We start from the raw sequence: 57,671 nt of genomic DNA, 5'->3' as shown, positions 1-57,671 counted from the left end.
GCTGTCGTGGAAATATACATCCGTGCGCAGGTCGAAAGTATAGGTGCGGTGATCCTCTGAAATACGCCAGCTGCGGGCCAGCGAGGGTTTGATCTCCAGGTTGGTATCCGGCTCCACGAGGGTATTGTACACCTGCCGCACCGCCCATATCACAGCCTGGCTTTTAGCAAATGCCGGGTCCAGGCTGGAGATGCCTTCCGTTTGATTATAGCGAAACACCTGTTGCTGCTGCTTTTCATGGCTGCCGCACGACCATAGCAACAGCAGTGTTCCTGCCAACAGACAAAGCCTACCTGTAACCGCCTGACAATAACAACTCTTCATTTGGCAGTAAATTAATATCTTTCCAGCATAAAATATACGAATAAATATGCGTGGCATACCTATGCTCTGCGCCGCCCTGCTGGCAACATTCACAGCCGGCGCGCAACAACGCTTCACGAGAGCGGATACATTGAGAGGTTCCATCACACCGCAACGCGCCTGGTGGGATGTGAAATCGTACGACCTGCACGTGGCCGTGAACCTGGACGACAGCACCTTCACCGGCTTCAATACCATCACCTACGACATATTGAAAACCGATTCCACCATGCAGATAGACTTGCAGGAACCACTGGTGATCGACAGTGTGATACAGGACAAGACCGCACTCGCCTTCACCCGCGATGGCAATGCCTGGTTCGTTAAAATGCAGTCGCCGCAAGAGAAAAACCATACCAACAGCGTTACGGTTTTCTATCATGGCAAACCAAGGCGCGCAAAAAACGCCCCCTGGGATGGCGGCGTAGTATGGGCTAAAGACAATGAAGGCCGTCCCTGGATCGCTACTGCCTGCCAGGGCCTCGGCGCCAGCGTATGGTGGCCCAACAAAGACCATCAGAGCGATGAGCCGGAAAATATGACCATCCATGTTACCGTGCCTTCAGAACTGAAAGACATTTCCAACGGTCGCCTTAAAAAAGTGAAGCCTAACGGTGACGGCACTACGACGTACACCTGGTACGTGAGCAATCCGATCAACAACTACGATGTAGCCCTTAACATCGGGCATTATGAAGAGATAAAAGATACCTATAACGGCGAAGGCGGCAAGCTCGACCTCTCCTACTGGGTGCTTGACTATAATATAGATACCGCCAAAGTGCATTTCGCCGTGGTGAAGCCCATGCTCAAATGCTTCGAGTACTGGTTCGGTAAATATCCTTTTTATAAGGACAGCTACAAGCTCGTAGAATCGCCACACCTCGGCATGGAGCACCAGAGCGCTGTGGCATATGGCAACAAATTCAAGATGGGCTATTCCGGCCGCGACCTCTCCGGCACCGGCTGGGGCCTCAAATGGGACTTCCTCATCATCCATGAAAGCGGCCATGAATGGTTTGGCAACAACATCACCAGCAAAGACCTCGCGGATATGTGGATACACGAATCCTTTACCAACTATTCCGAAACGCTGTTCACTACCTGCGAGTATGGCGTGAAAGCCGGCAATGAATACTTACAAGGTATCCGTCGTGGTATTAAAAATGATGTTCCTATCATTCCGGCCTACAACGTAAACCAGGAAGGCAGCGGCGATATGTATCCCAAAGGGGCTAACATGATCCACATGATCCGCCAGATTATGAACAACGATGAAGCCTTCCGGCAAATGCTGCGCGGCCTCAACAAAACCTTCTGGCATCAAACGGTTACCGCACAGCAAATAGAAAGCTACATGAGTGAAGCCGTGGGCATGGATCTCAGCAAGATATTCGAACAATATCTCCACAAAACCACCATCCCTACATTGGAGTACCGCATCTATGGCCAGCAACTGCAATACCGCTGGGTATCAGATGTAAAGGATTTCAATATGCCGGTGAAAGTGAAGCTCAGCGAAAACGGTTACAAGATGATCTATCCCGGCGCCCTGTGGCGCACGGCCAGCCTCACACTCACCAATCCAGATGATTTTGAGGTAGATAAGAATTTCTATGTGAATGTGAAAAAGGTGAAATAATTTATGGATTTATGGATTTATGGATTTATGGATTTACGGATTTACGGATTTACGGATTTTGGAATTTGGAATTTGGAATTTGGAATTTGGAATTTGGAATTTGGAATTTAAGAATCGAAACTAAATTCCAAAATCCATAAATCCGTAAATACGTAAATTCTCAAATCCGTAAATTCTCAAATAAAAAACCCCCGGAAAAATCCGGGGGTTATTTATCTTAATTTAATTAAAAAGATTACCATTTGTCTACATCATCGGTGCTATGTGAGGCTGGCGCAGAAGCCTCTACAGGAACTGCAACAGGAGCAGCTGATACAACTTCAGCTCCTTCTGCTTCATCCTGTTCTTCCTGCACATAATCGTGGTTGTAGGCATCAAAGTCGAAATCGGGCATCAACTCAGTTTTCACATAGTTGATGGTTTCGGTCAGCGCATTCAGGAACTTGTTGAAGTCTTCCTTGTACAGGAATACTTTATGCCTGTCGTAACCGTTGTCATTAAAACGTTTCTTACTTTCTGTTATAGTCAGAAAATAATCGTTTCCCCGAGTGGTCTTTACATCAAAGAAGTACGTTCTTCTTTTGCCCGCTTTCAATCGTTTAGAAAAGATGCTGTCATTGTTTCTTTCCTGTTGATTGTTGTTTTCGTACGCCACAGTTGTTAGATTTAAGTGTTAACGAATCAAATCCTGTTTCAATAAGGAACAAATATACTATTGTTTTACAAATATCAAAATAATTTTAAATGATTTTGAAAATTCATAAAACAAGGCTGTAAATGGCTGCAGTGGCGTATATGCAAGACAGTGATTGTTATTCTGTTACGCTTTCCTCATCTCCTGATTGCTGGCGGGCGTACAGCTCGGAATAGTATCCGTTTAATGACAACAATTCTTCATGTGTTCCCTCTTCTACGATCCTTCCTTCGTCCAGCACGATGATCTTATCGAACTCAAACAACGCGAAGATGCGGTGGGTGATGATGATAGCGGTTTTATTTTTCAGATAGGCGTAAAGGTTACCAATGATCTCTTTTTCGGTACGGGCATCTACTGCGGAAAGGCAGTCGTCGAATAACAGTATCTCCGGGTTCTTGATCAGCGCCCTGGCGATAGAGATACGCTGCTTCTGGCCACCGCTTAAAGTAACGCCACGCTCCCCTATTTCTGTTTCGAATCCTTCGTTGAAACCGAGGATATCTTTTTCAACGGAAGCCTGTCGGGCAGCGGTTTGTACCAGTGGCAAGGCAGCGGAAGGATCGCCGAAGCGGATATTATTGGCAATGGTATCCGAGAAAAGGAACACATCCTGCGGTACATAGCTGATTTGTCCGCGCAGGTTGTCCAGCTGCATATGGCGGATATCATGACCGTCCAGCAAAATCTTTCCTTCCTGCGGATCGTACATGCGGATGAGCAGCTGTGCCAGCGTGCTTTTGCCCGAGCCGGTACGGCCAATGACCGCCACCTTCTGGCCGGGAGTGATATGCAGGTTGAAATCGCGTATAGCCGTGATACCCGTATGCGGATAAGTGAATGTAACCCGCTCCAGGCGTATCTCTCCGCTGATGTTCACATGCGAGGCGCCGGGATTGTCTTTCACATCCGGCTGTATCAGCAGAAATTCGTTTATGCGTTGCTGTGAGGCTGCCGCACGTTGTATCATCGATGCTACCATGCCGATGGAAAAGAAGGGAAACATCAGCATGTTCACATAGATCACAAACTCGGCCAGATTGCCAACAGTGATATTGCCTGCGATCACCTGCAAGCCGCCGATGAAGATGGTGAGGATCACGCTAAGGCCGATCATCAGCGCCATAATGGGCTGGAACAGGGCATCTGTTTTGGCCAGACTGATAGAGCTTTGCTTATAGTCTTCACTGGCCTTTTCAAAATGCTCCGTGCTGTCTTCTTCCTGCACATAGGATTTGATCACGCGGATACCGGAATAAGATTCCTGCGCGATAGACGTGATGTTAGATAATTGTGATTGTATCTTTTCGCTTTTGCGGTGGATGATACGGTTTACATAGTAGATGGTGAGCGCCAGGAAAGGCAGTGGCGACAAGGTATACAGCGTGAGCAGCGGGTTTACCTCTATCATCAGCCAAACGATAACGACGATCAGAAAAACAGTTCGGGATGCATACATGATAGCGGGACCTACGTACATGCGTACCCGTGATACATCTTCCGTGATGCGGCTCATCAGGTCGCCGGTGCGGTGCATCTTGAAGAAGTTGAGATCCAGTCGCTGATATTGCTGGTATATTTCATTTTTGAGATCGTATTCGATGTGGCGGCTCATCACGATGAGCGTTTGCCGCTGGAGGAAGAGGAAAAAGCCGCTGAGCAGCGCAAACACCAGGATACATACGCCGTAGAAGGCCAGTACATGTGTGAAGTCCGAACGGAAAACGCCTTTGAGGCCGGTGTCGCTCAGGAGGCGGTATTCGTCGAGATTATGCGATAGCAGGTCAAATATCTGCCTTACCATGATGGGTTGGAACACGCTGAATACGATGGATATTGCCGTAAACAGCAGCCCGAGGATCAATCGCCATTTATTCCGTAGAAAGTATTTGTTGAGTGCAGCCAGATGTTTCAAGTCCTGTCGATTTATCAACAAAAATAGGACATAAATACATCAGAACTTTATAGAATTGAAGATGTGATCAAAGTCTTTGACACATTTATGAAAATGTTGTTCCGGGGCGCCGAAGGTAACAATGTACACGATGTTGTCATGCAGCACGAAATACTGCGCAGTGCGTACGGTGGTGCCATTGATGTCGCGCGTCATGGTCAGTCCTTTTACGGGATCGCCATTGAGTTCCCGTACGCTGTCGTCCACTCTTACCACGCGTTGTCCGTTTTCCAGCCCGCTCCTGTTCATTTCAAAATAGCTGTCGAAACTGGCGCCATTAGTAAGGGCTTGTGTGATGATGGTGGCGCTGGCTTGTCCTACGTGGAAATTAGGTCCGAGCACATATACGAAATTGACGCCGTTCATAACGGTATCTGTGCGGTTCCAGCCTTGGGGAATGTCGATGGAAACAAGTCCGGTGCCGGCGTTCATGCCGGGTTGGGTGGCAGCCTCTTCCAGGGTTTCTTTGAGGGGTTTTTCGATGGGGTCTGTTTTCTGCCTGAATTTGCAGGCGGATAATACCAGCAGGCAGGCCAGGGCCGCGAAGCATACAGCTCTCATAGTGGGTACGTTGCGGGTTAGTAAAGCCTCTCCCGTTGCCGGGAGAGGCGGATATCTTTCAGCCAGTGCTACAGGCTTTTCAGCGCAGCGAGGATCCTCGCTTCTGCTTCAGCAGCCGGCACATCTTCTTTAACGAATTTTCTGCCGGTAATATTTTCGAACAGCTCAATATATCTTTCACTTACGCTGTTCACGAATGCGTCAGTCATTTCAGGTACTTGTTGTCCGTCTTTGCCCTGGAAGCCGTTCTCCATCAGCCATTCACGTACGAACTCCTTGCTCAGCTGGCGTTGTGGCTGGCCGGCTTGTTGATTGGCTTCGTAACCTTCTGCATAGAAGTAACGGGAAGAGTCAGGCGTATGGATTTCATCGATCACGTAGATGGTATCGCCGATCTTGCCAAATTCATATTTGGTATCAACGAGGATCAGGCCACGTTCTGCCGCCATCTCCTTACCTCTCTGGAAAAGGGCGAGCGTATATTTTTCCAGTTGCTCGTAATCTTCCTTGCTTACCAGTCCTTGTGCGATGATCTCTTCTCTGGAAATATCTTCATCATGACCTTCATGCGCTTTGGTAGTAGGGGTAATGATGGGAGAAGGGAAGAAATCATTTTCCTTCATACCTTCCGGCATGGTTACGCCGCAGAGCGTGCGCTGGCCGGTTTTGTAGGTTCTCCAGGCATGACCGGTAAGGTTGCCGCGTACGACCATTTCCACGGGGAAGGTCTCACACTTCAAGCCTACAGTAGTATTTGGCAGCGGCGTAGATTTTACCCAGTTAGGAACAATGTCTTTAGTAGCTTCCAACATGATAGCAGCCACCTGGTTCAGCACCTGGCCCTTGTAAGGGATCGGGCGAGGCAATACCACATCAAATGCCGAGATACGGTCGCTTACTACCATCACCATCAGTTTATCGTCGATGGTGTATACATCGCGAACTTTTCCTTTGTAGAATGCAGTCTGGCCCGGGAACTTGAAATTTGAATCCAACATGAATAAAAAAAATTAATAATTAAAGATTAGCGTCACTGTTTCGAGCTGCAAAAGTAACCACGAAACAGTTTGATTGTTCTTTATTTTTATGAATTTTTTTTACGACACGGCGGTTTGTGCGGTAGCGTAAGGCCGCAACAGGCTGATGATGGTTTCATTTTCGGGGTACTGTGTAAGCAGCTCGCGGAAGCTGGAAAGATCAGCGGTATCGATGTTTTCAGGGATATAGCCCATGCCGTAGAAGCGACCTTTTTCCATGAGGATGCAGCTACGCTCACCGGGTTTCAGGCCTCTGTCGAAGATGGTAACAGAAGGCTGCTGTTCCTGCAGGAAACGAATGGCGGCACGCACGCGTTCATTATAGGTAGCCGGCGCTTCTGTTTTTTCACAAGCGCCATGGCAGGTTTGCGCGGTGATACCGGTACAGGTGCCATTTCCTTTTTGCAGAAAGCATAATTTGGGACATAGTTCAAATTCGCGGATCAGCGTACGCAGCAGGCTATGGCCATCAACAAGCAGGTTGAAACTATGCAGTGGCGAACTGTATTTCCTCTTCTTCTCGATCACCAAACGCAGGTATCCTTCCTGGTCTTCAAATAAATAAAATCCGTATCTGAATTCCACCCTTTTCTGTGCATAGTTGAAGATGGGCCACAGGCGCTTGATCTCAACGGATTCCAGGATGCAGGCCATTAGTTCGGTGGCGGTTTCCTGGCAGGTGATGTTGTAAATATTACGTAAGAAGTTCTGACGCTGGCGACTGGCGCTGTTGCCCGTAAAGTGGCTGTTGACGCGCTTCCGGATATCTTTCGCTTTGCCCACATACACTACTTTTCCTTTATGATCATGGAAGTAATAAACGCCGGGCGATTCGGGCAATTGTTTCACCACTTCCGGTTCCAGGTTGGGTGGCAGGAACTGCTCTTTGGAGCCTGCCCTGAGCATGGTGGCAATGGCCTGGTTCGTGTCTTGTTCCAGCATCATGCCGAAGAGCTTCATAGTAGCTTCTGCATCGCCGGAGGCGCGGTGGCGGCCATTTACAGGGATATTAAAATGTTTGCAGATATTACCAAGGCTATACGAAGGCAGGCCGGGAAATATCTTGCGGCCCAGCCGTACGGTGCACAGCTTCCGGCATTGCAGGTCGTAGCCTGCCGCCTGCAAATGATGCTTCAGAAAAGAATAATCGAAATTGACATTGTGCGCCACGAATATCTTGTCGTGCAGCAGGCTGAACACCATCGGCGCTACCGCTTCAAAGGGCGGCGCATCGGCCACCATTTCATTGGTGATACCAGTAAGTGATTCGATGTAATACGGGATCGGAACACCGGGGTTCACAAGCGTTTCGTAATGTTGCACCAGCTCCCTGCCATCATACAGGAAGATGGCGATCTCTGTGATGCCGTTGGCACTGGCATGCCCGCCTGTGGTTTCTATATCTACAATTGCATACATCCTTGGCAAAGATATTCTTATTTGTCAATTCCGGAAAACGCCTCCCGCTGTTTTAATGCCGATAGCCGCCAAAGCGCCAGCAGCGTGTAAAGCACGCAAAGTGCGGCCAGGTGCACCAGCGCGCCTTTGTTATCAGCTAGCGTGCCGCCCGCCTGCACGATGGATGCATACATATGTATAAAAGGCGTGGTAGGCAACAGCGATGAAACGATTTGTAAAGCCGGCGGCAGCGATTGATACGGCCACGCATACCCTGCCAGCAGAAATACCGGGTAGGTGGAAAACGCCATTAGCTGCGCAGCCAGCAGCTGTGTTTTGAACAAGGTACCGAGCCACATGCCTAATGGTATCAGGGCCAGCAGGAACAAAGCCAATGCAGTCGCCACATCTCGCGCATGGCCACGGAAAGGGATCTGCAAGATGTGATAATTAACAGTCATGAAGAAGCAGGCATAAGCCGCAAACAGCACGAAATAGAAAACCCCTTTGCCCAGGAAAGCCGCGGAAACACTGCTGCCGCCGGCATCCACCAGCTGCCGGATCATTTTCCGCTGCCGCTCCAATGCTACGCTCTCCGCCAAACCGATCAACAATGTTTGCTGTAATATTAACGCCAGCAAGCCTGGCAACAGGAAAGCGCCGTAACTGGACTGTGTGTTGAACAAGGGCCGGTAATCGAGGTTGACGGGCATGGCCTCCTGCATGGCCATTTCGGAATTAAGGCCTTTCATTTCCTGGTAGCGCAGCCGTACACCGGCGCCCACTGCCATCCCGATAGTGGTAACGGCGCCCGCCAATTCGCTGGAAGGCAGGAAGCGCGCGGCATTCACGGCCAGCACCACATCGGCCTGTTTTAAAGCCAGCACATTAGCCTGCATGCCTTTCGGGATGTACAAAAAGCCCTGGCAATCGCCATAATACATCTTTTGCTGCGCCTCGTGCAAGTCTGTGGCCTGCATCACCGCCGCGATCTGCAAATGGTTGATCTGTGCAAGAAAAGTGCGCGACAGCTCGGACCTGTCTTCATCTACCGCCGCCAGCAATACCTTCTCCTCTACCTTATAACTGTAAATACTTCCGTAAAAGAAGGCATATAGCAAAGGCGCCAGCAGCAAGGTGAGCAGCAGACTGTGATCTTTAGCCACCAGCTTCGCTTCCCGCAGGAACAGTGATCCGATATGTTTGAAAAGATCAGGCATGTTGTAAGGATAATTTGTTCAGCCTGCGCTGGAAAAAGAAAATAGCCAGCGGCAAAGTGATGAGAATAAACAATACCAGGTGCCCTATTTCTTTATACGCATAAAAAAGTGGCAGCTGCATGAAATACACTTTAAAAAAGGCATCCATGAAAGGCGTGAATGGCAGGATAGCCGCATAGTACTGATCATACCAGGGCATGCCCCAGCGCGGAAACGTGAAACCGCTGAATACAAAGGCCGGCGAAGTGTAGAACAGGCCTGCATCACAGGCCACCATCACATCGCTGAGGATGGCGGATGCCATCATCCCGATGCTGATGCAGGCCAGGATCAGCAAAGTGTACAATACAAATAAACCAGCTGATGCTACCACCTGCCCGCCCGTAAACAGGGGAAACATAATAAAGGTAACCAGCAGGTAGTTGATCCAGCCTACCGTTAAATGCGCCAGCCCTTTGCCGATGATGGCATTGGAGGCCGATCCGCCGCAGCGTGTATACAAATCCGTTAGTGTGTTGGTATGCGTTTCATAGTTAAGCGCCAGCACGGTTACCATGATCACCATCATTTGCAATGCCACAGCCACCAGGCCCGGCACCAGGTAACGCTGGTAATCGTACTGCGGGTTATACAGGAAATAGGTATGCAGGTTCACCGGCTGTACCATGGCCATGGCTTTGCCTGCCGGCATGCCTGTTTTTACAAACTTCTGTAACATCACGCCGGCGCCGGCCGTCATGATCACCTGCGCCGCATCTTTATAGATCAGCTTACCCGGCACCACATACGCCGTATTAGTATATAGCGTGATGTAAACCGGGTGCCGGCTTTTAATGTCATTGTCCATATTGCGCGGGAAATGCACAGCGGCGTTGATGATATTGCGTTTCATCATCTCCTCTAACTCCGCCTGGCTGTTCACAGTTTGGGTGATGTGTATGCTTTCTGTTTGTTCGAGCATAAATGCAAACTGCCGCGACAAAGGCGAATGCGCTTCATCCCAGATGGCCACGGGCAGCTCTTTCGCAAATTTCTCATTGTAGATATAGGCATACAGAAAGCAGACCAGTGGCGGCATTACCAGCAATACCAGGTAATGCACCGGTAATGTGAGGATGCGTTTCCATTCGCGCAGGAAGATATGCCAGATAGATCGGATCATGGTATTTGCATGGAGGCAGTCATGCCCGGACGAAGGCCTTGCAGGGCAGACTGACTAACAGGTTTACAATCCACGGTGAACGTGCGTAATTCAAACTGACCTCTTTCCTTCACTGGCACCCAGTTGGCGAAGGTGAGCGAGGGCGCTACCTTATATACTTCTGCATCAAAGTTCTCCGGCGTACAGCCAGGAACGCGCATCTTCACGCGGGCGCCATTTTGCAGGCCTTTCATCTCATCCTGCCGGATATTGAAACGCATGTGATAAGTAGCCGGTTTCTGGATCGTCATCAAAGGATAGCCGATCGCCACGATCTCCCCTTCCTCGATCACCATAGAAGAGATGATACCATCTGATGGCGCGTGTATATAGGTATTATCGGCCAGCGCTTTGGTGAGCTGATAACCTTCCTGCGCCTGTTTGAGGATGGCCGCAGCTGCCTGGATCATTTCCGGCCGGCTTCCCTGCTGTAGCATATCCATATTGAGTTTGGCCGTTTCCATTTCTTTTTTGGCCGCTTGCAGTTTAAAATACACGAGGTCTTTTTCCTGACCGGAAATTACCTGGTCGTTGAAAAGATTTTCCATGCGCTGGTAGGTCTTTTGCATCAGCGCATATTGGTCCTGTGTGATCTTGTAAAGGTTATCCGCCGCTTTGATGGCTTCCGGCCTTGCCCCTTTTTCCAACAGGGTGAGCTGGCTCTGTGCCGCTTCTATGGCGGCCAGCGCCTGGTTGCGGATGGCATTGATCTCGGTGGCGCGCAATACGCCAAGGAGCTGACCTTTCTTCACCGTATCGCCTTGTTCCACTACGAGGCTATCGAGGCGGCCTGGAAATTCCGCAGCAACATCTACATAGTCTGCATCTACCATCCCGATAATGGTTTTATCGGCATCGCCGGGTTTCTTCAAAAAGAAGATCAACGCGATAATGAGTACCAGCAAGGGTATCAGCAATGCCCAATAATTCTTCAGTATGTTTTTCATACCATCAGTGCTTTTATTTATCGATATAGGCAGCCAGCTGTTCGGGCGTGCCTACAATGTTCCAGTATTCGGCCAATGCGAGATAATACCCCAGCACGGCAGTGTAATAGATCTTCTCCATTTCTTCTTCCATCAACAGGGCTTCATTCACATCTTTTACGGAAGAGAGCTGGTTTTGCATACGATCTGTGATGAGTAAGGTGGTGATATGCGCTTGTTGACGGGCGCTATCCAGCGAAGCCACTTCGCGTTGCATGGCGGTCATTTTATTGGCGGCCACTTTCAACTGTAGTTCCAATGATGAGCGGGTGCTTTCTGCGGCCAGCTGCGCTTCTTCTACCAGTTGCTTCGTGGCCTTGGTGCGCTTCATGCGGGAAAATCCGTCGAAGAGGTTCCATTGCATTTCCACGCCCAGCAGCCATGGCGGCACTGTTACGGGCAGGTCTTTCTGATAGAGGCTCAGGTTACCGATGGCGAAGATGTTGGGCAAAGACAAAGAGCGTGTAGCCTTCACCGCTACCCTGGCCTGATCGGTTTTCGTTTGCAAGGTGCGGTATACCGGGTTGTTTTCCAGCTGACCGGCTTGCGCGCCGGGAACGGCCATGGCATTGTATTGCAGCGTATCGTTGATGGCCACGGGCGTTTCCAGCGGTTGCCCGAGCAGTTTGTTGAGTTCCAGCAGTGCATTCTGTTTTTCCAGTTGCAGGTTGCTGTAACGGTTAGTGGCTTGTATATAGGCCACCCTGGCCCAGTTGAGCAGGTAGGGAGGTAATAGCTGATTATCTTTTAAAGAGGTGGCGTAGTCGCGGTTCTTGCGGAAAGCATCTACGATCACCGTTTCATGCGCCATGATCGTATTGAGATAGAGGATGCGCAGGTATTGCGCACTGATACCGAAATACAATTCCTTCTCTACTACCTGTTGATTGAGTTGCCCGGCCGTAACGCCCGTGCGTGCCAGTTCCTGCGCCGATCTGATTTTGCCGCCGAGATAAAGCGGCTGCCGCAAAAAGAGGCCGGCAGTAAAATAAGATTGTTTGCTGAGCGATGGATTATAATCCGGATAGAAAGTGTTGATGATACCTTTGGTAGCGTTGTAGATCTTGTCTTGCACAGCTTGTGGCAGGTTCTGGCCGGTGATCTGCTGAAACACAGTATTGGCGGTATTCACGCTTTGATTGGCGGAACCATTTACCACGCCGTCTTTCACTTGTTGCAGGTTTATTTCCAGCGGCTTGCCAAGATAGTTGTAACCCGCGAGCAGGTCGAGCTTCGGATAGTAACCACGGCTATCTGCCTGTAAGAGGTATTCACGCGCCTGTAAAGAATGTTGTGCCTGCTGCACTATGGCATTCTTTTGTTTGGCCAGCTGATAGCATTCCCTTAAAGTCAGTATCCTGCCAGCATCCTGTGCCCGGGTTTGTAAGTTCAGCAAAAATGGTAATAGTAACAGGTGATATCTCATATCATACAGGTAAACAATTTTTCATCACTAATGTTTATGTTATTTAAAAAAAATCAAACCTAATTTGATTACAAATACCTTATCCTAATTGCTTATCTTTAGCGAGGGACATAAATTGTACATCAATATCTTTAATTAGTCCATTTTAACCCCGTCCGGAAAGCCGGATATTTGCATAAACAATCTTAGCAGTCCGGTTGTTAAGATACAGTACAGCAGGGCATTTCCGATGATCGTTCAAAATTGTTCATTATAAAAAACAGTTTCAACATGGCAAAAACAAAATGGGTGGCAGATGCTGACCACAGCGAATTAGGTTTTAAGATCAGACACCTGATGATCACTAACATCAGCGGCAAGTTCAATACTTTTTCTGTAGACGCAGAAACAGAAGGAGAAGATTTTATGACGGCTAAAACAACGGTAACTGTTGATGTAGATACGGTGGATACCGGCAATGAACAACGTGATGGCCACCTGCGTTCTCCTGATTTCTTTGATGTGAATAAATACCGCAACATCAAATTCGTTGCTACCAAATATGAGAACGTGGACAATGACGGTTCCTATGTACTGCATGGCGATCTCACCATCCGCGACGTGACCAAAAATATCAAGCTGGATGTAGAATTCGGCGGCGTGGTAAAAGACCCCTGGGGCAATACCAAAGCGGGTTTCACGATCAACGGCAAGATCAACCGCAAAGATTTCGGCCTCAACTGGAACGCAGTGACCGAAGCCGGCGGCATCATGGTAAGTGACGAAGTGAAGATCTACGGCGAAATACAGCTGTTGAAGAAATAATACCGGTTGCCGGCACAGAATGTGCCGGCAACATCATATAAAAAGAAGGAGGAGCCATGGGCAAGATCAAGGGCCTGCACCATATCACCGCTATTGCAGGCAAAGCGAAACGTAACTATGATTTTTATACCGATACGATGGGATTGCGGTTTGTGAAGAAGACCGTCAACTTCGATGATCCGTATACTTATCACTTTTATTATGGAGATGAGACTGGCACGCCGGGCACCATCCTTACTTTCTTCCCCTGGGAAGATATCGCCACCGGCCGCCGCGGCACGCACATGGCTACGGAGATCGGCTATTCAGTTCCGGAAGGCAGCCTCGACTTCTGGCTGAAACGTTTTGAAGCCAGGAACATTATCTACAATAAACCCTCTTCCAAATTCGGAGAAGTATACCTCACCTTCCTCGATCCCGACGGATTGAAATTTGAGCTCACCGTTCCTGAAACAAGCGACGACCGCATACCCTGGGAAACGGGCGACATCAACGAAAGCAATGCCACGCGCGGCTTTCATCATGTTACCCTTACCCTTGAAGATATTCAGCCTACCGCCGACCTGCTGGTGTCGGTATTTGGCTACGAACTGAAAAAGCATCATACCAACCGTTACCGCTTCGCCGGGCCGGAAGGACAGGCAGGCGGCTACATCGACCTGGTAGAGGCCAAAGGCGAAAGCCGTGGGCATGTAGCCGGCGGCAGCATCCACCATGTGGCCTTCCGGGTAGCCGACGAGGCCGCGCAGGAAGAATTGCGTGAACAACTGGAAAACTATGGCCTCCATCCTACCCATCAGCTGGACCGTAAATATTTCCGCTCCGTATACTTCCGCGAACCCGGCGGCGTGCTCTTTGAGCTGGCCACCGAACAACCCGGATTTACCGTAGATGAGCCCAAAGCCACACTGGGCAAGGATCTTATACTACCGGCTCAATTTGAAGCGCAGCGCGAAGAGATCACGGGCAAACTGGCAAAACTCGACTGAGATGGATTTCAAACCGATGAAATACGTGTTCCAGCCGTCGGCTAACGGTAACGCACATACGCCGTTGCTCCTCTGCTGACAAAGGATTTATTTCTTAACTTGACATAATGGACGAAGACGTAAAAGTATCACTGGCCCACGTACCTTACCAGGTGTCGGTCGATGCGCGGGAACACCGCTGGCTGGCTGATGAACCAGAGAACGCCGGCGGCGGCAATACCGGCCCTCAACCCGGAGAACTGCTACTGAGCAGCCTTGGCGCCTGCACTGCCATCACCTTGAAAATGTACGCCAACCGCAAAAAATGGCCGCTGGATGATATCGAGGTAACGCTACGCTACAACAAAGCGCTCAAAACACCCGCCGCGCCAAACGATACCTGGATAGAACGCGAGATCCACCTGCGAGGGGACCTCAACGAAGAACAAAGAAACCGCCTGCTCGAGATCGCAGAACAATGCCCGATCCATAAATTGTTGAGTAACCCGGTTCATATTATCACTAAAGCGGATTAATCATGAAAGATATCACGAAAAAATACAGTAACGGAGAAGTGACCGTGGTGTGGAAACCCAATGTGTGCGTGCATTCCAAGGTCTGCTTCAGTAACCTGCCGGCCGTATTTGATCCTAATAACAAACCCTGGATCAATATCGAAGGCGCTTCCACTGAACGAATCATCCAGCAAGTAAAGGATTGCCCTTCCGGCGCACTCTCCTATTACCTGAATGCGGAAGTAGCAGCCGAAGGCGGCGCCGCTCCGCAGATCACTGCCGAAAGCATCGTAGAACCCTTGCCCAACGGCCCTTTGCTGGTGTATGGCAATATCGTGGTGAAAGATGCCGATGGCCATGAAACACATAAAAATAAAGTGACCGCCTTCTGCCGCTGTGGCGCCTCCGGCAACAAGCCTTATTGCGACGGCTCACATACCCGCATCCAATTCAAAGACAAACCTTAACTACCACATATGGAACTCGATATCCATCAGAACACGGCCAAACATCAGTTTGAAACCACTGTCGACGGCCACACTGCCTTTATCGTTTACAGCCTCTTTCCCGGCGGTATCGCTTATGTGCATACCGAAGTGCCGCAGGAGCTGGAAGGCAGAGGCATCGCCTCTGCGATGGCCAAGTACGTGCTGGAATATGCACGCGCCAACCACCTCCGTGTGAAGCCCTTGTGTCCCTATGTGCACGCCTATATGAAAAGGCACCCGGAGTACAACGATTTGTTGCACACGCCCGCAGATCATTAATACCGATAACATTTTTATATGCAAATACTTTCTTTCCTGCAACAGCCCTGGCATTGGGCTGTTGCAGGTTTTCTGATTGGCCTCACCGTGCCCCTGCTACTCCTGCTGGGCAACAAGGCATTTGGTATCTCTTCCTCTTTGCGCCATATCTGTGCCGCCTGCTTTCCAGGCCAGGTATCTTTCTTCCGTTACGACTGGAAGAAAGAATCCTGGAACCTCTTCTTTGTTGCCGGCATCGCGATCGGTGGCCTGATCGCGGGCACACTGCTGCGTGATCCCGAACCAGTGCAGGTAGCCGCCGCCACACAACAGCGCCTCGCCGCCTATGGCGTGCACGACTACAGCGCATTGCTGCCACCCGAAATATTCAGCTGGGCAAATCTCTTTACGTGGAAAGGACTGGTGTTCTTTGTAATTGGCGGTTTCCTGGTGGGCTTTGGCACCCGCTATGCCGGCGGATGCACCTCAGGGCATTCCATCATGGGCCTTTCCAACCTGCAATGGCCCTCGCTGGTAGCTACTATTTGTTTTCTGGCAGGCGGATTTCTCTGCGCCAATGTTATCCTGCCATTCTTGTTCAAATGCTTCAACTGATCTTCATGAAAAACTTCAAATACTTGCTGGCAGGCGTTTTCTTCGGTATCATACTGGTCAAATCACAAGTAATCAGCTGGTTCAGAATACAGGAGATGTTCCAACTTAGCTCCTTCCATATGTACGGCGTGATTGGTACAGCGGTGATCACCGGCATCATTTCCGTGCAGGTCATCAAGCGGTTCCGCATCAAAACTTTTGGCGGGGAACCAATCAGCATTGCGCCTAAAACATTCAGCAAAGGCCAGGTATTCGGCGGACTGATCTTTGGCCTGGGATGGGCCATCACCGGGGCTTGCCCCGGACCGCTGTTCGCACAGATCGGCAGTGGCTTCACCATCGTAGTCATTACTTTGCTGAGTGCTATCGCCGGCACATGGGTATATGGCGCCATCAAAGAAAAGCTCCCGCACTAAACGGCTATTTCATTTTCTTCAACGCTTCCTTGATCGCCTTCGCGGAATCCTGGTGCACTTTCAATACCGGTAAAGTCTTGCTGGCAAAGGCTTTCACGTCCATATCCGGCAAGTTGCCCGCCGCATCTTCAAAGGCTTTCACATCTTTATTATGATCATCTACCATCATATCGATATAAGCTTTATCGAAATCCTTTCCCGTTTTCTTACTTAATTCATCGATATGTTTCTGCTCAGCAGGATCAACGGAAGCAGGCAGGGTAATACCTTTGTGGCCGGCGAGCTCTTTCAGTTCATCATTTGCCTTGGAGTGGTCATTGACCATCATAATACCAAAATCCTTCACGCGCTTGTTCTGCGCTTTCTCCTGTGCAAGCGTACCCATGGCTACTTCCATCATACCGCCATTAGCAGCTTCCACCGCAAAGCCCGACGATTTTTCATCCACCGGCTTCACCACTTCATTGATCTTTTGCGCACTGTCTGTGGCTTCATGACGCTTCGGCGCATTACCGCAAGAGATGGTTAATAGCAGGCCCAAACAGCCAGCAGTAAGCGAAATACGGTTTTTCATGGTTAAAATTTTTTGGGTGATGAATACAGGGATGGACCACAAAAAGAGAACCAAGATTAAACGGATTGATAAGATTTTCCTGATTTAACGCGAAGATCAACAAGGTTCAAGCCCTTGAAGCGCTTTGAGCGCTTCAAGGGCTTCTTCGCGTAAATCCGCCACTGTTAATCTTCTCGTTAAATCAGGAAAATCTTATCAATCCGTTTAATCCTGGTTCTGACTAATGTTGATGGGCAAATAACTGGTACAATAACACCACAATCAGGATGATCGAAATCACCAGGCCTGCGATCTTGATCCAGCTGTAGGGGCGATCGCCGGCCACTTCGCCGGTGCTGGCATTGACAACGAAATGATACACTTTGCCATCATACTTGTAGGCGCTGATCCACACAGGCAGCAGCAGATATTTCAGGGCAAGATCATTATAAGCAACATCATAATCATCGATCACTTGTTCATCACCGCCGATATCTCCGCAGATTTCTGAACGAATCTCCGGGTCCATCCTGCGTTTAGCAATGGTAAGGCCTTGCTTGGCATCCGTTTGGTACAGCTCTGCCCGGAAACCGCTGAGATACCGGCCGTCGTAGGCTTTCAGCTGTTCCAGCTTCCAGGGCTCAATTACCTGCGCCATCTTTTGCGGCAGTGAAGGGCTCGCCGATACCAACACATCCTGGAACTGGTTGAACACGGTTCCGGCAGCAGGATACCAGGCAGTATGCCGCACTTCGCGCGTACGCACTTCGGTACGGCCATCTACTTCTTCTTCATATGTTTCGGTGACCCAATAATATTCGCCGCGCTGCCCACGATAATCGGTGCTGGTATTGGTATCATAGCTCCAATGCGGAAGATACACGCCCTTCAGCTGTTGCGATGAACCATCTTTCACTTTCTTCACGAGGTCCGATGGTGCAAACCAGAGCTTGCTCATCCAGCTGCGGAAGTACTGCAATGCTTCATTGTCTTTCACCACAAAGGGAAGCACATAGTGCGGCTGCAACATTGTAGTGGTTTTCGCATGGTCCACTACAAGCGGCGATGCGCAGAAAGGGCATGCATCTGCTGTAACGTTAGGAGGCAAAGTAGTAGCCGCACCACAGTTGGTACATTTCACCACTACCGCTTCCTGCGTGGCGCTGGTATGCGACTCTTCTGCATGAATAAATTCATTGTAATCAAAAGAATGAATGGCAGCGGGTGTTTGCGCAGTATCTTCAATCACATTAACGGTACCGCAATATTCACAACGCAGGCTGTTCGTACCTGGCGCATAATGCAGCAGCGCTCCGCAGTTCTGGCATTTTAGTGAGTTGACCGTCTCACTGGTTTTCTCCTCAAAAGACATAGGGGAACATTTGGGTATTTTTTTATTTGGTTATTTGATTATTTGGATATTGGATTTAGGGATTTTTTGATTTACGGATTTAAGAATTTAGGAATTTATTGATTTAAGAATTTAGGGATTTACGGATCGACAATAAATTCTTAAATCCGTAAATCCATAAATTCCTAAATTCTTAAATCCCTAAATCCAATATCCAAATAATCAAATAAACAAATATCTAAATTAATGGCGGTGGTATGGTGGCGAGTATTGGTGCAAGTTCGGGTACGGTAGATGCGGCTGACCAGGCGGGCATACCGGTTTTCCATACCAGGGTAGTGCCTTGCAAACTGCCGGCAGCAGCGAGTTGGCGGAGTTGATCCATATCAAAAGGGCCGGCCTGTTTGCCATCAATGGCTACGTAGAAAGGCGTTGCCACGGGCAAAGGCGGCGGTGCGCCGGCGCCGGCATTCGGTGTTACCTGGTTGTTCTGAAATACATTACCTACCTGTCCCATCATGGCGGCGCCCATACCGGCGCCGAGGCCCGCGGCTGCGAGACCGCCACCACCGGGATTTTCGGCGGCCTTCTCCATGGCGTTGGCCGCCTGGAACTGTGCATATGCACCGAGGTTGCCTACGATGCCCATGCTGCTGCGCTTGTCCAGCGCGGCTTCCACTTCTGGCGGCAGTGAAATATTTTCGATGAGGAACTTGGTCAGTTCAAGTCCCAGCTCATTAAATTCAGGACGTATCTTATCCGTGATCAGCGCCGATACTTCATCGTATTTGGCGGCGAGGTCCAGCACCGGGATCTTCGCTTCCGCGATAGCGTCCATACCACGCGATACGGCGAGGTTGCGCAGCTGTTCATTGATACCATCTACGGTATATTCCGGGTTGGTAGCGGCGATCTCTTTCAGGAAAGTAGCGCCATCTTTCACACGGAAAGCATAGCTGCCGAAAGCGCGCAGGCGAAGGGGGCCAAACTCTGCATCACGCAGCATCACCGGGTTTTTGGTACCCCATTTCTGATTGGTGAACTGGCGGGTGCTCACAAAAAACACATCCGCTTTGAAAGGACTATTGAAACCATATTTCCATCCTTGTAAGGTAGTGAGGATGGGCATATTCTGCGTGGTGAGGGTATACATGCCAGGCTGAAATACATCAGCGATCTTACCTTCATTCATAAAAATTGCCACCTGCGATTCACGTACCGTGAGCTTGGCATTCATTTTTATTTCATTCTGGTAACGGGGAAACTTCCACACAATGGTGTCTGCGGACGGGTCGGTCCATTCAATGATGTCAATAAATTCATTCCTGAGTTTATCAAATATTCCCATAATGACAGATTTTAAGAATAGCTAAATTTCACTGCCAAATTTATAGAAATATTTACTCGAAAAGGAAATAATGATTTGTTATAATTTCCCTGATCCGCATGGATGGCGGAATGGCGGTACCAGTGGTAAAATGACGCTGATCTGTTCTTATTTAAGATGCAGTTGTTTCAACCAGCTGGCCGCCAGCAAGGGCCATGCAGCCGCAGCGCTGTTGCCTGCACGCAGGCCATAACCATGACCACCGCTGTTATAGAAATGCAGTTCCACCGGCACCTTCGCGCGACGCAGCGCAGCAGCCATCACCAGGGCGCTGTTACCATATGGATCATCGCTGGTAGCAAAAAGGAACATCGGCGGTGTATCTGCGCTCAGAGTTAATTCAGGTGTCAAAGTATTAGCAGGGCCCTGGTCGAGGTAAGCGGGATAGATCAACATGGCAAAGGCGGGCTTGCACGACAGCGTATCCGCTTTATCCACCGGCGTATAGGCTTGAACGTTATACCTGGTAGCGGCGCGTGCGCTCAAACTCCCGCCGGCCGAAAAGCCGATCAGTCCTACCTTTTCCGGGTCGATACCCCAATTGGCGGCGCCCTGGCGCACCAGGCGGATCGCACGCTGTACATCTTCCAATGCGCCAGCTTGCTGCTGCGGCACCCGGTAGTTTAACACAAATGCCGTATAGCCAAGACCGTTAAGCCATTCTGCAATCTCCTCTCCTTCCAGGTCGATCGCCAGTATATTGTATCCTCCGCCGGGGCATACCACTACCGCTTCCTTTTTCTTCCCGGGTAAGGTACACGGATATACGGTCATGAAAGCGTCTTTCACTTCCTTGATCCGCCTTACATGATGGCTGGTATCCGGCGACAGCTCCGGCGCCTGGCGGCCCTTACCCGGCCACAGATAAATGTTCTCATGTTGCTGCGCCCGCAACTGCGGAGAGATACCAAGTATCATTAAAAAGATGATTATGTGTTTCATGTCAATTAGGTATAATCGAAGGTTGTCTTTGCTCAGGATTATTTTGATTAAAAGGATTACCATGATTTTTTTTGCAGGATCAATAAGGATTAAAAGATATCTTCGGGTAGATCTCCGCGAATCCTTTCTTAATCCTTATTGATCCTGCAAAAAAAATCATGGTAATCCTTTTAATCAAAATAATCCTGAGCAAAGACAACCTTCGCGTAAATCACTTCACACTCTTCAGCCAGGCCTCTGCCATCAGGCGGGCGCCAGCCATGGAGGGGTGTACGCCGTCGCCGGTCCAGTAGGAGCCGGGAGCGGTTTGTTGTGCTTTGTCGAAAACGTCCTGGTAGGGAATAAAGATGGCCTTGTACTTGTTGGCCATTTCCCGGGCGGCAGCGCGGTAGTCGTTGAAAGTGGGATACCATTTGTCGTCAACGGCGTGCACGCCTTTTACAGCAAAAGGTTCGCCGATGATGAGCTGCACATCCGGCAGCTGTTGCTTCGTGCGGTCCAGCAGCTTGTCGAAATCATCGTGATAAGTTTTGACAGTGCCGTTATATTTACCGGAAAGCGTGTGCCAGAAATCATTTACACCAATTAAGATGCTGAGCACGTCCGGCTTGAGAGCGAGACAGTCCGCATCCCAGCGTTCTGCCAGCTGGTACACTTTGTTGCCGCTCACGCCGCGGTTATACATCTTCAGGTTTTTATCGGCCAGGGAGCAAAGCATATCTGAAGCGGCCAGGAAGGGATAACCATTGCCCATGGCGCCACCATTATTGAAGCCGTCCGCATCGCGCTTGCGGCCTGAATCGGTGATAGAGTCGCCCTGGAAAAGAATGGTATAATCTTTTTTCAGGGTGATCTTTTTAGATTTATCGGCAGGCAGTGCAGCCGATACGATATCCGGAATGGCCAGGGCAGCAAGGCTTCCAAGGGACACATTCCTTAAAAAATTACGACGGTCAGCGTGTTTCATAACGGAAATTTAGACTGGACCAAATCTATAAAAAAGAACAGAGAAATTATAGCGAATAATTTTCGATTACACGAAGGCGCTGGCGCCGGTGATAGCGCGGCCCACGATGAGGGAGTTGATCTCTTTGGTGCCTTCGTATGAGTAGATGGCTTCTGCATCGGCTACAAAGCGGGCTACATTGTATTCCAGCAAGATGCCGTTACCGCCCATCACTTCCCGGGCGCGGCTCACCACATCGCGGGTGCGCAGGGTGCAGAATACTTTCGCCAGCGAAGCATGTTCATCTTTCAGGCCGCCCTGGTCCTGTATTTCAGAGAGGCGGTATACCATGGTTTGCATGGCGGTGAGATTGGATAACATTTCTACCAGATGCCCCTGTATCAACTGGAACGAAGCAATAGGCTTACCGAATTGCTTACGGTTACGGGTATACGACAATGCATTTTCATAAGCGCCGCGGGCGCAGCCTACAGCCTCCCAGGCCACGCTGGCGCGGGTCATACGCAGCACGCGGGAAGTATCTTTGAAATTGTTGGCATGCTGCAAACGGTCGGATTCTGCGATACGGCAATCTTTCATCGTGATCAGCCCGTTCTGCACAATGCGCAGGGCCATCTTGTCGTGCATCTTCTCTACAGAAAAACCAGGCGTATCTTTTCTCAACAGGAAACCTTTCACCTGGTTATCATCCAGGTCCCTGGCCCAGATCACGATCACGTCGGCAAAGGTGGCATTGCCGATCCATTTCTTCTGACCATTGATGATCCAGGTATCGCCTTCACGTTTAGCCGTAGTAGTTAGACCGCCAGCGGTACCGGAGCCTACTTCCGGCTCTGTTAGCCCGAATGCGCCGATCGTTTGCAGCTGCTGCATGCGGGGCAGCCATTCATCTTTCTGTGCCTGTGAACCCAGCAGATAGATAGCCCCCATGGCCAGGCCGCTCTGCACACCGAAGAAGGTAGCGATGGAAGCATCTACCCTGGCCATTTCCATGGCAATGATACCTTCCATGAGATACGAGCGGTTAGGACAGCCATAGCCATCATAGGTAACTCCGCAGATGTTCAGCTCACGAAATTTGGGAATGATCTCAAAAGGGAATTCGGCTTTCAGCCAATATTCGTTGACAATAGGTTGTATCTCTTTTTCCATGAAGGCCCGTACCTTCAATTGCAGGGCGCGATCTTCCGGGCTCAGCTTTTCGCTCAGCTGGTAAAAGTCGCCTTCGATGGGTGGTAGTTTCTTCTTGCTGCCTCTGCTGCTCAACATCTTCATCAATCCGTTCAATTGCTGCTCGTCCATATGGGCAACGGATTCCATCACTTTGGGCAGGTCTACTTTTTCGGAGAGTTTTGCCAGCATTTTGAAATCAATGCTCTTGAACAGCTGGTAAGCATTCCGCAGCTTGGTGAAAGTTCCAGACATAATACATGGTTTTAGATGAATGTACGAATTATTTCATCTTGAACCTGCCATCCGGCGTAACTTCCAGCTGTTTGTCGGCGAGTTGAATGAGCGCTGGCCCTTGCAGGTGGCGGCTTTCCTCGTCGGCCGTCGCATCGTGATCGGCGTTGTCGCCCGCCTTTACCTGGTCGTAGGGCGTTTTCTTCAGGGTATTGATAAAGGTATAACGGTCCAGTAATTTGCCCTTGCTGTCTACCGTAAAAAATTCTGCCAGCAGCTCGTGTTCATTTTGAAAAATGTGCAGCTTCAATAACAAGGGTTTCTCCCATGGAATAAGCGTCACATCTTCATTGAAATTTGCGCTGTACGGGCTGTGCGGCGTTTCTGCCTCCCTTCTCTCTTTCAATTTTATCTTCAATGCTTTTTCTGTAAACTGGGGAGATGACAGGAGAAGCGAAGTATAAATGGTATGAAATTTACCATCATTATCGATGGTAGTGTTACGGTTCCAGGTAAAAATTTTCGTTGTCACGCGCGTATTGTCGCCGGGCTCGCCCACTTCTTCCACTTGTTTGAAAGAGCCGTCTGGCGCGATTATCGTGCTTTTCACATCGGTGTAGTAACCTTCGGCGCCCATAGCGCCAAAGGCAATGCAGCGGTTCACTTCTTTACCGTTTTCATTGTAAGATACCAGTTGTATAGATGGGTCCATCACCATTTCTTCCTGCTCCATATGCCCTGTGGCATATAGTAGCAGTGGTACTTTATTGTTGGTGATCACTTTACCGTAGTGATAAAGATTGAGACTGTCGTAAAAGATAAATTCTTCGAAATTATAATAGGGCGTAAGTTTGGAAAGCGGCCGCAGGGTGGCAGTTTCAGGCTTTTTATCAATGGTGAGCGGCAGTTTCAATACCGGAAAACGTTTCATGAATGCTTCGAAACTATCTGTTTCCTGAGGCAGATGGATGATGGCGCCATCGGGGTTTATTTTCAGCATCCTGAGGCGTGCCTTGCTTTTCGGCTCATCTTCATTTTTTGTTTCGTAGCGGTACCATTGCATTCGCAGTTCTACGATGGAATCATTCTCCAGCACGGGCACCGTGGATATATTGGATTTCTCGTTACCATTCTCTTCCAGTGTATTCATCGCGATCTCTTCACGGGCAATTTCTTTTCCTGCGGGAGTATAGGTAACGAGATAGGTATGATACCAACCTTTATCCGGATTGACATTGCATTGATAGATGATAGCGATGTACCGCGGCTTGCGGGCCAGCAGTCCCGCTTTATACGATACATAGCGATGGTCTTTGTTCACCGGTGTGAACTTGTTGGCTGGTATATCTTCCAGCCTATATTTATCGAAAGGCAGTTCCAATACAGGCAAAGCAGCCAGCAGCTTGTCAAAATCTACATTGGCAGTGATCACGGTGGCGGTGGCAGCCGTATCTTTTGACGAGTTTTCGTTGTTGCCGCTGTTTTGATTACAGGCAGATATCGCAATCGGAATGGCTACAATGGCGGCTCTTACCAAATTATTCATGTGAATGGCAAAGGTTTTGAAGAGCCAAGATAATATTAATTATCGATTACATGTGTGAATAATTTAGGGATGTGAGGATTTTTTGATGGGAGAATTTAACGCGGAGATTAACGAGGTTCGAGCCCTTGAAGCGCTCAAAGCGCTTCAAGGGCTGCCTTCTTAAAGATCTCCGCTGCGATCTTCTCACTAAATTCTCCCATCAAAAAATCCTCACATTCTTACATCACTGTTATGGTTTGTTTGAGCTTCATATCTTCGGAAGAGGCGCCTATGGCCAGCTGGAAGGCGCCTGGCTCTACGGTCCAGTTCATGTTACGATCGAGTAATGCGAGATCATCAGGATGCAAAACAAATTGCACGGTCTTCTTTTCGCCGGGCGCCAACGTGATGCGCTCAAAGCCGCGCAGCTGCCAAACGTAGGTGGTAACGCTGCTTACCTCATCGTGCAGGTAGAGCTGTACGATCTCGTCTCCTTTTCGTGTACCCGTGTTAGTGATATCCACGCTGATGTGAAAATCGCCCTGGGAGGCCTGTTTCAAGGGCGTAACTACCAGGTTGCTGTAAGTGAAGGTGGTATAACTAAGACCATATCCAAAAGGATACAGCGCGCCGTTCACGCTCGTACGTCCGTAACCGTTATTGCCTGAAGATGGTTGTCCGGCGTGCGATCCCGGCTTATAAGGAAAATTATATTCGAGTTGCCCGCTTGTTTTCGGAAAAGTGACGGGCAGTTTACCACCGGGATTGTAATCGCCGAAAAGTGTTTCTGCCACTGCGATGCCGCCCTGCGGGCCGGGGAACCAGGCCTCAAGAATAGCCGGCAGGTTTTGCTGCGCCCAGTTGATGGTGAGCGGCTGGCCATTGATCAGCACCGCCACTACGGGCTTGCCGGTGGCATGCAGGGCTTCGAGCAATTGCTGCTGTCGGCCCGGCAGGTCAAGACTGGTACGCGAAAGGCTCTCCCCTACGCGCTTTTCATCTTCTCCTACTACTGCTATCACCAGATCAGCTTCGCGGGCCTTACTAACGGCGTCGGTTATACGTAATTGCTCGGTGGAATCCAGCGGTGTGGGGATCAGCTCTGTGCCGGGCCAGCCGGGGTTTACCACTTCGCAGCCCTGCGCATAGGTAATGTCAACGTCTTTACCATATAGCTGGCGGATGCCGTCCAGCACGGATATCACAGGGTTGTTGGAAGGACCGTAACGGCTCGTGGCATAACTGGCATTGGCCGCCAGCGGGCCTGTTACGAGGATGCGGCGGATTTTCTTTTTATCCAGGGGCAAGGTGTTGCGATCATTCTTTAGCAGCACCAGCGATTCGCGGTTGAGCTGCAAGGCGAAAGTATCATCAGCGGCGGTATGTACGCCTTTATCGGCCGCTTTCTCGTCCACATAGGGATGATCAAAGAGGCCCAGCTTGAATTTCACGCGGAGCACATCGGCTACGCGACTGTCGACCGTTTTCATGGAGAGACGGCTTTCCTGCACCAGTTCGCGGAGCGGCCGGATGAAATCTTCCGGCGGCGTAAAATTGGTGCGTACGTTCAAACCTGCTTCCACGGCCTGTCTCACGGCATCTTTGTAATCTGTTGCCACATGGTGTTTGGAAAAAATATATTCTACCGCCTCACTGTCTGACACGACATAGCCCTCGAAGCCGAAGGCCTGGCGCAGCAGTTCGGTGAGGAAATAGTAGCTGCCGCTCACCGGAACGCCGTCCCAGTCGTTATAGCTGCTCATCACGCCCAGCGGGTGCGCTTCCTGTATCACGCGGCGGAAGGGATAGAGGAACAGCTGGTGCATTTCGCGGGGAGCCACATGCGGGTCGGTGCGGGCGTCGCCATCACGGCCGCCTTTGGGCACGCTGTATACGGCATAATGCTTGAGGGTGGAGGCTACGCCTTCGCTTTGCACGCCGAGCACCATCTGTTTGCCGAGTTCCGCGATGAGGAAGGGATCTTCGCCGTAGCACTCTACTACCCTGCCCCAGCGTGGATCGCGGGCGGGGTCGAGGATGGGCGTATATACGTTGGTATAGCCGAGCAGCCTGGCTTCGCGGCCTACGATGTGGCCGGCCTGGCTCACGAGCTGCCGGTTCCAGGTGCTGCCGATGCCGATCGGCGCGCACAGCGGCGTGGCGCGGTCGTGGCACAGGCCATGAATACCTTCGTTGGTGAAGTCGACCGGGATGCCCAGCCTCGTTTCTTCTATGAACCAGCGTTGCAGCGTGTTGATGGCTGCGGCATGTTTATTAAAAGGATAGGAAAATGCCGTCTGGGCTTTTTTATTGTTGGCAAGACTGTTCAATTCCTCGTCTATATTGGCGATGCCATCTTTCCATACTTTATTTTTCCATTCCGGTGTGGGCATTTCGTCTTTCAATACGCGGCCATAGCCATAGAGGGTGGCCATCTGGCAGGTCTTTTCATCGAGGGTCATCTGCGACAGCAGGTCCTGGATGCGGGCGTCTACGGGTTGTGTGGGGTCTTCGAAAATATCTTTCCTGCCGTTCTTGTTGAAATCGATCCAGCCATTACGGTAGATGGGCGCCCGTTGCTGCGCGGCGGCGATGGTGGCCATCATTACCATGATCAGGCCCAGGGCCTTATTCCTCCAGTTCATGTCGCTGTGTTTTTAAAAGATCGACCTAAAATACTCGTCTTTGCAATGGATTGCAAAGAACAGGCAAAATAGGATTATTATTGGAGAAGATATTAAAAAGATGGGGGAAGAAAAAAGCGGTTACGCTGCTAGTTCGCGCAACCGCTGAATTTAAAAAACACAGACTAAAACTAAATAGGTTCGATGGTATATGAATCAGTATATAGGCCTTGGCGTTATAATAAGACGCAGAAAAATGTATGGCCCCCTATTGTTATTGTGAGAAAAAAAATATCTACTTTAGCAGGGTTCATTTCATTTTAAAATTCTGTGAAGGTTAGATGATTACAACGCCTTCTTACCAAGCCTATAATGAATTATTTCATTCGCTGTACAATGAGTTGTGTAACTACGCATACAGCTTTCTGAATGATGATGCAGCGGCCGAAGATGTGGTACAGGAAACCTTCATTAAATTATGGCAGAAGCACCAGGACATGATCGGTATGCCCAATATCAAGGCCTATCTTTTCAGGGCGGTGCGTAACAATTCCATTTCTGTATTGCGGAAGAAAGCCGTGGAAAATGCCAACAGCAAGGCCTTTGAGCTGACCCTGGATACGAGCGAAGAGCCGGATCTACAGGAGCGTGAGCGTGTGAAACCGTATTATGAGCAATTGGTAAGGGAGGCGATTGCCAACCTGCCTCCTCAGTGTTATGAAGTGTTTACCCGTTGCCGCATGCAGGGCATGACCCACCAGCAGGCGGCGGACGATATGGGGCTGTCGGCTAAAACGGTGGAAAACTATATGGGGCGCGCCCTGAAACTGCTCCGCAAATACCTGCGCCAGTATGGACTTCCCGCCGCATTATTGATAGTACTGAAAATATTTGTAAAATAACAATTAGATAATAGAGGGTAAGGCCAGCTGCCCGCGTTTAATAATCAGAGCACACTGTATTATGGACCAAAATGATACCTACATACACGAAATAATTGCGAAACAACTGTCGTCGCAGATTTCCCCGGAAGAAGCACAGACACTGGAAACCTGGTTAAATGCTGATCCAGCCAACAGGGAAACCTATACCAAACTTGCGCAGTTGTGGCGTGATGTGCCGGCCGCCTTACCTACCCGTCAATACAATACTGCAGCCGCCTGGCAAAAAGTGAATCAGGCACTGCAACCCGCTGCTGCTCCCAAGGTAAGATCCATGTGGATCAAATACGCCGCTGCGGCAGCCGTGCTGCTGATCCTTTCCGCCGGCGCCTGGTGGATGGCTAACAGCCCCTCCCGTGGCATGCACGAAGTGAGCGCCACCGACGGTAAAATAAAAGAAGTAGTACTGGCCGATAAATCCAAGGTTACTTTGCGCCCCGGCGCTACCATCCGCTATACAAATGAATATCTCAATAATCAACGCATCGTGGAACTGAAAGGCGACGCCTTCTTCGACATCGCCCAGGACCCCGGCCACCCCTTCTTCGTTAAAACCCCTGACCATTCTATCATAGAAGTACTCGGCACTTCCTTTATCGTTCAAACCCGCGACAGCGGCACCATCGTGATCGTGGCCTCCGGTAAAGTGAAACTGGGCAGAGAGAAAGACGATTCCAACGTTATCCTCGAAACCGGCCGCAAAGGCGTATCTACAGACAAAGACGTATACGCCACAGACAACGATAATCTCAACTTCCTCGCCTGGAAAACAGGCATATTACAGTTTAATGATCAATCTCTAGTTGAAATATTGCCACAATTAGCCGATTTTTACGGGAAAGTTATCAGGATTGAAGATACGTACCGTGAAACTGCGGCTCAGCAAAAAGCGACCATCAGCTTCAAGGACCAGTCCTGTGATGAGGTTTTGCATGAATTACAACTATTGCTTGGGTTTAAATACAGACAAGAAGGCGATACCATCGTCATCAGCCAATAGATTTTTAAACCGCGCCTGCACATTCTTACTGTTACTGCTATTGATTCCGCAAGTGCTCCTCCTGGCTCAGGAGCGCCACGACAGCCTGTTGGCAAGACGCTACGTTCCGCCGCGGAAACAGGGTACCATCCTTTTCTTTATCCAGGACATGCAACGCAGCACCGGCATCCCGGTGTCGTACAGCTCCAATTTCCTGCACCTCAACAAGAAAGTACAGCTCAACGGCAACGAAAGAACCACGGGCGCCGTACTCAACACCATCCTGCAAGGCAGCGGCATCCAGGCGGCCGCCATCAACGACAAGATATTCCTGTTGCGCGAAAACTCGCAAACGCAATACTACATCGTGAGCGGGTTTGTGAAGGAAGATAACAGTAATGAGGCCATCATCGGCGCTTCCATCTACGATCCTGTTACCCGCAGAGGCACGATCAGCAATGCTTACGGCTTCTACAGCCTGCAAGTGCCTGACACCTGCAGCAGCATCGTTTTTTCGCACGTAGGCTATGAAACCGTATTGCAGCCACTTCCCCCGCCGGATGAAGGCCAGCTGGATATTCATATGTCGGCCCGCAACTTCCTGCAAACAGTAGTGATCAGCAGCGAGAGCGATAAAGATTCCATTACGTTGCATGCCGGCTATATCAACATGCCGATGGGCTATGTAGCCAATTTCCCGGCACTGCTGGGCGAGAAAGATGTGATCAAATCATTGCAGCTTTATCCCGGCACGGGCAGCTCCCTGGAAAGCAGCAGCAACCTGCTCATCAGAGGCGGCGGCTCCGATCAGAACCTCTACCTCCTCGATGGCGTGCCGCTCTATCATACCGGCCATCTCTTCGGATTATTCTCCATCTTCAACGGCGACGCCGTAAAAGATGTATCGCTGTATAAAGATGCCTTCCCGGCCCGCTATGGTGGCCGCCTTTCCTCGGTGGTGGATATCCGTACGAAAGATGGTAACATGCAGGAATGGCACGGCAGCAGCACTATCAGCCCGGTGTCTGTCAGCGCTGTGCTCGAAGGTCCTGTCGTGAAAGATAAGACTGCCATGTCGCTCTCCGCACGCCGCTCCCTCGTAGACGTACTGTATGGCAACAACTTCCTCAAAGAGTACGGCAAATATTATCTCTATGATGTCAACTTTAAACTGAACCACATCATCGACAAAAAGAACCGGCTGTATGCGAGCTTCTATAAAGGGCAGGATAAAATGTCGATCAACAGCGAGAACCCCGTGATCCAGTTATTCGATGATTATACCTTTGCCTGGTCTAACATCACCGCTGCATTGAAATGGACCAGGGTGATCAATCCCCGCATCTTTACCAATACCACCGCCACTTACAGCCGTTTCTACAATCAGTTCTCTCAAAAATCACTGATCCCCCTCACCCTTAACGACTCGCTGTTTGTAAAAGGCAATGGTACATCAAGGGTGCGCGATATCGCCATCAATAATGAAACGGAATATACCATCAACAATACCCATCGCCTCTCTTTCGGCGGCGGATATACCTATCATAATTTTGCGCCAACTGCCTACCGCACCAATATCGCCGCCGGCGAAGCGCAGAAACGCGATGCGCCGAAGTATTATATGTCGGAGCTCTCCGCTTATATAGAAGATGAAATGCGTATAGCGCACGATCGCCTGATCCTGCGGCCAGGCCTGCATTTCGGGGCACTGGCACAAACCCATTCCTTCTATGCCTCGGCACAACCGCGCCTGATGATCCGCTGGGTATTACCGCATGAACAATACCTGCAGGTATCGTTTGCGAAGATGACACAGTTCGTTCACCAGCTGACCACACCGGTGATCAACCTGCCCACAGACCTCTGGGTGCCCAGCACCGATAACATACTCCCGGAACAGTCATACTCCGGTAGCCTGGGTTACCAGAAGAAATTCGGCAGCAGCTGGCGATTCAACCTGGACCTGTATTACAAGGAACTCAGCAACATCGTGACCACCAACACGGTGCTCAATATTTTCGATAACTCCGACCTTTGGGAGAAGAAAGTAATTGCCGGCCATGGCTATAATTATGGTTCGGAATTGCTGGTAGAAAAAACGAAGGGCAAACTTACCGGCGTGCTCTCTTACACGCTGGCATGGGCCTGGCGCAGGTTTGACCGCCTCAATGGTAACCGCTCCTTCCCTTACAAAGAAGACCGGCGGCATACCATATCCCTGGCGCTTAAATACCGCATCACGCCGCAATGGAATGTTTCCGCCACCTGGAAATTCGCCAGCGGCGCGCCTTTCACGCTGCCGCAGCAGATATATCCTGACTACGATTGGTCCCGTAATATCAATGGTTATCTCGATGAAAGATATACGCCGATCTCCGGTTATCCGCCCAATTATCTGCCATCCATCGCGCGCCTGAACAATTATCGCCTGCGGGCAGTGCACCACCTGGATATCGGCACCAACGTGTACCTGGGCATTAACCGCCGCTTCCAGCATGTGATCAGCGGCGGCGTGTATAACGTCTATGACCGGAGCAATCCTTTCATCGTGAGCTTCGACCAGTTTGCTTTTTACAGCATAGACGCCACCTACCCGATATCATTGTATCAATATAGTGTGTTCAAAACTTTACCATATCTGAGTTATACTTTCAAATTCTAGATCATGAAGCGCCTGATTAAAATATTGCCATTCGGCCTGTTCGTCTTTGCTGCCTGTCAACAGCAATTGCCCGTACCAGGCAACAACGGCAAACCACGTACAGTGGTGTATAGCGAGCTGATAGCCGGCAATACTCCGGAAGTAAGAATAGGGAAAACCAAACCGGTAGGCCCGGGTGTAGATAATAACTTTGAACTGGTGGAGAACGCCAACGTAACGCTGCTTGCCAACAGAACCGGCAATACGCCACTGGAAACACTTTCCCTCGTAAAAGACAGCACCAGCAACCTGAGCAGATATGCCGGCGTTCAAAAACTGGAGGCAGGCAAATACTATCGCGTAACGGCCATGGTGCCCGGTATGCGCTCCTGCACCGCTACCGCCTTCATACCGCCACCCATTAAAGTGGAACTGGTAGATACTTTCCGCACCATGCTCAACGGCCGGCCTGTATTGCGTTTTCATCTCAACATCACCCTGGCGCCCGGCAACATACCACAATACATCGCCATGGAAGCGCTCAAACAAACCGGGTATGGCGATACCGTATTTACCTATAATGGCGTCACCAACCGCAAATCAGAGAACCCCGATCTCTACAATCAGCTGAAAGACAAGCCAGGCTTCACTCAGCATAAAGACACGCTATTCATCAACGACTACCTGCGCATCCCTTGCTATACACAGGACGAGAATGCCGACAATAACCAGGTTGGCGGGCTTAATGAAAACTACAACAACATCCTCTTCTCCCGGATGGGAAGAACTTTTTCCACCAACCTCTATATCAACGCCACGGCATTGAGTTCCAGCCCCGCTGAAGAGATCGCACCTAAAGGGCGTGTACTCGTGTACGTTAAATCCGTTTCAAGAGACTACTACGACTTCCTGCTCACCTACGAAAAAGTGAAGCGCAACCCCGGCCTCAACAGCCTTATCCAGGCCATCCAGATCCGGAGCAACACCTCCGGCGGCGTCGGCATCGTAGGCGGCTGTAATGAAACGGAGTATCGATTGTATTATGACACGCTTTAGATTTACGGATTTATGGATTTACGGATTTCTTGATTTAAGGGATACTTCAGTTTCCTGCAAATCCGTAAATCCGTAAATCAATAAATCCGTAAATTATCCGCTTTGTTCACATCTGCAATCCATGTGCTGCCAAGTACTACTTTCTCTATTTTTTTATCGGCGCTGAAAGTGAAGCTGGTGGCTTGTTCGCCTTTTTCCCAGCAGGCGATGGTTTTGTGTAGTTTCATGGTGGTGCTGTCGGAAAAGTAGATGGTGAGATCAACAGGTACGGGTTTGCTGCCTTTGCGCAGTATTTCTACTTTACATAGTTTGCCTTGCTGTGATACTTTGCCAATGCCGAGGTCGGGATAGCCATTGTCGAAGAACCAGCTTTTCCAGAACCAGTCGAGGTTGTGGCCGGAGCCGGTATTCATGCAATAGAAGAAATCGTAGGGCTGCGGATGTTTGCCATGCCATTGTGCAATGTAGTAATGCAACGCTTTCATGAACAGCTCATCGCCAAGGAGGTCTTTTACGTAGAGGTATCCCAGTGCGGGCTTGGGATAGGAATTGACCATATAGGCGTCTGTGAGCTGGTTGGACGGCGTCATGATGGGCAGGTCCTGCGATCTGCCGGCGATCGTATTGTAGGGCAGCATGCCGTAATCATCGATGATGGTAGAGTCGATCATTGGTGAGATGAGCCATTCGCCGATGGTGGCCCAGCCCTCATCCATCCAGGCATAGAGGGTTTCGTTGGTGCCCATATAGAACGGGAACATGGTATGCATGATCTCATGATCGGTGAGCTCGATGGCTGCAGCTTTGTTGGCCAGCGGATTGTCGTTCACCATCATGGGGTATTCCATCTGGTCGAGGCCATCGAATACTGTTTCATGGCTGTAAGGGTAAGGCCATTTAGGGAAGCGGTAGCTCATGGATGCTACGGTGCCGCGGGCGTAACGGATCACATCGAAATAGTCAGCGTGCTGCGGGTTGAACGCCACATCCACGCGGGTCCTGCGTTTGGTGGCAGGATCTACTTCCACGCCGGCCGCTTTCCAGCAGTAATGATTGCTGATTGCGAAAGCGAAATCGGTCACGTTGCCGGCTTCAAAGCGCCAGGTATTGGTTCGGTTATTTTTGGTGATGTTCCCTTTTTTCAGGTCGGTGGTATCTACGATATCAGTAATGCTGTCGGTGCTAACGGCGTCGGCTATACGTTTTACGTAGATATCGTTATACACTTCCGAAGGATTCATGAGATCGCCGGTAGCCCAGGCCTGGTAAGCCCCTGGCACGGTGATGGCTACTTTGAAATTGCAGAAATCATTGTAAAATTCGGTGACGCCATTGTAGGGTACGCGATCCCACCCGTTGTAATCGTCGTAAACGGCGATGCGCGGGAAGAAGTAAGCAATGAAATATGCGCCGGTGTCGACGGAGCCGGTACGGATATGCGTATTTTCATTGAGGATGTAGGAGAAGTCGAGGCTGAAACGCAGCTGCTGGCCAGGATACAGGTCGGGCACGGCCAGCGGCATATTGGTACCGACTACTGCCGACACGGTGCGGGGCGCGCCATTCACCGTCATGTTTTTAATCAGGACGCCGTTGTGCTGGTCGTCGGCCGTGATGGTCATGTTGCGCGTGCTGCCTTTCTGGAACAGGTTGGGAAACAGTTTGAAGTTGACTTCCCGGAGTGTGTCGGGACTATTGTTCGTATAGGTGATGATCTCGGAGCCTGATACCTGGTTGTTGACAGGGTCAAAGGCTACGCGGATGTCGTAGTCGGCCTTGTTTTGCCAATACTTGCTGCCCGGAGCGCCATTGTAGCTGCGTGTCTCCTTGTCGTATGCCTGTTTGATGTTTGTTGGCATATACAAGGTGGTCTGTGCCGATCCCTGCTGTATGGCAGCCAGCAGGAGGATAATAATGCCTTGTATCTTCTTCATAAATAAAAAATAAAAGCGTCGCCTAACGGGAACGCTTACACGTATTAAAAGTGTGCTGTTGGTTTGGTGTAAAACGATATCAAATGTAGGGAATTAACCGGTCATTGCCGCGTAGCGGAAGGATGTGCGGTATCAGGCAAGGGATGTTGCGCGGAATCCGGCAGGGGCATAGCGGTGCTGTCGCCCTTATGTGCAACGGAATCAGCGGGTATATCATCTTTCTTTTTTACCGGGATGGTAGGCGCTGTATGCCGCCTGGTGGCCGTATAACCTTCTGCCCTGCCCTGTTTTTCCAGGTCTTTCATCATCTTTTTATCCCAGAGGTATTTGGGATGTTTCTCCGGGCGCAGCCCTTCATCAAATTTGGTTTCCGCTCCCATGGCAGGCGCCTGGTAGATCTTCTGCGCGGGATGGCAGGCGAACAACGGCAGCAGCAGCAATAAACGCGATTCTTTCATGTGTTTGCCGGATAGAAGTGAACACAGGCAAGGGATGGAGGGACTATTATATAACGCTGGCCAAGGCCTTTTATTATGAACAAGCCCTTATCTTGATTTTGAAATTCAGGATGGCTGTATTAAATTTAGCGTAAATTCATCGATTGTCTTCCCCATTTGTCCTATTATTTCATAATTTTATCGGAACACCGATCCTGATGGAAACCACGATGGGCGTACATCCGTATCACTCGTTATTATCAACAAAACACTATGAAAGTATCTACAACCGGCTTCCCCAGCGTATTTGAGACCGCCTTCGGGAACACAGAAAATTCCAGTAAGGATTTGCTGAACGGATTAAAAATCAAGAAAGACGACACCTGGTACCTGGTCGGCAATCTTGCCAAAAGAGGCGGCATCAATCCCGGCAGGATCACTAACGCTTCCCCTTCGGAAGAAGATTATGAGATATTGTTCAAATCCGCCCTGCTCACTACGCTCGACAAAGTGCAGCAACCGATGAGCATCACCATGGGTTTTCCCTTCTCTACCTATAATATCTACAAAACCGCCGCAGAGCAGTTCCTGAGCAAAAGACATTTTCTGGTGGATTATGATACCCAGACTTTCAATACCAAAGGCTCTTTCAAGAAGGGGATGTTTGATATTGAAAAATATGAGATCATCCCGGAGATCGTAGGTGGGATCATTGGTTTGAAGAAGACGATCAACGCGCCGCAGTTGGATAATTTCATCGCCATCAGCTTTGGCTTTGGCACCATCGAAGGCGGTATGGCCACTGGCGACGGGCTGGTACACCGTACCTGCTTCAGCTCCCATGGCATCCGCTACGCCATCAACAACCTGACCCGTGAGCTGAACCAGAAACACTACCTGGAAATGAAGAACGAACATCAGGTAGATGACGCGTTCATGAAAGGCTCTATCTTCACGAACCGCAAACGCATCGACCTGCGCGATATGCGCAAAGGCGTGCTCACGCAATATTACAAGGAAGTAGTATCCCCGCTGATGCGCAGCTACTTCACCGACCTCGATTTTGAAACTTGTGAAAAGATATACCTGATGGGCGGCGGCGCGCACTACCGCGAGCTGACAGACGCCTTCACCGAAGAGTTCCGCGACTTTATCCCGGTAGAAGTAGCCCCCGAACCGGAAAAACTCATCAGTGTTGGTTATCTTTATAACTCGTTAAGGATATCCGATAATAAGCCGCAAAGAAGCGTAGGCCTGGACCTCGGCAATGCCAGCTCTATCATCTCCATATTTGAAGAAGATGGACATGCCGGCGCCGCCACACCTCATCCTGTAACTATCTAATTTGTTTGTGTGATCAACGTCAGACATTTATTCCGAAACCTGATAGCCCCTGGCTCCTTCCGATTACCTAAAGCCGTTTCGGTGAATGGCAGCATCGATGCCACCATCTCCGGCCGTATCGACGGACATGTGCGCGGCGACGTGAAAACGACCGGCAAGCTCGTGATCAGCGAGAATGCCAGTATCCGCGGCCATGTGTATGCCCAGGACCTCCTTGTACATGGAAAAGTTTATGGCGACGTTTATATCACCAATAAAGCCTTTATCACTACCAAAGCCTATGTGAAAGGCGATGTGAACGCGATGATACTCGAAATTGAAGAAGGAGCTGTAGTAGAAGGCGCCATCCGCAAAAATGTGATGCCACAGCCCAAGCAGGAAACAACCGCGGAAGAAACGGCTACACCCGACGCCTCGCCTGCCGCTACCTCTCCTGCCAATGAAGAGGAACAAGCGACCACCTGGTTTTAGAACATTTATGCTCCGCCATATCTTTTACTGCATTGCTGCTGGCTACCCGCCAGCAGCTTTTTTTGGCGTCTATAACAGCAAGGGCTATACGAATTACCGCTTCAGCGGCTCCAGCAGCCCGCCAAGCCCATTCATTTTAATGACCAGCATCGTTTCCAGCAACATGCCCAGCTTGCCCTGCGGAAAGCCTTTACGCTGGAACCATTCCAGGTAGCTCACGGGCAGGTCGCACAGCAAAGTGTTCTCGTATTTTCCGAAAGGCATGCGCATCGTTACCAGCTGCTTGAGCAGCTGCGGATCTGGCTGTAGTGGCTCCATCAGGCGTATCGTTTATTTGTTGCCTGCGAAAATAAGCAATTACTTATTTCCGCAAGAGGCCGGCCTGTTGCAATGCGTCTGTCATGGTGCGGGCATAGGCCTTGCCGAAAGATGCAAGGCTGTTGGGGTTATAGGTTTCCGACTGGCCAGACCAGATCAGTTTACCATCCTGGTCGAGATCGTACAAGTTGGTTTCCAGGAAATAAGTTTTATCCACCGTATAATAACCGGGAGAATAAACAGCGCCGTACATATAACCATAGTAGCCCCAGAAGCGGCCATACCAGCCGAATGCAGGGTATGGCGCATAGGACACTGTACCCGGTACATAGCGTTGTTCAGATTCTTTGTTCACCAGCGAAGTGGTGAGCACCGCATTGTATCCGGCTTTGCGGATCTTGTCAGCCATCTCTGATTTGGAGGTTTCATTTTTCGGATCAAAATTGGGCGGGAAGAGGTCGAGGCTGCGGCCCGCTACGATACTACGTTTCTGCAAGGCCGCCACCAGGTCGGATTCTACCGTTTGGCGGGCAGCCATATTTGAAGACAGACTGGCAATAAGGATATTGTGATAGCTTACAGTGGCGGCATCATTGGCCTTCCAGGTGCCGGTGAGATGCACCGTAGTGCCGCAGGCAAAGCAGCACAGCATGATGCCGCATATGAGCAAGCGGCGTAACAGGACAGTACCCATATCTATTTGTTTAGCTATCTTTTAAACATCCCTTCTTTCAAAAATGTTCTGAATTCTGCCAAATCAAATATCTTTGACATAATTTCAAAAATATACCTATTTTTAGAAAATATTCTAAATCGCATTGCGAAAATGAGCCAGTCTTTAAATATTGACAAATTAGACCTGCAGATCATATCTGAAATGTCAACCGATGCAGGAATCTCTTATGCCGAATTGGGGAAAAAATTATTTGTATCCGGAGGCACCATCCACGTACGTATCAAAAAGCTGCATGAAATGGGCGTGATCAAAGGTACGCGCCTGCAAGTGAACTTGCGCGCCATCGGCTACGATGTGCTGGCATTCATCGGTATCTACCTGGAAAAAAGTTCTTTGTACGAAAACGTAGCCAAACAACTGCTGAAGATACCACAGATCGTGCGTCTCAACTATACCACCGGCGCCTATAGCATGTTTGCTGAAATCATCTGCCGCGATAGCGGAGAACTGAGAAAGATACTACAGGAAGACCTGCAGCATATCAAAGGCATTGAACGCACCGAAACCATTATTTCGCTGGAAGAAAGCTTCTCCCGCCCCATCAACGTAAGCGAGAGCTGATTGATTAGTTATTTGATTATTTGTTTATTTGGATATTTGATGCAACATTTGCCCTTACCCAAATACCCAAATAAACAAATAATCAAATAGCTAAATGGTATCTGCTTTTATCTTTATTCTGTTGATTGTTATCCTCATCCTGATCTTACAACTCAAGGGCGACCTCAATTCGAAGATAACAATACTCCAAACACAGCTGGAACAGTTGCTTCAACAGCGGCGGGAAGACAAGCCCACAGCCGTTTCTGAGCCAACGCCTGCATCGCCGCCACCAACGCGCAAACCAGATATTGCCCGGCCTCTGCCATCGGCAGTGCCACCACCTGTGCAGGAGCCACTGCCGCCCGTCAGAGAGGCGCCGCCTGTTAAAGCAAGGCCGCTGCCGCCGGAAACTCCCAGGCCACAAATTCCCAAAGTGGAGCTGACCACATCGCCGGAAATACCGCCCATAGTGCCTCCACCGCTAAGGTCCCGATCTTCTTTCCGGGAAAAAAATCCCGATCTCGAAAAGTTCATCGGAGAAAATCTGTTTAATAAAATCGGGATTGCCATCCTCGTATTGGGCATTGGCTTCTTCCTGAAATACGCGATCGATAAAAACTGGATCAACGAAACCGGGCGCACCTTCATCGGCATCCTTACAGGAGCCGCCATGATAGGGCTCGCGCACCGTATGCGTAAAACTTTCGCAGCCTTCAGCTCCGTACTCATCGGCGGCGGCGTGGCCGTATTATATTTTACGATCACGATCGCTTTTCAGCAATATCATCTCATCGGCCAGGTGCCCGCCTTTATACTATTGGTGATCGTTACGGCTTTTACGGTATTGTTATCCCTTGCATACGATCGTCGCGAACTGGCCGTGATAGCCATTCTCGGCGGATTCACCGCGCCTTTTCTGGTGAGCACCGGCGAAGGCAATGCCACCGTATTGTTCACTTATATCCTCGTACTTAATGTAGGGATGCTGGTGCTGGCTTACTATAAAAAATGGAACATCGTCAACCTTGTGTGCTATGTGGCAACGGTATTACTTGTTGGTTCCTGGTTGTCGTACCAGTTGGTGAAAGAAAGCCCTGCACATCCCGTGCCTTATGGTACAGCGCTGGTTTTCTGCACGCTGTTCTATATCGTATTCTTTGTGATGAACGTGGTGTACAATGTGAAGCAACAGCGGAAATTCGCTGCCACAGATATTCTCCTGTTGATGAGCAACACTTTTTTCTACTATGCTGCCGGCATGGTGATCCTGCATCATATCCAGGGCGGCATTTACCAGGGCCTGTTCACCGCGTCTATGGCGGTTTTCAACCTAGTATTTGCGTGGAGCCTGTTCAAAAACGAAAGGGCCGACCGTACGCTGATCTATCTCCTGATAGGACTGGTGCTCACTTTCCTGAGCCTGGCCGCACCGATACAATTGCATGGCAATTACATCACGCTTTTCTGGGCGGCGGAATCAGTGGTGTTATTGTGGCTGGCGCATAAGTCGGGCATCAAGCTGATGATCTGGGCTTCGATGATTGTGCTGATGGCTATGTTCCTCAGCCTGATCATGAACTGGTCGCAGCTGTATATCAGCCCTATTGCAACGGCGCCGCCACACATGACGCCACTGCTCAACAAAGGCTTTGTAACCGGCGTGGTGGCCGCAACAGCGGTATACCTTTCCGCATGGCTGTTACGCGAGATGCCAGCCAATACACTTGCGCCAGTGATAGAGGTAGCTGTCTACCGCAAGCTGCTCAACGCAGCGGCACTCTTACTCACCTATATCGTGCTGTTGCTGGAACTGCACCACCAGAGCAGGTTCTATTGGCCGCAGCTCACAAATATCATCATGGGTGCCTACAGTTACCTGTTCCTCTCAGTGTTGCTGTATCTCGCGCGCAACAATAGCGAACCGGTGAAAGTATTCCTGTTGCTGCTTTCTGCGGCATCGCTGGTGGCAATGCCGATGTTTAACCGGGAAGTAATTCCAATTAGAAATGCATTCCTGAACCGAGAGCTGCCTGCTGGATATTTTTACTTTCACTACCTGTTAATGGCGGCCGAAGGCCTGCTGTTATACCGCTTATACCGTTTCCTGAACACCTTTGCCAGCGGGCAATTGCGGCAGGCCTCACAATGGGTGTTCAGCGTTGTGATCATCTATTTGCTCAGCGCAGCACTGGATCATATCTGGGTGGTAAGTGGCTACAGTGGTATAAACAGTATCAACACCCTGCTCGACAGCTCCCACCGCACAGGCTACGCCATTCTCTGGGGCATCTTCGCATTTGTGCTCATGTACCTCGGATTGAAATGGCGCTCGCGTCATATCCGTATCATTGCGATCAGTGTATTTGGCGTCACTTTGCTGAAGCTCTTCGTCTTTGATCTGTCCAACCTTTCCGAAGGCGGGAAGATAGCGGCGTTCATCTCATTAGGGGTGTTGCTGCTCGTTATTTCATTCATGTATCAACGGCTCAAAAAACTGTTACTGGACGATGACCATAAAACGACTGAATAAGGCCGCCATCGCGCTGCTCGCGGGAATGTTGCTCATTGGCAGCTCCCGCGTAGCGGCACAACAATTCGCCTGGAAAGCGGCCGTGAAAGGTATTACCGATTCCGGCTTTGCACGTATCACGCTCACACCGGATATATTGGCGCACAGCCACCAGCTGGAAGATATCCGGCTGATGAACGGCCAACAGGAAGTACCCTACCTGATACGGCAGTCTGCGGAAACCTACAACCCTGCCCGCTTTCAACCCTTCCCTATCATCGAGAACAAAGCCGTGGCAGGAGGTATCTCTACCCTCATCTTCCGTAACGCCGGACAAAAAACACTTGATCATTTTTTTCTGGTGATGAAGAATGCATGGGTGAAGAAGACGGTGAAGATTTCCGGCAGCAACGACCAGCAGCAATGGTTTGGCGTAACAGAACCATTTGTGCTGGACCCCGCGGCAGATATGGTATCCAGCTCATCATCCACTATCCTGGTAAAGATCGGTATACCGGCTACCGACTATACGTTTTACCGCTTGCAGCTGAATGATTCTGCTTCTGCTCCTTTGAACATCGGCAACATAGGGCCGATGGCCGGCGCAGAAGTTACCACCGCCCAACTCGCGCCCCTGCCCGATCCTGTGGTGATAACAGACAGCAGCAGCACTGCCCGCCGCAGTGTCTTTAAAATTGCATTCAGGGAATCTTATCTTATCAAAAAGCTATCGCTTGAAATCAGCGCCCCTGCGCTATTTCACCGCAAGGCCAGGCTGGCGTCATTCACTGATCATCGTCAGGTGCTCAACAACCTGGCTGATATCGATCTTATTTCATCAAAGCCCAGTGAGATCATATTACCGCAGGCGGCTCAATTCGATACCCTCTTCCTGATGGTGCAAAATGATGATAACCCTTTACTGGAAATAAAAACTGTCAAGGCCTGGCAGCCCGACTACTACCTGATTGCAGCAGTACAACCCTCAGGCAACTACACGCTGTTCTTCGGTGATCCACAATTAAAAACGCCGGTCTATGACCTGTCTTATTTCAAAGACAGCCTGCCCACCGCACTTCCCACCCTCCGTACCGACACGCTTATTGCCTTACCCAAAGCCGCAAAAGCAGCCGCGCCCAGCACTTTTTTCTCCAGCCCCAAATGGATATGGTCAGGCATTATACTGATCATCATCGTCATTGGCGCTGTTGCAGTGAGTATGTTGAGGGATATGCAAAAAAAGTAGGTTGTTTTACTCAGGATTATACTGATTGAAAGGATTACCAGGATTTTTTTATAAGGATTAAAAAAGATTCTCCTGATTTAACGCGAAGATCATTTAAGCGAAGAAGCCCTTGAAGCGCTTTGAGCGCTTCAAGGGCTACTATCTTCGAATCGATCTTCGCGTTAAATCAGGAGAATCTTTTTTAATCCTTATAAAAAAATCCTGGTAATCCTTTCAATCAGTATAATCCTGAGTAAAACAACCTTCGCTTACTACAATCTGATCTTCACGCCAGCATTCAATCCCAGGCCGCCGATGTTGATGTACGACTTGAGATCGTTAGAAGGAGCATTATCGTTTTTGTAATACGTTTTGCTGCCCACGGTACCGATGGGTGTGTTGGAGTTTTTATCCAATGTGGTCACGTAATCGGTTTGCTTTTCTGCTATGCTCAGATCGCTGAGGCTACGGGTAGATACGGTGGTGATGACAGCACCGGTGGAGCCGTTGATAGCGGTGTTTGTTTCAGCGTATTTGGTTACTTCTTTGCTCTTGCTTTTTACAGGTACGTTGCGGTATTCTGTTTCCACGAAAATATCGAGGCGGCGGGATACGTTGAAAGATACGCCCAGTGCGCCCTGGAAGCCGATGGTAGCATTAGGCTTGATTTCTTCCTTGCGGCTGATCTGCGTCTGGATCAGCGTGCCGGGAGGCAGCGGCGCGCCGGCTGGTGGCTGCGATAATTTAGACGCTTCCGTTTCAATGATCAGGCGGCCCCATAAAGGCACCACTACACCAAAACGAACGTAGGGATTCACTTTGTCGAAGCCCGGGCTAACTACCAGGCTGGGAGCGAAATCCACTGCATTCACATATCCATGTGATTCTACATTGCCGAGTTGTTTGCTGGAACCGATGGCGGTAACAGTGTTACGCGTCATCAGGTTTTTGGCGCTGTGGAAGTAGTTGAAAGATGCTTCTACCGCCAGGTATTTGTTGATGTTGTAACCAACGCTGAGTCCTCCGCGTACGCCCTCGCCATAGGAGCCGGTGAGCACCTTACGGCTCACAGTGTCGGAAGCGCCGGTGAGCGGGTTCACCTCCGTGTGCAGATCCTGCGGAGGATAAGGGCCTACATTCGGAAATTGCCCCGGCGAAACGCTGAAGAAATAACCTCCGCTAACTTTCAGGTAGAACTTGGAATGTAAGGGTGTGGAGTGGTCCTGGGCATGGACCTTTCCTGCAACAGCCAATAGCATCACAGCTGCGGAAGTCAGGATAGCTCTTTTCATAAACAGTGGTTTTGGTGATCGTTAAAGCTGAATCATCATGTGATGCAGACAATCGGAAGTTAACAAATTGTTACCATATAGCAAGCGATGAAAAAATCTGTGGGTTGTTACCTTTAAAATGCTTCTGCCAAGGACAGGTATAATCCCTGTTGCCGCTTCTCCCCAGTACGTTGTTCTCCTACGGCATAGTCTATACGAATAGTGAGCTTGGCATGCTCATCGTAGAAGTAGCGGATACCCGCGCCGTAGCTGGGTTTGAAGCCATCGAGATGAAAGTTGCGGTTATTGAATACCGTACCGGTTCCTGCAAAAGCGGCCAACGCAAATTTAGGTTTCATATCCAGGAACCAGATGTGTATGCGCATCTTTGGATCGATGAGATAGCGATATTCTGTTTGTAAGCTGAGATAGTTCTGATCGCGGTAACGGCCCTGGTAGTAGCCACGCATGATACGTTCACCGCCCATTTCCGGCAAGAGGTAAAAGGGCTTGTCGCTACCTTGCAAGCTGGCGAAGTAGCCATTAAAGCCCAAGGTGCTTTTGGCCGACAAAGGCACAAAACTCGCGCCCTGCGCTTCCACCTTGAACAACGGAAATGAACTGAGGAAAGACGGCGCATATGCCGCATTCAGCTTCAGCCAATGGCCCCGGTGCGTATAGTTCTGGTTGTCGCGGTTATCAAAAGCGCCGCTGATGCCGATAAAAGTAACATAACCGCCATCCTTGCCTGCGAGCGGCATATCGATATAAATACCTTTGTTGTCGTTGCTGCTGTAGGAATCGTTCTGGTATAACAGGGACGCACCTACGTAAAAATGCCCGCCTACATGGCGCTCGGCTTCAAACTGCGCTTTATAACGGATATTGTTCAGCAAAGACTTGTTGACCGCCAGCGTGGTATCGCCGATACCATAGAAATACAGCGGAAAATTGTGGTAACGCAGGTTCCCCTTGAAATGCCAGATGTTGCCACTGGTCCAGATATCTGCGCGGAGGTCTACCTTGTACTGGCTCTTGGTGGTGATAGAGGGTATCAGGTAGAGCGTAGAGTTGCGTGTGAGCGGATCGGGATGCTTGTTATCGGTATAGAAAGAATACAACATCGCGGCGCCTATCTCAAGACCCTTCTCCTGTGCATATCCCAATACGGGTAATGGGAAGAAGCTGCGGCGGCGCAGCTGTAAAGAATCGTTTATCCCTGGCAGTGAGTGCTGGCCCTTCGAAACACTGTCCTGTTGCGCTTTTACACTGATGCCTGTTAATATTGATATGGCCGTAACAATTAATCTTCTCCGCATAGTCTGCAAATATAAGGATTAGGATCATATATACATGATTATCAGATGATCATCATTATAACACTAAAATCACACGGCCCTCACCGCAATTTGTCGGCGGTGGCCATTGAATCATCGGGTTTTAATGCCTATTTTTATAGTCACTGCCAACTAAATCACACTATGCTGTCGGCCATACCTTTGAAAAAACGTATCCTGATCCCTCTTTGCCTGCTCTTGCTGTCACCTGCTGCCAAAGCGCAGCCCCCCGTTACAGACAGTCTGATTCACGCATTACAATCACATACAGCGAAAGATACTACACGCGTGCAAGTGCTCAACCAGCTCGCCCGCAACTACTTTACCAGGAATGCTGTCACCGCTGAAAACTATGCCAACGAGGCCCTGCATTTGAGCGACAGCCTCCATTACCTGCCCGGACAGGTATGGGCTACCCGCAATCTCGCGCTGGTAGAGAATACCAGGGGGCATCTCGACAAACAGATGCAGCTCACTACAGCTGCGCTCAAACTGGCCGACCGTCTCAACGATATACATATGCTCGCCATCCTAAATAACGATGTGGGCAATATCTTCATCGAACAGAACAGTCCCCGCGACGCACTGCCCTTTCTACAGCGCTCTCTCAACATCAAACTACAACTGAAAGAAATCGCCGAAGCCGGCAAAACCCTCAATAACCTGGGTTCCGTATACCTGGCCCTGCAGCTCCCCGATTCCGCTTTGCCCTACCTGCAACAGGCAGAAAAAATAAAATTGCAACTCAAAGATCAACGGGGACTCGCCTATACCTACGAAAACCTCGGCCTGGCGGCCCTTCAGCAGCAGCAACCTGTAAAAGCGCTGCACTACCAGGAGCTTTCCTATGCCGCCTACAAAGCCACCGACAACCAGCCCGGCATTGTGAAATCAGCGCTCAACCTCGCCGAAGTGCAGATCAGTCTTGGCAATCTTGGCAGCGCCAGCGACAAACTCCGTGAAGCGAAAGCTATCAACGACGTGCTGCAAAATGTGAGGAATGAGATGATCTATTACAAGATCCGCTACCAGCTGGATTCTGCACGGAAAGACTACCCCGCCGCGCTCGAAAGTTACAAGGCCTTTGCCGAAAGAAATATCGATTATTTCAATGTGGAGAAAAGCAGGCAGATATCCCGCTCGGAAGAAAAATATGAAGCAGAGAAAAAACAACGCGAAAATATCCTGCTGAAAAAAGAACAACAAATACATCTCGCTACCATCTACCAGCAAAAAGTGATCGCAACTGCTGCCAGCCTGCTATTCTTTGCCCTGCTGATGATCACCGTGATGGTATACCGCCTGTACAAGCGCCAGCGCGTGCTTTCACGGCAGCTCAACAGCAAGAACCAGGAAGTATCGCTACAAAATCATATCATCCTTGAACAAAATGCGACGCTGGAAAATCTCAACCAGGTAAAAGATAAAATATTTTCTGTCATCTCCCATGATCTCCGTTCTCCATTGGCAATACTGGAAGGGCTGTTGTTTTTATTGAGAGATGAAAAGATAGATGCGGCGCAGTTCCGCTTCTATTCCGATGAATTATGGAGAGATGTGAAGAATACCGCCTACATGATGGACAACATGCTGCAATGGGCCAGCAATCAGATGAAGGGCATCAGTGTGCGCGCAGATGATTTCGATCTTACGCTCCTGTTGAACCAGGAATTTGAGCTGCTGCAAACACTCGCGCGGCAGAAAGATGTGAGCCTGCAACACGAGCTAACGTCCGCCATCATGGTGTATGCCGACCCGGACATGCTGCGCCTGGTGATGCGTAACCTCATCAACAATGCGATCAAATTTACGCCTGGCGGCGGCGAGATAGTGATCAGCGCCCGCACCGATACCGCCCATGCCGAAATCACCGTCCGTGATAGCGGGAATGGTATTCCGGTGGAAGACCAACACCGCATCTTCTCCAATATCTACTACTCTACCGCAGGCACCCGCAATGAAAAAGGCTGTGGCCTGGGATTGCACCTCTCTAAAGATTTCATTGAGCGTAACCAGGGCCGCATCTGGTTTACCAGCACGCCGGGCGTAGGCAGCAATTTCTTTTTCACGGTGCCCCTTTCCGAAGAAAGCGATACTAACGCATACGGATATACGATCGTGGTGCAGGACCATGGCCCCGGCGGCATGAGCGTTCTAAGACGTTAGCGCAAAAGCCGTAGTATGCTTGATCTCCGTCATCACAAAGGAACTGTGCACCTGTGCAATGTTCTCTATCGCCGCCAGCTTGTTGGTGATAAAATGCTGATAGCTCCGCATATCATCCACTACTATTTTCAGCAGGTAATCGTAGTTGCCTGCCACGTGGTAACATTCCATCACCTCTTCCATCTTGTGGATGGCCGTTTCAAATTTTTTCAGCAATGGCTGCGAATGCAGCTGTAGCGATACGTTGCAGAAGGCTGCCATGGCTTTGCCCACCTTTTCGCCATGCAGGATGGTAACATATGCTTTGATGATGCCCATCTTCTCTATCTTCTTCAGCCGCTCATAGGTAGGGGTAACGGACAAGCCTATACGATGCGCGATCTCTTTGGTGTTCAGTCGTGCATGGTGCTGTAACACCTGTAAAATGCGGCGGTCTGTTTTATCCAGTGTATCCATCACAGTTAGTTTTTTCTGTCGGAAGATGATCCGGAAGGAAATTTAGATAAATTAAACTATTATTTTAGTAAAAATAGTATATATTTTCTGTATCAGACATAATAGCAGTTCCATTCAATTAGTAATCGATAGATTCGCAGCATCATACACCTGTAATTAACGATTATGAAAGAGTACCGACTGGCTGCCGCGGATGCCGCGCAGCTGCAAGGCCTGCTGGCGCAGGTATCCGCCTGCACCGCCGATTTCCTGGGATATCCGGTGTCGAAAGATTTTGATTACACGCCCCTCCTGCCTTTCCTGCAATATCCGCTCAACAACCTGGGCGATCCTTTTGTGCCATCTACTTACAGTGTAGGCTCCCGCGAGATGGAGCGCTGGGTGGTGGAATTTTTTGCGAAACTGTTCCGCGCCCCGGCAGACGACTGGTGGGGATACGTCACCAACGGCGGCTCTGAAGGCAACCTGTATGGCCTGTATCTGGCCAGGGAACTGTATCCTAAAGGAATGGTGTATTATTCAGAAGCTACGCATTACAGCGTGCAGAAGAACCTGCACCTGCTCAATATGCCCAGCATTGTGATCCGGACTATGGAAAACGGTGAGATCGATTATGACGATCTGCAACATACCCTGCGCATGAACCGCCATATGCCTGCGATCATCCTAGCTAATATCGGCACTACCATGACCGAAGCCCGGGATGATGTAGGCCGCATTAAGAGCATCCTGAAAGAAATGGCGATCCGCCATCATTATATTCATGCCGACGGGGCGCTATCGGGCAGCTACAGCCCTTTCCTGGAGGCGCGCCCCGCCTTTGATTTCGCTGATGGCGCCGATAGTATTGCCATCAGCGGACATAAATTTATCGGCTCGCCCGTGCCTTGCGGCGTAGTGGTGGCCAGAAGATCTTATCGCGACAGGATCGCCCGGTCGGTAGCTTATATTGGTAGCATGGATACCACTATCACCGGATCAAGGAACGGCCATAGTCCATTGTTTTTATGGTATGCACTGAAATGCCTGGGCCTCGCGGGTTTGAGAGAGAGGGCCTTGCACAGCTTATCTGTAGCGGCTTATGCTGTGGAGCGCCTGCGTGAGCATGGTATCCCCGCATGGCGTAACCCCGACGCCATCACGGTGGTGTTTCCTGAACCCGAAGGGAGCATCCGCCGCAAGTGGCAGCTGGCCTGCGAAAACGGCTGGTCGCATATTGTCTGCATGCCTAACGTTACCAAAGCGCAGGTGGATATTTTTGTAGAAGAGATGACCACAGCAGTAGCCGTTTAAGCGCCGTTCTCGGCGATCGCAATGATGGCAGTATTCAAAGTACGGCGTATCTGACGTTCCGTTTCCTTATCGGCGGCGGGCATCACCAGCTGTACTTTGAACTGCACATAATCTTTCTTGATGCCCATCGTGCGAAGCAGAAAACTATCCGGAACGAAATGCGAAGCATAGGCCTCAATAGCTCTCCGGAGGCTGTTTTCCAGCTGAGCGGGCGTAATAACATGTTTGCTGTCCATCTCAAATTCTATCGATACTTTCTTTACATGCTGCTTTGAAAGATTGGTAACGATCGAGGTGAACACCAATGAATTGGGGATGATCAATGTCTCATCGTCTTCATTCTGCAATACAATATTGATCAAAGTAATATCGAGTATCTTCCCTTTATATTCTCCTATCCGCACATGATCTCCGAGCGATAACTGATCGGAAAACATAATGATCAGCCCATTGATCATGTTGGTGATGTAATCCTTGGAAAGCAGTGCGATGGCCGCTGCTACGATGGTGATACTGGTGACGAACTTGAGGAGATCGATGCCAAAGGCCACCATCACCGCCAGCAAAAAGAAGATGGTATTGAGCACAGAGGCGATGCGGTTCAGGCCAAGTATGAAATTATCTTTCTCTATCGGCTTGTTGCGGTGGCGACGGGTATACCACGACAAGATGAAGATCCAGGCAAACGACACTACCAGGTTAGCGCCGAGGAAAAAGGAAACTGCGTTGGTGATCTTGAACAGCCACTGGAAACGGTTATAGCCAGCGGGGTGGTCGAGGTTGAAATACACAATGGCGGCATATGCCAGCAGCTTCAGGATGAAGAGCAGCCGCTCGCGGCGGTTTTTCTTTTTGTAGGATTCGTCTGTTACCATCATAGCCCTGTAAAAGTACAAAGGCCGGTGGCAACCGCCAAAATAAAGCAGGGCTGGCTATTCGTATAGCCAGCCCTGTTATTACTTCATTTTATTGAGTATCTCCTGCCAGATGACCCTGGCGATCTGTTCACTCTCGATGAGCCGTAATCTGCCTTCAACAGAATCTACGTGGTCAGCGGTGAAAGTGGTAGGGCCCTGCGGGGTGAAATCGTTTATGAGGGAGGCGCCTATATCGGGAACTACTTCGTAGACCGTTTCCAGCGCCGTGCGGTTCACTGTGATATTCAGTCCGTATGCCTTACTGTTAATGAATACTGTTACATGATGCTGTTCCATATACCAGATTATTGTTCCACTATATGGAGTGCAAGGCATATGCCATATAAAAAGACCGGTGTGATCGCACATCGGTCTTTTGTTGTAAATATAAGGAAGATGCCATGTTATGCTTATGCATGTGCAGCAGCACGGCGGGTTGCAGGCTTTTTACGTGCGGTGGCTTTTTTTCTGGCGCCCGCTTTTTTAACAGATGTTTTAGTAGCGGTCGTCTTTTTGGCGGTCGTTTTTTTTGCAGTGGCTTTTTTGGCAGTGGCCCTTTTGGCAGTTGTTTTTTTCGTGGTTGTTTTACTGGAAGCTGCTGCTTTTTTCTTCGGTACATCTGCACCCGCTTTGCGGGCCTCTGACAATCCGATGGCAATAGCCTGTTTGGGGTCTTTTACTTTTTTATGACTACGGCCACTTTTCAATTTACCTTCATGCATTTCATGCATCACTTTCTCCACTTTCTGCTGGGCTTTTTTTGGATACTTTGCCATAATAGAAGATTAAATGGGTTATGAAAAAAGATAACAGGTAAATACTTACAAAACATACGCCAGCCGCGGTACGGCGCGATAAGACGAATATATGGGCGTGATGCAGCCGCAACTGTGTGGAAAATTCTATGTATTGTGGAATCAATTGCCCCATACCACAACTCTTTCATTATCAAAACCCTGTCCGGTTGGGGTTTCTGGCAGTGGCATGCATATTGATCGCCCTGTAGTTTATTGTTCACTACACTATAAAACCAGGATTATGGAAGACATCAGGTATCAAACAATGGCACCGAGTGCCAACACGAATGAAAACAGTCAGGCCGAGCGATCCAGGCATAGCAAACGTGGATTTGCTTCCATGGACCCTGAACAACAAAGGGCTATTTCCAGGGAAGGCGGAAAGGCTGCACACAGACAAGGCGTAGCGCATAAATTCACCTCTGAAGAGGCCCGCGCTGCCGGCAAAAAAGGCGGAGAGGCCGTGAGCCGCAACCGCGAACACATGGCTGCAATAGGTCGGAAAGGCGGCACCAACCGGGGTAAGAAAAAGAACCATGCTGACCAACAATAAACACATGTAGCCTGCAAACGATATTTTCGTTAACAAGCCCCCCGCAAAGCGCAGGGGGCTTTTTTATCCGTATATTTATGCATGCTGATACTTGTACATATCCTCATCGCACTGGTAGCCCTGGAACACCTGTATATCCTGTGGCTGGAAATGTTTGCCTGGACAAGCCGCGGCCCAAAAGTGTTCCGCAGCCTTCCCGCCTCCCTCTTTGAACCCACCAAAGCACTGGCGGCTAACCAGGGACTGTATAACGGCTTTCTTGCTGCAGGCCTCCTCTGGTCGCTCTTCATCGCAGACGCGCTGTGGGCAAGCCGTGTAGCCATCTTTTTCCTCAGTTGTGTAAGTGTGGCAGGCATCTATGGCGCCCTTACTGCCGATAAAAAAATATTCTTCGTACAGGCATTGCCCGCGCTCATTGCCTTGCTATTGATCTGCTTTATCTAGCGGTAAAAAATATTTGTACCAAGTGCCAATGCGTTTATCTTTATTACCATATGAAGATATTCGTCTTGCTTGCTATTGCCCTGTTATGCGCCACCACTGCCCTGTGCCAGTCGCGCGCCACCCACCCCGCCGATGCCGATACCGCCTACTGTCAAAGGCATACAGGAAGGAAGAGACGAGCTGCGGGAAGCAGCGATTGCAGAGATCAATAAATGGCATCATCAAATGCCTATATAACAACACCGACTATATTTATGAAAACGAAAAGACGCTGGCTGTATTTTATTGTGATCCTGCTCAACGTACCGCTGGGATTAGCCACCAGGTGGGCGCCGCAGTACTTCCCGGAAATCGTCCGCATCTATGGCGGCGATGTATTATCTGCCACCTGCATCTTTTTCGGCTTCCGTTTTCTCTACCCGCTGAAACCCGTATGGAAAGTAGGTATCATCGGCTTTGCCACCTGCATACTGATAGAAGTGCAGCAATTGTATCAGGCGGAATGGGCAGTACGATTGAGGAATACGCCGCTGGGCATCCTGCTGGGCCATGGCTTCTTGTGGAGTGATTGCGTATGTTACCTGGTAGGTACATTACTGGCGATGGGCTTTGCCTGTTTAACCCAAGTGCCTGTTAAAGGATATAAAAGAGCTTTGTAAATATTGATAATTTTGGGTTCCCATAACAACAACGATAATATCTGCTTTATATTTTGTGTGCTTTTAAACTAAGGTCCATGCTCACAGCATGATGTATGATAGCCCCGCATGAGACGTAATCGACACCGGTACGGGCATATGAAATAATATTATCGAGATTGATACCGCCCGACGCCTCTGTCTCATACTTGCCGTCAATCAGCTCAATTGCCTCTTTCAATAATTCCGGCGAGTAGTTATCAAGCATGATACGGTGTACATTGCCCACAGCAAGCACACGGCGCACATCATCGAGGTTGCGGGTCTCGATCTCTATTTTCAGGTTGCTGTTGTTGGCCGCGAGGTACTCGTTGGTTTTCTGTATGGCCTGCTCTATGCCGCCACAGAAATCGATATGGTTGTCCTTCAGCATGATCATATCGTACAGGCCCATACGAAGATTATAACCGCCGCCAATCCGCACTGCCTGCTTTTCGTATTCGCGGAACAGCGGCGTGGTTTTGCGGGTATCGAGTATTTTGGTCTTGTAGCCTTTTATTTTATCGGCGTACTTATTGGTAAGCGTTGCGATGCCGCTCATGCGCTGCATGCAGTTAAGTACCAGTCTTTCTGCTTTTAATATGGTATGCACGCCGGCTTCAACGATAAAAGCAGTTTCGCCATTATTTACAGTATCGCCATCTTTTTTATAGCAGGTGAATTTTGCATCTTCTTCCAGATGATGAAAAATATCCTGCGCCAGCTGCATGCCTGCCAGTATGCCTTCTTCCTTTATTTTAAGTACCGCCTTACCTTTCGCATCAGCTGGTATGGATGCGAGTGTAGAGTAATCGCCGCTGCCCACATCTTCGAGCAATGCTGCGGAAATGAATTCCTGTGTTGTCAAACGCTTTGTATTTTAGAAAGTAAATTAACGATAATAGTCGCCACATAAAAAACAGCCATACAATGTTCATCTTCCTGAAAATATATCCCGGATGGCACGCATCGCAGCATGATATCCGCACATGCCATGCACACCGCCGCCCGGTGGCGTAGAAGCAGAGCAGATATAGACACCTGCCGCGCTGGTACGGTAAGGCGATGGCCTCAAAGCCGGTCTGGTAAAGAGTTGACGCAGATCGATGGCCCCGCCATTGATATCTCCGCCGATATAATTGGGATTATAGGCCTCCATCTGCGCGGCATTCATCACATGCCGCGCTATGATGCGCTTACGGAAGCCGGGCGCAAAGCGTTCCACCTGTTGCTCTATCACCTCCCTCATATCAGTATTAGAGCCATTAGGCACATGGCAATAGGCCCAGGCGGTGTGCTGTCCTTGCGGCGCACGGGTATCATCAAAAAGACTCTGCTGCGCCAGGAGCACAAAAGGCTGGCGACTTGTTTTGCCTTGCCAGTTACCCAGCTCTCCGGCGGCTATTTCCGTATAGGCGTTACCGATATGAACGGTACCTGCTTCCCTGCAAGCCGCAGCGGTAAAGGGTATGGGACCATCCAGGGCCCAGTCTACCTTGAAAATACCGGGACCATAACGATATTTTTTTAATTGAGATTGATAGAAAGAAGAGAAACGGTTACCGCCGATCTGCAAGAGCTGGCGCGGACTCACATCCAGCAGTACCGCGCGTGCGGACGGCAGTTGGCCGAGATCCTGTACATAAAAGCCGGTTCGTATTTCACCGCCCGATGCCCGGAAATACGCCGCCAGCGCGTTTGCCAGCGATTGTGAGCCTCCTTTCACTACCGGCCATCCGCTGATATGTGCGGCGGCGCTGAGCACCAGTCCGATGGCGGCACTGCTGCGGTATGATAAAGGCAAGAGCGAATGTGCTGCCAGTCCGGCCCAGAGGCCTCTTGCCTCTTCGGTACGGAAACGCCGGGCTACCGCCGCCGCACTGCGCAGTGCAGTGAGCCCGAAACGAGCCATGCGCAAGGGATGGCGGGGAATACCCAAAGGCCCGAGCACATCGTTTACAATGTAGGGCCAATCGTTTACCACCGGCTGTATCAGTTGTAGCCAGGTTTGTTCATCGGCGCCAAGGCTGCGTGCCGTTTCCGGTAAACTATGTAACAAGGCCGCTGCATGGCCATTATCAAAGGGATGTGCCGCCGCCACCGGCGGATGTATTAAGGTGAGGCCGTAATCCTGTAGGGGCAAGGATTTCAGGAAGGGCGACAAGGTCGCCATCGGATGGATGGCCGAGCAGATATCATGGTGAAAGCCGGGCAATGTGAGTTCCGCTGTGCGCATGCCACCACCGACGCTGTCTTTTCCTTCCAGCAGCAATACCGACAAACCAGCCTGCCGCAGCGTGATGGCGGCCGCAAGCCCATTGGGGCCAGATCCTACTACAATGGCATCATAATCTGTGGAGGCTTGTTTCATTTCGTATATCCGATAACGTTATACACTTCAGGGGCTGCCGATAAATTATTATCTTTATTTGCTTACTCCAAGATACAGCATTTAATCACAAACGTCATGAATTTACAGGATGCTATTGCCCTGATACAACAGGATATTCCTCCGCAAGCCACGCTATGGACCGATCTGGGCTGCGGCAGCGGCTTGTTTACCCGCGCCCTGGCCACCATGCTGGCAAAGGGCAGTACGATCTATGCCATAGATACGCAGCCTTCACTGCACGCGGAAACGACCAGTGGCGGCGTAGCTATACAGCCTATGACCCTCGATTTTGTAAAGGACCCTTTGCCCCTGCCCGCACTCAACGGCGTACTGATGGCGAATGCATTGCATTATGTAAAAGACAAACCTGCTTTTCTGCGCAAGCTGCAAGCGGGTTTGCAGCCGGGCGCTGTTTTCCTTATCGTGGAATATGATACGGATACGCCGGTGCCTACCTGGGTACCTTACCCGCTGAGCTTTACTTCGCTGAAAAAATTATTTGCAACAGCAGGATACCAGCAGGTGAAGCCACTAGGCCGGCGGCCTTCTGTTTACGGGCGTGCAGAAATATATGCCGCGTGGATATCGTGATCTCGTTAAAATAAAAAGCCCGCTCAAATGAGCGGGCCATCTATCATGAACATTCACAAGTGACCTCGTCTGGATTCAAACCAGAAACCTTCTGATCCGTAGTCAGATGCTCTATTCAGTTGAGCTACGAAGCCATTTCCCTGATCGGGAATACAAAGATAGTAGAATAATTTATTCTAACAAACTCTTTTTCAATTTTTTATATCTGTAAACTTTATTACAGATAACTGCCTGGCTGAAAAAAAATGCCGCAGGGCATTGCAGCATTCCTTTCATTTTGTGACCTCGTCTGGATTCAAACCAGAAACCTTCTGATCCGTAGTCAGATGCTCTATTCAGTTGAGCTACGAAGCCATTCCGTGTCAAACGGGATGCAAATGTAGGATTAGTTTTAAATTAAACAAATTTTTTCTCAATTATTTTTTTTCGGACGACTACCGTCAACGGCTATACGCTGTAGTGGTTTCGTTTCTCAAAATGCGGGCAGCACAGGTATCCCCATTCTGCCGTACCTCTTGCATCAACTCTTTACGCAAGGCCGCAATCTCTTGCTGATAGCGGTTTTCACCATATGCGTTGTGTATCTCGTGCGGGTCCTGTTGCAGGTCGAAAAATTCCCAGCTATCCACAGGGCCATAAAAACGTATCAGTTTATAACGTTCGGTACGCACACCAAAATGCGGGTACACATGATGCGTACCAAATTCATAATAGTGATAATACACCGCTTTACGCCAGGTTGTTTTTTTGCCGAATAAAGGCAATAAGGACCTGCCCTGCATATCTGCAGGCACTTTCACGCCGGCGGCCTGTAGCAGTGTAGGCGCGATATCCACGTTAGCCACCATCTCGTTCACCTGCGTGCCCGGCTTGATCACGCCGGGATAGCGCATCACCATGGGCGTGCGCATCGACTCTTCATACATGAAACGTTTATCGAACCATCCATGCTCGCCAAGATAGAAGCCCTGATCCGACATATAGATCACGATCGTATTTTTTGCCAGCCCTGTGCTATCAAGATAATGCAGGATGCGGCCGATGTTGCGGTCCAGCGAACGCGCCGTGGACAGGTAATCCCGCATGTAGTGCTGGTATTTCCATCTCACTAAACTATCCCCTGTATAATGGTGTTCGTCGAAATCTTTATCTACTGCGTTGTGGTAATAGGCCGCAAATTTTTCTCTTTGTTCTTTGCTGAGGAATTTATAAGGATGATCTTTTTCGTAGTTAATATGCAGTTTAAGATCGTAACCGAGCGTCATGGTTTTGCGGATGCTCATATCCTGGTCGGCAGCGGCTTTGCGGCCTTTGTAATCGTCGTAGAAATCATGCGGCAATGGAAACTGCACGTGGTCATAGGCGCCCAGGTCGGGCAGGTCGGGCGACCATTCCCGGTGTGTGGCCTTCTCTCCCACCACAATACAAAACGGTTTGGAACGGTCACGCTGGTTGATCCAGTCGAACGTAAGATCCGTGATGATATTGGTCACATAACCCTGCTGGCGCACCGTATCTCCCTGCATGCTGATGAAATCCGGGTTGTAGTAACGGCCTTGATCGGGCAGGATGCGCCAGTAGTCGAAGCCATCGGGCAATGTTTGCAGATGCCACTTACCGATCCAGGCGGTCTGGTACCGGTGCTGTTGCAGGATGCGGGTAAACAGTTGTTGCTTTACATTGAAGGGCTGCGTGAAATCGTTGATCGTTAAACCGTTGCTGTGACTGTATTTCCCGGTGAGCAAGGTAGCCCGGCTGGGCGCGCAAAGAGAATTATTCACGAAAGCGTTATGGAAGATGGCGCCTTCCCTGGCAATACGGTCTATATTCGGCGTTTGCGCCAGCTTGCTGCCATAGGCGCTGATCGCCTGATAGGCATGATCATCGGAGATGATCACAATGATGTTGGGCGGTTGTTGCGCAGCGGCGCTCATGGCGAGCAGCAGCAAAATACAAAGGGTACGGATCATGACACGTGCATTGTTCTGCTGCGAAAGATAGAAATAAAAAAGTTTTCAGTGTAAATGAAAAAAGGCATGATGTACATCATGCCTTTTGTGACTCCGTCAGGATTCAAACCTGAAACCTTCTGATCCGTAGTCAGATGCTCTATTCAGTTGAGCTACGGAGCCATTTCTTTGTGATAGGATTGCAAAGGTATGTGTTTTTTTCTATCTACCAAATTCTTGCCTTAAAATTTCCGCAATTTTCTGATTTACACTTACTTTTACAGCCACAGCTTAATAATTTACCGCAAGTGAAAATACAACTCTGGAGCATTGGAAAGGAGCATGATCCCTATATCAGGGAGGGGATTGCTGTATTCCAGAAACGCCTGCAACAT

General features: G+C 49.7%; 56 protein-coding genes and 3 tRNA genes (2 of these 59 only partly in view). 24 read left to right on the top strand and 35 right to left on the bottom strand.

What is annotated here, in order from left to right; translation table 11 throughout:
- Window positions 1-324: the beginning of an ABC transporter substrate-binding protein gene (locus FPG75_RS10930; protein WP_143306822.1), read on the bottom strand. Its footprint begins 1,320 nt before the window's first position; 324 of the gene's 1,644 nt are visible here — the first part of the coding sequence; its start codon is at window positions 322-324; the stop codon falls past the left edge of the window.
- Between the two features lie 46 nt (window positions 325-370).
- Between FPG75_RS10930 and FPG75_RS10925 the strand changes: the two genes are divergently transcribed.
- Entirely contained in the window at window positions 371-2,005 is a 1,635-nt protein-coding gene (locus FPG75_RS10925; protein WP_143306820.1) for a M1 family metallopeptidase, read from the top strand.
- 235 nt (window positions 2,006-2,240) lie between these two features.
- Here the strand turns inward: FPG75_RS10925 and FPG75_RS10920 are convergent, their stop codons facing one another.
- From FPG75_RS10920 to FPG75_RS10880, 9 genes are all read right to left on the bottom strand, one after another.
- Complete coding sequence (locus tag FPG75_RS10920; protein ID WP_143306818.1) at window positions 2,241-2,660, bottom strand: DUF3276 family protein; 420 nt, start codon at window positions 2,658-2,660, stop codon at window positions 2,241-2,243.
- A gap of 157 nt (window positions 2,661-2,817) precedes the next feature.
- A complete protein-coding gene (locus FPG75_RS10915) occupies window positions 2,818-4,614 on the bottom strand; it encodes an ABC transporter ATP-binding protein (RefSeq protein ID WP_143306817.1) in 1,797 nt (598 codons plus the stop codon).
- Window positions 4,615-4,653: 39 nt separating this feature from the next.
- Window positions 4,654-5,214, bottom strand: a complete 561-nt coding sequence (locus FPG75_RS10910) for a hypothetical protein (protein ID WP_143306815.1) — start codon at window positions 5,212-5,214, stop codon at window positions 4,654-4,656.
- Between the two features lie 68 nt (window positions 5,215-5,282).
- On the bottom strand, window positions 5,283-6,212 hold the full coding sequence (locus tag FPG75_RS10905; protein WP_143306814.1) for a phosphoribosylaminoimidazolesuccinocarboxamide synthase: 930 nt from the start codon (window positions 6,210-6,212) through the stop codon (window positions 5,283-5,285).
- A 99-nt stretch (window positions 6,213-6,311) separates the two neighbouring features.
- Window positions 6,312-7,670, bottom strand: a complete 1,359-nt coding sequence (locus FPG75_RS10900) for an exonuclease domain-containing protein (protein ID WP_143306812.1) — start codon at window positions 7,668-7,670, stop codon at window positions 6,312-6,314.
- A gap of 17 nt (window positions 7,671-7,687) precedes the next feature.
- Window positions 7,688-8,869: an ABC transporter permease gene (locus tag FPG75_RS10895; protein WP_143306810.1), complete on the bottom strand. Its 1,182-nt coding sequence runs from the start codon at window positions 8,867-8,869 to the stop codon at window positions 7,688-7,690.
- Complete coding sequence (locus FPG75_RS10890; protein WP_143306809.1) at window positions 8,862-10,031, bottom strand: ABC transporter permease; 1,170 nt, start codon at window positions 10,029-10,031, stop codon at window positions 8,862-8,864. Before FPG75_RS10890 ends, FPG75_RS10895 begins: the two co-directional genes overlap by 8 nt.
- Complete coding sequence (locus tag FPG75_RS10885; RefSeq protein WP_143306807.1) at window positions 10,028-11,017, bottom strand: HlyD family secretion protein; 990 nt, start codon at window positions 11,015-11,017, stop codon at window positions 10,028-10,030. The genes FPG75_RS10890 and FPG75_RS10885 overlap by 4 nt, the downstream gene beginning before the upstream one ends.
- Window positions 11,018-11,030: 13 nt before the next feature.
- Window positions 11,031-12,482, bottom strand: coding sequence for a TolC family protein (locus FPG75_RS10880; RefSeq protein ID WP_143306805.1), 1,452 nt, complete (start codon window positions 12,480-12,482; stop codon window positions 11,031-11,033).
- A 270-nt stretch (window positions 12,483-12,752) separates the two neighbouring features.
- Between FPG75_RS10880 and FPG75_RS10875 the strand changes: the two genes are divergently transcribed.
- From FPG75_RS10875 to FPG75_RS10845, 7 genes are all read left to right on the top strand, one after another.
- On the top strand, window positions 12,753-13,286 hold the full coding sequence (locus tag FPG75_RS10875) for a YceI family protein (protein WP_143306804.1): 534 nt from the start codon (window positions 12,753-12,755) through the stop codon (window positions 13,284-13,286).
- Between the two features lie 56 nt (window positions 13,287-13,342).
- A complete protein-coding gene (locus tag FPG75_RS10870; RefSeq protein WP_143306803.1) occupies window positions 13,343-14,275 on the top strand; it encodes a ring-cleaving dioxygenase in 933 nt (310 codons plus the stop codon).
- A gap of 107 nt (window positions 14,276-14,382) precedes the next feature.
- Window positions 14,383-14,790 (top strand): OsmC family protein, encoded by a 408-nt coding sequence (locus FPG75_RS10865; protein ID WP_143306801.1) that lies wholly within the window; start codon window positions 14,383-14,385, stop codon window positions 14,788-14,790.
- 2 nt (window positions 14,791-14,792) lie between these two features.
- Window positions 14,793-15,236 carry a (4Fe-4S)-binding protein gene (locus FPG75_RS10860; RefSeq protein ID WP_143306800.1) on the top strand — a complete coding sequence of 148 codons (444 nt, stop codon included), beginning with the start codon at window positions 14,793-14,795 and terminating at the stop codon, window positions 15,234-15,236.
- Window positions 15,237-15,245: 9 nt separating this feature from the next.
- Window positions 15,246-15,536, top strand: a complete 291-nt coding sequence (locus FPG75_RS10855; protein ID WP_143306798.1) for a GNAT family N-acetyltransferase — start codon at window positions 15,246-15,248, stop codon at window positions 15,534-15,536.
- A gap of 18 nt (window positions 15,537-15,554) precedes the next feature.
- Complete coding sequence (locus FPG75_RS10850) at window positions 15,555-16,130, top strand: YeeE/YedE family protein (RefSeq protein ID WP_201747938.1); 576 nt, start codon at window positions 15,555-15,557, stop codon at window positions 16,128-16,130.
- Window positions 16,131-16,135: 5 nt separating this feature from the next.
- Entirely contained in the window at window positions 16,136-16,546 is a 411-nt protein-coding gene (locus tag FPG75_RS10845; RefSeq protein ID WP_236652765.1) for a DUF6691 family protein, read from the top strand.
- A gap of 4 nt (window positions 16,547-16,550) precedes the next feature.
- Here FPG75_RS10845 and FPG75_RS10840 read toward each other — a convergent pair whose 3' ends face one another.
- From FPG75_RS10840 to FPG75_RS10805, 8 genes are all read right to left on the bottom strand, one after another.
- Complete coding sequence (locus tag FPG75_RS10840) at window positions 16,551-17,120, bottom strand: DUF4142 domain-containing protein (protein ID WP_143306794.1); 570 nt, start codon at window positions 17,118-17,120, stop codon at window positions 16,551-16,553.
- A gap of 220 nt (window positions 17,121-17,340) precedes the next feature.
- Window positions 17,341-18,471, bottom strand: coding sequence for a zinc finger domain-containing protein (locus FPG75_RS10835; protein ID WP_143306792.1), 1,131 nt, complete (start codon window positions 18,469-18,471; stop codon window positions 17,341-17,343).
- Between the two features lie 217 nt (window positions 18,472-18,688).
- On the bottom strand, window positions 18,689-19,798 hold the full coding sequence (locus tag FPG75_RS10830) for an SPFH domain-containing protein (protein WP_143306790.1): 1,110 nt from the start codon (window positions 19,796-19,798) through the stop codon (window positions 18,689-18,691).
- 147 nt (window positions 19,799-19,945) lie between these two features.
- Window positions 19,946-20,779: an alpha/beta hydrolase gene (locus FPG75_RS10825; protein WP_143306788.1), complete on the bottom strand. Its 834-nt coding sequence runs from the start codon at window positions 20,777-20,779 to the stop codon at window positions 19,946-19,948.
- 211 nt (window positions 20,780-20,990) lie between these two features.
- Window positions 20,991-21,746, bottom strand: coding sequence for an SGNH/GDSL hydrolase family protein (locus tag FPG75_RS10820; RefSeq protein ID WP_236652764.1), 756 nt, complete (start codon window positions 21,744-21,746; stop codon window positions 20,991-20,993).
- A gap of 66 nt (window positions 21,747-21,812) precedes the next feature.
- Entirely contained in the window at window positions 21,813-23,171 is a 1,359-nt protein-coding gene (locus tag FPG75_RS10815) for an acyl-CoA dehydrogenase family protein (RefSeq protein WP_143306785.1), read from the bottom strand.
- Between the two features lie 28 nt (window positions 23,172-23,199).
- Window positions 23,200-24,696 carry a hypothetical protein gene (locus FPG75_RS10810; RefSeq protein WP_143306784.1) on the bottom strand — a complete coding sequence of 499 codons (1,497 nt, stop codon included), beginning with the start codon at window positions 24,694-24,696 and terminating at the stop codon, window positions 23,200-23,202.
- A gap of 218 nt (window positions 24,697-24,914) precedes the next feature.
- The gene (locus FPG75_RS10805; protein WP_143306783.1) at window positions 24,915-27,320 is read right to left on the bottom strand and encodes a glycoside hydrolase family 3 C-terminal domain-containing protein; all 2,406 of its coding nucleotides are present in this window, start codon (window positions 27,318-27,320) and stop codon (window positions 24,915-24,917) included.
- A gap of 320 nt (window positions 27,321-27,640) precedes the next feature.
- Between FPG75_RS10805 and FPG75_RS10800 the strand changes: the two genes are divergently transcribed.
- The 4 genes from FPG75_RS10800 (at window position 27,641) to FPG75_RS10785 (ending at window position 32,916) form a co-directional block, all read left to right on the top strand.
- Window positions 27,641-28,201 (top strand): RNA polymerase sigma-70 factor, encoded by a 561-nt coding sequence (locus FPG75_RS10800; RefSeq protein ID WP_143306782.1) that lies wholly within the window; start codon window positions 27,641-27,643, stop codon window positions 28,199-28,201.
- Window positions 28,202-28,262: 61 nt separating this feature from the next.
- On the top strand, window positions 28,263-29,240 hold the full coding sequence (locus FPG75_RS10795) for a FecR domain-containing protein (protein WP_143306781.1): 978 nt from the start codon (window positions 28,263-28,265) through the stop codon (window positions 29,238-29,240).
- 52 nt (window positions 29,241-29,292) lie between these two features.
- Entirely contained in the window at window positions 29,293-31,881 is a 2,589-nt protein-coding gene (locus tag FPG75_RS10790) for a TonB-dependent receptor (protein WP_161596756.1), read from the top strand.
- A gap of 3 nt (window positions 31,882-31,884) precedes the next feature.
- The gene (locus FPG75_RS10785; protein WP_143306779.1) at window positions 31,885-32,916 is read left to right on the top strand and encodes a DUF4249 family protein; all 1,032 of its coding nucleotides are present in this window, start codon (window positions 31,885-31,887) and stop codon (window positions 32,914-32,916) included.
- A gap of 77 nt (window positions 32,917-32,993) precedes the next feature.
- On the opposite strand, the gene FPG75_RS10780 is transcribed toward FPG75_RS10785, so the two are convergent.
- Together FPG75_RS10780 and FPG75_RS10775 are read right to left on the bottom strand one after the other, a co-directional pair.
- Entirely contained in the window at window positions 32,994-34,850 is a 1,857-nt protein-coding gene (locus FPG75_RS10780) for a M1 family metallopeptidase (RefSeq protein ID WP_143306778.1), read from the bottom strand.
- Window positions 34,851-34,951: 101 nt separating this feature from the next.
- Window positions 34,952-35,308, bottom strand: coding sequence for a hypothetical protein (locus FPG75_RS10775; RefSeq protein ID WP_143306777.1), 357 nt, complete (start codon window positions 35,306-35,308; stop codon window positions 34,952-34,954).
- A 252-nt stretch (window positions 35,309-35,560) separates the two neighbouring features.
- On the opposite strand from FPG75_RS10775, the gene FPG75_RS10770 reads away from it, so the two are divergent.
- Window positions 35,561-36,631: a ParM/StbA family protein gene (locus tag FPG75_RS10770; protein ID WP_143306776.1), complete on the top strand. Its 1,071-nt coding sequence runs from the start codon at window positions 35,561-35,563 to the stop codon at window positions 36,629-36,631.
- A gap of 9 nt (window positions 36,632-36,640) precedes the next feature.
- The gene (locus tag FPG75_RS10765; protein ID WP_143306775.1) at window positions 36,641-37,102 is read left to right on the top strand and encodes a bactofilin family protein; all 462 of its coding nucleotides are present in this window, start codon (window positions 36,641-36,643) and stop codon (window positions 37,100-37,102) included.
- 93 nt (window positions 37,103-37,195) lie between these two features.
- Here the strand turns inward: FPG75_RS10765 and FPG75_RS10760 are convergent, their stop codons facing one another.
- Together FPG75_RS10760 and FPG75_RS10755 are read right to left on the bottom strand one after the other, a co-directional pair.
- Complete coding sequence (locus tag FPG75_RS10760) at window positions 37,196-37,420, bottom strand: DUF3820 family protein (protein WP_143306774.1); 225 nt, start codon at window positions 37,418-37,420, stop codon at window positions 37,196-37,198.
- Window positions 37,421-37,463: 43 nt separating this feature from the next.
- Window positions 37,464-38,114, bottom strand: a complete 651-nt coding sequence (locus FPG75_RS10755) for a DUF4136 domain-containing protein (protein WP_143306773.1) — start codon at window positions 38,112-38,114, stop codon at window positions 37,464-37,466.
- 132 nt (window positions 38,115-38,246) lie between these two features.
- Between FPG75_RS10755 and FPG75_RS10750 the strand changes: the two genes are divergently transcribed.
- The 3 genes from FPG75_RS10750 to FPG75_RS10740 all read left to right on the top strand — a co-directional run bounded on the left by FPG75_RS10750 (window position 38,247) and on the right by FPG75_RS10740 (window position 42,454).
- Window positions 38,247-38,717 (top strand): Lrp/AsnC ligand binding domain-containing protein, encoded by a 471-nt coding sequence (locus FPG75_RS10750; RefSeq protein WP_143306772.1) that lies wholly within the window; start codon window positions 38,247-38,249, stop codon window positions 38,715-38,717.
- 94 nt (window positions 38,718-38,811) lie between these two features.
- A complete protein-coding gene (locus FPG75_RS10745) occupies window positions 38,812-41,229 on the top strand; it encodes a DUF2339 domain-containing protein (RefSeq protein WP_143306771.1) in 2,418 nt (805 codons plus the stop codon).
- A complete protein-coding gene (locus FPG75_RS10740; protein ID WP_143306770.1) occupies window positions 41,207-42,454 on the top strand; it encodes a DUF3999 domain-containing protein in 1,248 nt (415 codons plus the stop codon). Before FPG75_RS10745 ends, FPG75_RS10740 begins: the two co-directional genes overlap by 23 nt.
- Before the next feature lie 251 nt (window positions 42,455-42,705).
- Here the strand turns inward: FPG75_RS10740 and FPG75_RS10735 are convergent, their stop codons facing one another.
- Window positions 42,706-43,725, bottom strand: a complete 1,020-nt coding sequence (locus FPG75_RS10735) for an outer membrane beta-barrel protein (RefSeq protein ID WP_143306769.1) — start codon at window positions 43,723-43,725, stop codon at window positions 42,706-42,708.
- Between the two features lie 113 nt (window positions 43,726-43,838).
- Window positions 43,839-45,023: a BamA/TamA family outer membrane protein gene (locus FPG75_RS10730; RefSeq protein WP_143306768.1), complete on the bottom strand. Its 1,185-nt coding sequence runs from the start codon at window positions 45,021-45,023 to the stop codon at window positions 43,839-43,841.
- A gap of 162 nt (window positions 45,024-45,185) precedes the next feature.
- Between FPG75_RS10730 and FPG75_RS10725 the strand changes: the two genes are divergently transcribed.
- The gene (locus tag FPG75_RS10725; protein WP_161596755.1) at window positions 45,186-47,207 is read left to right on the top strand and encodes an ATP-binding protein; all 2,022 of its coding nucleotides are present in this window, start codon (window positions 45,186-45,188) and stop codon (window positions 47,205-47,207) included.
- Here FPG75_RS10725 and FPG75_RS10720 read toward each other — a convergent pair.
- A complete protein-coding gene (locus FPG75_RS10720) occupies window positions 47,196-47,663 on the bottom strand; it encodes an Lrp/AsnC family transcriptional regulator (RefSeq protein ID WP_143306766.1) in 468 nt (155 codons plus the stop codon). The genes FPG75_RS10725 and FPG75_RS10720 overlap by 12 nt on opposite strands.
- A 165-nt stretch (window positions 47,664-47,828) precedes the next feature.
- Between FPG75_RS10720 and FPG75_RS10715 the strand changes: the two genes are divergently transcribed.
- Window positions 47,829-48,956 (top strand): histidine decarboxylase, encoded by a 1,128-nt coding sequence (locus FPG75_RS10715; RefSeq protein WP_143306765.1) that lies wholly within the window; start codon window positions 47,829-47,831, stop codon window positions 48,954-48,956.
- Here FPG75_RS10715 and FPG75_RS10710 read toward each other — a convergent pair.
- From FPG75_RS10710 to FPG75_RS26230, 3 genes are all read right to left on the bottom strand, one after another.
- A complete protein-coding gene (locus FPG75_RS10710; RefSeq protein WP_143306764.1) occupies window positions 48,953-49,834 on the bottom strand; it encodes a mechanosensitive ion channel family protein in 882 nt (293 codons plus the stop codon). The two genes, FPG75_RS10715 and FPG75_RS10710, sit on opposite strands and share 4 nt — an antisense overlap.
- A 78-nt stretch (window positions 49,835-49,912) precedes the next feature.
- Entirely contained in the window at window positions 49,913-50,170 is a 258-nt protein-coding gene (locus tag FPG75_RS10705; protein ID WP_143306763.1) for a hypothetical protein, read from the bottom strand.
- Window positions 50,171-50,283: 113 nt separating this feature from the next.
- Window positions 50,284-50,649, bottom strand: coding sequence for a DUF6496 domain-containing protein (locus tag FPG75_RS26230; RefSeq protein ID WP_236652763.1), 366 nt, complete (start codon window positions 50,647-50,649; stop codon window positions 50,284-50,286).
- Between the two features lie 262 nt (window positions 50,650-50,911).
- On the opposite strand from FPG75_RS26230, the gene FPG75_RS10695 reads away from it, so the two are divergent.
- Together FPG75_RS10695 and FPG75_RS10690 are read left to right on the top strand one after the other, a co-directional pair.
- Window positions 50,912-51,223 carry a KGG domain-containing protein gene (locus FPG75_RS10695; protein WP_201747934.1) on the top strand — a complete coding sequence of 104 codons (312 nt, stop codon included), beginning with the start codon at window positions 50,912-50,914 and terminating at the stop codon, window positions 51,221-51,223.
- Window positions 51,224-51,304: 81 nt separating this feature from the next.
- Window positions 51,305-51,667: a DUF1304 domain-containing protein gene (locus FPG75_RS10690; protein ID WP_143306761.1), complete on the top strand. Its 363-nt coding sequence runs from the start codon at window positions 51,305-51,307 to the stop codon at window positions 51,665-51,667.
- 83 nt (window positions 51,668-51,750) lie between these two features.
- On the opposite strand, the gene FPG75_RS26310 is transcribed toward FPG75_RS10690, so the two are convergent.
- Window positions 51,751-51,876, bottom strand: a complete 126-nt coding sequence (locus tag FPG75_RS26310) for a hypothetical protein (RefSeq protein ID WP_262712050.1) — start codon at window positions 51,874-51,876, stop codon at window positions 51,751-51,753.
- A 45-nt stretch (window positions 51,877-51,921) separates the two neighbouring features.
- Here FPG75_RS26310 and FPG75_RS10685 point away from each other — a divergent pair, with 45 nt between their 5' ends.
- Window positions 51,922-52,326 carry a ribosomal maturation YjgA family protein gene (locus FPG75_RS10685; protein WP_161596753.1) on the top strand — a complete coding sequence of 135 codons (405 nt, stop codon included), beginning with the start codon at window positions 51,922-51,924 and terminating at the stop codon, window positions 52,324-52,326.
- A gap of 46 nt (window positions 52,327-52,372) precedes the next feature.
- Here FPG75_RS10685 and nadC read toward each other — a convergent pair whose 3' ends face one another.
- Entirely contained in the window at window positions 52,373-53,212 is an 840-nt protein-coding gene (gene nadC / locus FPG75_RS10680; RefSeq protein WP_143306759.1) for a carboxylating nicotinate-nucleotide diphosphorylase, read from the bottom strand.
- A gap of 66 nt (window positions 53,213-53,278) precedes the next feature.
- On the bottom strand, window positions 53,279-54,715 hold the full coding sequence (locus FPG75_RS10675) for a phytoene desaturase family protein (protein ID WP_143306758.1): 1,437 nt from the start codon (window positions 54,713-54,715) through the stop codon (window positions 53,279-53,281).
- Between the two features lie 96 nt (window positions 54,716-54,811).
- Between FPG75_RS10675 and FPG75_RS10670 the strand changes: the two genes are divergently transcribed.
- Window positions 54,812-55,327, top strand: a complete 516-nt coding sequence (locus FPG75_RS10670) for a class I SAM-dependent methyltransferase (protein ID WP_143306757.1) — start codon at window positions 54,812-54,814, stop codon at window positions 55,325-55,327.
- A 60-nt stretch (window positions 55,328-55,387) separates the two neighbouring features.
- Here the strand turns inward: FPG75_RS10670 and FPG75_RS10665 are convergent.
- The 4 genes from FPG75_RS10665 to FPG75_RS10650 form a co-directional block, all read right to left on the bottom strand.
- Window positions 55,388-55,461 (bottom strand) — tRNA-Arg (locus tag FPG75_RS10665).
- A gap of 146 nt (window positions 55,462-55,607) precedes the next feature.
- Window positions 55,608-55,681 (bottom strand) — tRNA-Arg (locus FPG75_RS10660).
- 86 nt (window positions 55,682-55,767) lie between these two features.
- Complete coding sequence (locus tag FPG75_RS10655) at window positions 55,768-57,297, bottom strand: sulfatase family protein (RefSeq protein WP_143306756.1); 1,530 nt, start codon at window positions 57,295-57,297, stop codon at window positions 55,768-55,770.
- Between the two features lie 88 nt (window positions 57,298-57,385).
- Window positions 57,386-57,459 (bottom strand) — tRNA-Arg (locus FPG75_RS10650).
- Window positions 57,460-57,584: 125 nt separating this feature from the next.
- Here FPG75_RS10650 and FPG75_RS10645 point away from each other — a divergent pair.
- Window positions 57,585-57,671 carry the 5' portion of a 23S rRNA (pseudouridine(1915)-N(3))-methyltransferase RlmH gene (locus tag FPG75_RS10645; RefSeq protein ID WP_143306755.1) on the top strand. The gene runs 387 nt beyond the window's last position, so the window shows 87 of its 474 coding nt (coding positions 1-87); its start codon is at window positions 57,585-57,587; the stop codon falls past the right edge of the window.

Origin of the sequence: Chitinophaga vietnamensis (genome assembly GCF_902167635.1) — a bacterium.
Classification (GTDB): Bacteria; Bacteroidota; Bacteroidia; order Chitinophagales; family Chitinophagaceae; genus Chitinophaga; species Chitinophaga vietnamensis.
The sequence above is the reverse complement of the archived record's forward strand: the minus strand, read 5'-3'. Positions and strand labels throughout refer to the sequence as shown.

Excerpts from the sequence above, each read along its gene's own strand:
- FPG75_RS10925 (WP_143306820.1), top strand. The coding sequence starts at position 371 with ATGCGTGGCATACCTATGCTCTGCGCCGCCCTGCTGGCAACATTCACA.
- FPG75_RS10910 (WP_143306815.1), bottom strand. The coding sequence starts at position 5,214 with ATGAGAGCTGTATGCTTCGCGGCCCTGGCCTGCCTGCTGGTATTATCC.
- FPG75_RS10905 (WP_143306814.1), bottom strand. The coding sequence starts at position 6,212 with ATGTTGGATTCAAATTTCAAGTTCCCGGGCCAGACTGCATTCTACAAA.
- FPG75_RS10900 (WP_143306812.1), bottom strand. The coding sequence starts at position 7,670 with ATGTATGCAATTGTAGATATAGAAACCACAGGCGGGCATGCCAGTGCC.
- FPG75_RS10895 (WP_143306810.1), bottom strand. The coding sequence starts at position 8,869 with ATGCCTGATCTTTTCAAACATATCGGATCACTGTTCCTGCGGGAAGCG.
- FPG75_RS10890 (WP_143306809.1), bottom strand. The coding sequence starts at position 10,031 with ATGATCCGATCTATCTGGCATATCTTCCTGCGCGAATGGAAACGCATC.
- FPG75_RS10885 (WP_143306807.1), bottom strand. The coding sequence starts at position 11,017 with ATGAAAAACATACTGAAGAATTATTGGGCATTGCTGATACCCTTGCTG.
- FPG75_RS10880 (WP_143306805.1), bottom strand. The coding sequence starts at position 12,482 with ATGAGATATCACCTGTTACTATTACCATTTTTGCTGAACTTACAAACC.
- FPG75_RS10875 (WP_143306804.1), top strand. The coding sequence starts at position 12,753 with ATGGCAAAAACAAAATGGGTGGCAGATGCTGACCACAGCGAATTAGGT.
- FPG75_RS10870 (WP_143306803.1), top strand. The coding sequence starts at position 13,343 with ATGGGCAAGATCAAGGGCCTGCACCATATCACCGCTATTGCAGGCAAA.
- FPG75_RS10865 (WP_143306801.1), top strand. The coding sequence starts at position 14,383 with ATGGACGAAGACGTAAAAGTATCACTGGCCCACGTACCTTACCAGGTG.
- FPG75_RS10860 (WP_143306800.1), top strand. The coding sequence starts at position 14,793 with ATGAAAGATATCACGAAAAAATACAGTAACGGAGAAGTGACCGTGGTG.
- FPG75_RS10855 (WP_143306798.1), top strand. The coding sequence starts at position 15,246 with ATGGAACTCGATATCCATCAGAACACGGCCAAACATCAGTTTGAAACC.
- FPG75_RS10850 (WP_201747938.1), top strand. The coding sequence starts at position 15,555 with ATGCAAATACTTTCTTTCCTGCAACAGCCCTGGCATTGGGCTGTTGCA.
- FPG75_RS10845 (WP_236652765.1), top strand. The coding sequence starts at position 16,136 with ATGAAAAACTTCAAATACTTGCTGGCAGGCGTTTTCTTCGGTATCATA.
- FPG75_RS10840 (WP_143306794.1), bottom strand. The coding sequence starts at position 17,120 with ATGAAAAACCGTATTTCGCTTACTGCTGGCTGTTTGGGCCTGCTATTA.
- FPG75_RS10835 (WP_143306792.1), bottom strand. The coding sequence starts at position 18,471 with ATGTCTTTTGAGGAGAAAACCAGTGAGACGGTCAACTCACTAAAATGC.
- FPG75_RS10830 (WP_143306790.1), bottom strand. The coding sequence starts at position 19,798 with ATGGGAATATTTGATAAACTCAGGAATGAATTTATTGACATCATTGAA.
- FPG75_RS10825 (WP_143306788.1), bottom strand. The coding sequence starts at position 20,779 with ATGAAACACATAATCATCTTTTTAATGATACTTGGTATCTCTCCGCAG.
- FPG75_RS10820 (WP_236652764.1), bottom strand. The coding sequence starts at position 21,746 with ATGAAACACGCTGACCGTCGTAATTTTTTAAGGAATGTGTCCCTTGGA.
- FPG75_RS10815 (WP_143306785.1), bottom strand. The coding sequence starts at position 23,171 with ATGTCTGGAACTTTCACCAAGCTGCGGAATGCTTACCAGCTGTTCAAG.
- FPG75_RS10810 (WP_143306784.1), bottom strand. The coding sequence starts at position 24,696 with ATGAATAATTTGGTAAGAGCCGCCATTGTAGCCATTCCGATTGCGATA.
- FPG75_RS10805 (WP_143306783.1), bottom strand. The coding sequence starts at position 27,320 with ATGAACTGGAGGAATAAGGCCCTGGGCCTGATCATGGTAATGATGGCC.
- FPG75_RS10800 (WP_143306782.1), top strand. The coding sequence starts at position 27,641 with ATGATTACAACGCCTTCTTACCAAGCCTATAATGAATTATTTCATTCG.
- FPG75_RS10795 (WP_143306781.1), top strand. The coding sequence starts at position 28,263 with ATGGACCAAAATGATACCTACATACACGAAATAATTGCGAAACAACTG.
- FPG75_RS10785 (WP_143306779.1), top strand. The coding sequence starts at position 31,885 with ATGAAGCGCCTGATTAAAATATTGCCATTCGGCCTGTTCGTCTTTGCT.
- FPG75_RS10780 (WP_143306778.1), bottom strand. The coding sequence starts at position 34,850 with ATGAAGAAGATACAAGGCATTATTATCCTCCTGCTGGCTGCCATACAG.
- FPG75_RS10775 (WP_143306777.1), bottom strand. The coding sequence starts at position 35,308 with ATGAAAGAATCGCGTTTATTGCTGCTGCTGCCGTTGTTCGCCTGCCAT.
- FPG75_RS10770 (WP_143306776.1), top strand. The coding sequence starts at position 35,561 with ATGAAAGTATCTACAACCGGCTTCCCCAGCGTATTTGAGACCGCCTTC.
- FPG75_RS10760 (WP_143306774.1), bottom strand. The coding sequence starts at position 37,420 with ATGGAGCCACTACAGCCAGATCCGCAGCTGCTCAAGCAGCTGGTAACG.
- FPG75_RS10755 (WP_143306773.1), bottom strand. The coding sequence starts at position 38,114 with ATGGGTACTGTCCTGTTACGCCGCTTGCTCATATGCGGCATCATGCTG.
- FPG75_RS10750 (WP_143306772.1), top strand. The coding sequence starts at position 38,247 with ATGAGCCAGTCTTTAAATATTGACAAATTAGACCTGCAGATCATATCT.
- FPG75_RS10745 (WP_143306771.1), top strand. The coding sequence starts at position 38,812 with ATGGTATCTGCTTTTATCTTTATTCTGTTGATTGTTATCCTCATCCTG.
- FPG75_RS10740 (WP_143306770.1), top strand. The coding sequence starts at position 41,207 with ATGACCATAAAACGACTGAATAAGGCCGCCATCGCGCTGCTCGCGGGA.
- FPG75_RS10735 (WP_143306769.1), bottom strand. The coding sequence starts at position 43,725 with ATGAAAAGAGCTATCCTGACTTCCGCAGCTGTGATGCTATTGGCTGTT.
- FPG75_RS10730 (WP_143306768.1), bottom strand. The coding sequence starts at position 45,023 with ATGCGGAGAAGATTAATTGTTACGGCCATATCAATATTAACAGGCATC.
- FPG75_RS10725 (WP_161596755.1), top strand. The coding sequence starts at position 45,186 with ATGCTGTCGGCCATACCTTTGAAAAAACGTATCCTGATCCCTCTTTGC.
- FPG75_RS10720 (WP_143306766.1), bottom strand. The coding sequence starts at position 47,663 with ATGGATACACTGGATAAAACAGACCGCCGCATTTTACAGGTGTTACAG.
- FPG75_RS10715 (WP_143306765.1), top strand. The coding sequence starts at position 47,829 with ATGAAAGAGTACCGACTGGCTGCCGCGGATGCCGCGCAGCTGCAAGGC.
- FPG75_RS10710 (WP_143306764.1), bottom strand. The coding sequence starts at position 49,834 with ATGATGGTAACAGACGAATCCTACAAAAAGAAAAACCGCCGCGAGCGG.
- FPG75_RS10705 (WP_143306763.1), bottom strand. The coding sequence starts at position 50,170 with ATGGAACAGCATCATGTAACAGTATTCATTAACAGTAAGGCATACGGA.
- FPG75_RS26230 (WP_236652763.1), bottom strand. The coding sequence starts at position 50,649 with ATGGCAAAGTATCCAAAAAAAGCCCAGCAGAAAGTGGAGAAAGTGATG.
- FPG75_RS10695 (WP_201747934.1), top strand. The coding sequence starts at position 50,912 with ATGGAAGACATCAGGTATCAAACAATGGCACCGAGTGCCAACACGAAT.
- FPG75_RS10690 (WP_143306761.1), top strand. The coding sequence starts at position 51,305 with ATGCTGATACTTGTACATATCCTCATCGCACTGGTAGCCCTGGAACAC.
- FPG75_RS10685 (WP_161596753.1), top strand. The coding sequence starts at position 51,922 with ATGAAAACGAAAAGACGCTGGCTGTATTTTATTGTGATCCTGCTCAAC.
- FPG75_RS10675 (WP_143306758.1), bottom strand. The coding sequence starts at position 54,715 with ATGAAACAAGCCTCCACAGATTATGATGCCATTGTAGTAGGATCTGGC.
- FPG75_RS10670 (WP_143306757.1), top strand. The coding sequence starts at position 54,812 with ATGAATTTACAGGATGCTATTGCCCTGATACAACAGGATATTCCTCCG.
- FPG75_RS10655 (WP_143306756.1), bottom strand. The coding sequence starts at position 57,297 with ATGATCCGTACCCTTTGTATTTTGCTGCTGCTCGCCATGAGCGCCGCT.